At 44.5% G+C, this 57,671-nt stretch carries 41 protein-coding genes, 1 pseudogene and 1 riboswitch (2 of these 43 running past the window's edge); of the genes and pseudogenes, 10 read left to right on the top strand and 32 right to left on the bottom strand.

What is annotated here, in order from left to right; translation table 11 throughout:
- Positions 1 to 59 carry the end of a hypothetical protein gene (locus HMPREF0999_RS01355; RefSeq protein WP_009274975.1) on the top strand. 361 nt of this gene lie to the left of the window's left edge, so only the last 59 of its 420 coding nucleotides appear in the window; the start codon falls outside the window, past its left edge; its stop codon occupies positions 57 to 59.
- 56 nt (positions 60 to 115) lie between these two features.
- Here HMPREF0999_RS01355 and HMPREF0999_RS01350 read toward each other — a convergent pair whose 3' ends face one another.
- The 8 genes from HMPREF0999_RS01350 to HMPREF0999_RS01310 form a co-directional block, all read right to left on the bottom strand.
- Positions 116 to 886 (bottom strand): sulfide-dependent adenosine diphosphate thiazole synthase, encoded by a 771-nt coding sequence (locus tag HMPREF0999_RS01350; RefSeq protein WP_005857953.1) that lies wholly within the window; start codon positions 884 to 886, stop codon positions 116 to 118.
- A gap of 62 nt (positions 887 to 948) precedes the next feature.
- A riboswitch (TPP riboswitch) is annotated at positions 949 to 1,045 on the bottom strand.
- Between the two features lie 90 nt (positions 1,046 to 1,135).
- Positions 1,136 to 1,660 carry an IbrB-like domain-containing protein gene (locus HMPREF0999_RS01340; protein ID WP_005857955.1) on the bottom strand — a complete coding sequence of 175 codons (525 nt, stop codon included), beginning with the start codon at positions 1,658 to 1,660 and terminating at the stop codon, positions 1,136 to 1,138.
- The gene (locus tag HMPREF0999_RS01335; protein WP_005857957.1) at positions 1,644 to 2,945 is read right to left on the bottom strand and encodes a DUF3440 domain-containing protein; all 1,302 of its coding nucleotides are present in this window, start codon (positions 2,943 to 2,945) and stop codon (positions 1,644 to 1,646) included. The genes HMPREF0999_RS01340 and HMPREF0999_RS01335 overlap by 17 nt, the downstream gene beginning before the upstream one ends.
- Positions 2,942 to 3,346 (bottom strand): hypothetical protein, encoded by a 405-nt coding sequence (locus HMPREF0999_RS01330; RefSeq protein WP_005857959.1) that lies wholly within the window; start codon positions 3,344 to 3,346, stop codon positions 2,942 to 2,944. Before HMPREF0999_RS01330 ends, HMPREF0999_RS01335 begins: the two co-directional genes overlap by 4 nt.
- Positions 3,347 to 3,431: 85 nt before the next feature.
- Positions 3,432 to 3,989 carry a glycoside hydrolase family 3 C-terminal domain-containing protein gene (locus HMPREF0999_RS01325; RefSeq protein ID WP_005857961.1) on the bottom strand — a complete coding sequence of 186 codons (558 nt, stop codon included), beginning with the start codon at positions 3,987 to 3,989 and terminating at the stop codon, positions 3,432 to 3,434.
- Complete coding sequence (locus HMPREF0999_RS01320) at positions 3,986 to 4,279, bottom strand: hypothetical protein (RefSeq protein WP_005857963.1); 294 nt, start codon at positions 4,277 to 4,279, stop codon at positions 3,986 to 3,988. The genes HMPREF0999_RS01325 and HMPREF0999_RS01320 overlap by 4 nt, the downstream gene beginning before the upstream one ends.
- A complete protein-coding gene (locus tag HMPREF0999_RS01315; protein ID WP_005857964.1) occupies positions 4,279 to 4,593 on the bottom strand; it encodes a hypothetical protein in 315 nt (104 codons plus the stop codon). The genes HMPREF0999_RS01320 and HMPREF0999_RS01315 overlap by 1 nt, the downstream gene beginning before the upstream one ends.
- Before the next feature lie 58 nt (positions 4,594 to 4,651).
- Complete coding sequence (locus HMPREF0999_RS01310; RefSeq protein ID WP_009274974.1) at positions 4,652 to 5,299, bottom strand: AAA family ATPase; 648 nt, start codon at positions 5,297 to 5,299, stop codon at positions 4,652 to 4,654.
- A gap of 145 nt (positions 5,300 to 5,444) precedes the next feature.
- Between HMPREF0999_RS01310 and HMPREF0999_RS01305 the strand changes: the two genes are divergently transcribed.
- A complete protein-coding gene (locus HMPREF0999_RS01305; RefSeq protein ID WP_008779642.1) occupies positions 5,445 to 7,985 on the top strand; it encodes an ATP-binding protein in 2,541 nt (846 codons plus the stop codon).
- 35 nt (positions 7,986 to 8,020) lie between these two features.
- On the opposite strand, the gene HMPREF0999_RS01300 is transcribed toward HMPREF0999_RS01305, so the two are convergent.
- The 3 genes from HMPREF0999_RS01300 to HMPREF0999_RS01290 all read right to left on the bottom strand — a co-directional run bounded on the left by HMPREF0999_RS01300 (position 8,021) and on the right by HMPREF0999_RS01290 (position 15,050).
- Positions 8,021 to 10,297, bottom strand: coding sequence for a GH92 family glycosyl hydrolase (locus tag HMPREF0999_RS01300; RefSeq protein WP_009274973.1), 2,277 nt, complete (start codon positions 10,295 to 10,297; stop codon positions 8,021 to 8,023).
- Between the two features lie 118 nt (positions 10,298 to 10,415).
- Positions 10,416 to 12,686 (bottom strand): GH92 family glycosyl hydrolase, encoded by a 2,271-nt coding sequence (locus HMPREF0999_RS01295; protein ID WP_005857972.1) that lies wholly within the window; start codon positions 12,684 to 12,686, stop codon positions 10,416 to 10,418.
- Between the two features lie 9 nt (positions 12,687 to 12,695).
- Positions 12,696 to 15,050 carry a GH92 family glycosyl hydrolase gene (locus tag HMPREF0999_RS01290; RefSeq protein WP_005857974.1) on the bottom strand — a complete coding sequence of 785 codons (2,355 nt, stop codon included), beginning with the start codon at positions 15,048 to 15,050 and terminating at the stop codon, positions 12,696 to 12,698.
- Positions 15,051 to 15,408: 358 nt separating this feature from the next.
- Here HMPREF0999_RS01290 and HMPREF0999_RS01285 point away from each other — a divergent pair, with 358 nt between their 5' ends.
- The 4 genes from HMPREF0999_RS01285 (at position 15,409) to HMPREF0999_RS22595 (ending at position 21,421) form a co-directional block, all read left to right on the top strand.
- Positions 15,409 to 18,555 carry a SusC/RagA family TonB-linked outer membrane protein gene (locus HMPREF0999_RS01285; protein ID WP_009274972.1) on the top strand — a complete coding sequence of 1,049 codons (3,147 nt, stop codon included), beginning with the start codon at positions 15,409 to 15,411 and terminating at the stop codon, positions 18,553 to 18,555.
- A 25-nt stretch (positions 18,556 to 18,580) separates the two neighbouring features.
- Complete coding sequence (locus HMPREF0999_RS01280) at positions 18,581 to 20,155, top strand: RagB/SusD family nutrient uptake outer membrane protein (protein WP_009017172.1); 1,575 nt, start codon at positions 18,581 to 18,583, stop codon at positions 20,153 to 20,155.
- Between the two features lie 446 nt (positions 20,156 to 20,601).
- Positions 20,602 to 20,790 (top strand): hypothetical protein, encoded by a 189-nt coding sequence (locus tag HMPREF0999_RS01270; protein ID WP_005866426.1) that lies wholly within the window; start codon positions 20,602 to 20,604, stop codon positions 20,788 to 20,790.
- A gap of 487 nt (positions 20,791 to 21,277) precedes the next feature.
- Positions 21,278 to 21,421, top strand: a complete 144-nt coding sequence (locus HMPREF0999_RS22595; protein WP_005866422.1) for a hypothetical protein — start codon at positions 21,278 to 21,280, stop codon at positions 21,419 to 21,421.
- A gap of 83 nt (positions 21,422 to 21,504) precedes the next feature.
- On the opposite strand, the gene HMPREF0999_RS01265 is transcribed toward HMPREF0999_RS22595, so the two are convergent.
- The 8 genes from HMPREF0999_RS01265 to HMPREF0999_RS01230 form a co-directional block, all read right to left on the bottom strand.
- Positions 21,505 to 23,097: a RagB/SusD family nutrient uptake outer membrane protein gene (locus HMPREF0999_RS01265; RefSeq protein WP_009274970.1), complete on the bottom strand. Its 1,593-nt coding sequence runs from the start codon at positions 23,095 to 23,097 to the stop codon at positions 21,505 to 21,507.
- Between the two features lie 25 nt (positions 23,098 to 23,122).
- Entirely contained in the window at positions 23,123 to 26,299 is a 3,177-nt protein-coding gene (locus HMPREF0999_RS01260; protein ID WP_005857976.1) for a SusC/RagA family TonB-linked outer membrane protein, read from the bottom strand.
- 731 nt (positions 26,300 to 27,030) lie between these two features.
- Positions 27,031 to 29,919, bottom strand: a complete 2,889-nt coding sequence (locus HMPREF0999_RS01255; RefSeq protein WP_009274969.1) for a hypothetical protein — start codon at positions 29,917 to 29,919, stop codon at positions 27,031 to 27,033.
- Position 29,920: 1 nt separating this feature from the next.
- Positions 29,921 to 31,063, bottom strand: coding sequence for an MFS transporter (locus HMPREF0999_RS01250; RefSeq protein WP_009017168.1), 1,143 nt, complete (start codon positions 31,061 to 31,063; stop codon positions 29,921 to 29,923).
- Positions 31,053 to 33,419, bottom strand: coding sequence for a GH92 family glycosyl hydrolase (locus tag HMPREF0999_RS01245; RefSeq protein WP_009274968.1), 2,367 nt, complete (start codon positions 33,417 to 33,419; stop codon positions 31,053 to 31,055). Before HMPREF0999_RS01245 ends, HMPREF0999_RS01250 begins: the two co-directional genes overlap by 11 nt.
- 3 nt (positions 33,420 to 33,422) lie before the next feature.
- Positions 33,423 to 34,520, bottom strand: a complete 1,098-nt coding sequence (locus tag HMPREF0999_RS01240; protein ID WP_009274967.1) for an ROK family protein — start codon at positions 34,518 to 34,520, stop codon at positions 33,423 to 33,425.
- A gap of 149 nt (positions 34,521 to 34,669) precedes the next feature.
- Positions 34,670 to 36,415 (bottom strand): class I mannose-6-phosphate isomerase, encoded by a 1,746-nt coding sequence (locus tag HMPREF0999_RS01235; RefSeq protein WP_009274966.1) that lies wholly within the window; start codon positions 36,413 to 36,415, stop codon positions 34,670 to 34,672.
- Positions 36,416 to 36,447: 32 nt separating this feature from the next.
- Positions 36,448 to 37,749, bottom strand: a complete 1,302-nt coding sequence (locus HMPREF0999_RS01230) for a hypothetical protein (RefSeq protein ID WP_009274965.1) — start codon at positions 37,747 to 37,749, stop codon at positions 36,448 to 36,450.
- Between the two features lie 102 nt (positions 37,750 to 37,851).
- Between HMPREF0999_RS01230 and HMPREF0999_RS01225 the strand changes: the two genes are divergently transcribed.
- On the top strand, positions 37,852 to 38,742 hold the full coding sequence (locus HMPREF0999_RS01225) for an AraC family transcriptional regulator (RefSeq protein WP_009274964.1): 891 nt from the start codon (positions 37,852 to 37,854) through the stop codon (positions 38,740 to 38,742).
- 87 nt (positions 38,743 to 38,829) lie between these two features.
- Positions 38,830 to 40,176 carry a sodium/glutamate symporter gene (locus tag HMPREF0999_RS01220; protein ID WP_009274963.1) on the top strand — a complete coding sequence of 449 codons (1,347 nt, stop codon included), beginning with the start codon at positions 38,830 to 38,832 and terminating at the stop codon, positions 40,174 to 40,176.
- Here HMPREF0999_RS01220 and HMPREF0999_RS01215 read toward each other — a convergent pair.
- The 10 genes and pseudogenes from HMPREF0999_RS01215 to HMPREF0999_RS01175 all read right to left on the bottom strand — a co-directional run bounded on the left by HMPREF0999_RS01215 (position 40,163) and on the right by HMPREF0999_RS01175 (position 53,684).
- Entirely contained in the window at positions 40,163 to 42,529 is a 2,367-nt protein-coding gene (locus HMPREF0999_RS01215) for an ABC transporter permease (RefSeq protein WP_009274962.1), read from the bottom strand. The two genes, HMPREF0999_RS01220 and HMPREF0999_RS01215, sit on opposite strands and share 14 nt — an antisense overlap.
- Before the next feature lie 19 nt (positions 42,530 to 42,548).
- A complete protein-coding gene (locus HMPREF0999_RS01210) occupies positions 42,549 to 44,933 on the bottom strand; it encodes an ABC transporter permease (protein ID WP_009274961.1) in 2,385 nt (794 codons plus the stop codon).
- A gap of 82 nt (positions 44,934 to 45,015) precedes the next feature.
- Positions 45,016 to 45,099, bottom strand: a pseudogene (locus tag HMPREF0999_RS22590) (ABC transporter ATP-binding protein); the annotation flags it as partial.
- A 199-nt stretch (positions 45,100 to 45,298) separates the two neighbouring features.
- Positions 45,299 to 47,653: an ABC transporter permease gene (locus HMPREF0999_RS01205; protein ID WP_009274959.1), complete on the bottom strand. Its 2,355-nt coding sequence runs from the start codon at positions 47,651 to 47,653 to the stop codon at positions 45,299 to 45,301.
- Positions 47,654 to 47,678: 25 nt separating this feature from the next.
- Positions 47,679 to 50,003 carry an ABC transporter permease gene (locus HMPREF0999_RS01200; RefSeq protein WP_009274958.1) on the bottom strand — a complete coding sequence of 775 codons (2,325 nt, stop codon included), beginning with the start codon at positions 50,001 to 50,003 and terminating at the stop codon, positions 47,679 to 47,681.
- A 95-nt stretch (positions 50,004 to 50,098) separates the two neighbouring features.
- Entirely contained in the window at positions 50,099 to 50,779 is a 681-nt protein-coding gene (locus tag HMPREF0999_RS01195; protein ID WP_005858035.1) for an ABC transporter ATP-binding protein, read from the bottom strand.
- A gap of 245 nt (positions 50,780 to 51,024) precedes the next feature.
- Entirely contained in the window at positions 51,025 to 51,465 is a 441-nt protein-coding gene (locus tag HMPREF0999_RS01190) for a DUF5024 domain-containing protein (protein ID WP_009274957.1), read from the bottom strand.
- Positions 51,466 to 51,492: 27 nt separating this feature from the next.
- The gene (locus HMPREF0999_RS01185) at positions 51,493 to 52,080 is read right to left on the bottom strand and encodes a hypothetical protein (protein WP_009274956.1); all 588 of its coding nucleotides are present in this window, start codon (positions 52,078 to 52,080) and stop codon (positions 51,493 to 51,495) included.
- The gene (locus HMPREF0999_RS01180; protein WP_009274955.1) at positions 52,077 to 52,577 is read right to left on the bottom strand and encodes an RNA polymerase sigma factor; all 501 of its coding nucleotides are present in this window, start codon (positions 52,575 to 52,577) and stop codon (positions 52,077 to 52,079) included. Before HMPREF0999_RS01180 ends, HMPREF0999_RS01185 begins: the two co-directional genes overlap by 4 nt.
- A gap of 225 nt (positions 52,578 to 52,802) precedes the next feature.
- Entirely contained in the window at positions 52,803 to 53,684 is an 882-nt protein-coding gene (locus tag HMPREF0999_RS01175) for a hydroxypyruvate isomerase family protein (protein ID WP_009274954.1), read from the bottom strand.
- Positions 53,685 to 53,798: 114 nt separating this feature from the next.
- Here HMPREF0999_RS01175 and HMPREF0999_RS01170 point away from each other — a divergent pair, with 114 nt between their 5' ends.
- Both HMPREF0999_RS01170 and HMPREF0999_RS01165 read left to right on the top strand, forming a co-directional pair.
- On the top strand, positions 53,799 to 54,461 hold the full coding sequence (locus HMPREF0999_RS01170; RefSeq protein ID WP_008774273.1) for a DUF2490 domain-containing protein: 663 nt from the start codon (positions 53,799 to 53,801) through the stop codon (positions 54,459 to 54,461).
- A 61-nt stretch (positions 54,462 to 54,522) separates the two neighbouring features.
- Positions 54,523 to 55,203, top strand: coding sequence for a queuosine precursor transporter (locus tag HMPREF0999_RS01165; RefSeq protein WP_005858047.1), 681 nt, complete (start codon positions 54,523 to 54,525; stop codon positions 55,201 to 55,203).
- 25 nt (positions 55,204 to 55,228) lie between these two features.
- On the opposite strand, the gene HMPREF0999_RS01160 is transcribed toward HMPREF0999_RS01165, so the two are convergent.
- The 3 genes in view from HMPREF0999_RS01160 to HMPREF0999_RS01150 are tightly spaced (at most 6 nt apart) and all read right to left on the bottom strand, a layout consistent with a single transcriptional unit that may run on beyond the window.
- Entirely contained in the window at positions 55,229 to 55,843 is a 615-nt protein-coding gene (locus HMPREF0999_RS01160; RefSeq protein ID WP_005858049.1) for an HAD family hydrolase, read from the bottom strand.
- A 1-nt stretch (position 55,844) separates the two neighbouring features.
- Positions 55,845 to 57,182 carry an ABC transporter substrate-binding protein gene (locus HMPREF0999_RS01155; protein ID WP_009274953.1) on the bottom strand — a complete coding sequence of 446 codons (1,338 nt, stop codon included), beginning with the start codon at positions 57,180 to 57,182 and terminating at the stop codon, positions 55,845 to 55,847.
- 6 nt (positions 57,183 to 57,188) lie between these two features.
- Positions 57,189 to 57,671, bottom strand: partial view of an ABC transporter permease gene (locus HMPREF0999_RS01150; RefSeq protein ID WP_005858053.1) — the 3' portion only. It continues 306 nt past the right edge of the window; 483 of the gene's 789 nt are visible here — the last part of the coding sequence; its start codon lies beyond the right edge, outside the window; its stop codon occupies positions 57,189 to 57,191.

Below are 57,671 nucleotides of genomic sequence, written 5' to 3'. Positions count from 1 at the left end.
CGGCGTTGATCATAACGGGATTCTTATTCTTGAGACAAGGAAAAACCGTTGGGAATTGAGAATTGAAAATTAAAGATACAACAATCAATAATTTTCAATTCTCAATTCTCAATTTTCAATTCCCAAGCTTTTCGCAGATCAACTCAGCCGCCTTCTTGCCGCTCATCAGCATGCCGCCAAAGATCGGTCCCATACGGAAGCTACCGCTTACGCCGTTAGCGGCCATACCGGAAACGAATAATCCCGGGTAGATCTCCTTCGTGTTCTCCACCGTCGTCTGCTCACCCAGCTCCACATTCAAGGAACGCTCGCCGATCACGCCTCCGGTCGGTGTATTCAATTGGATATCATTCTTACGGGCTACCACACGGGCGATCTCGCAATCATGCCCCGTACCTTCCAAGACAGCCTTTGCCATGATCGTCAACGGATCCACGTGCATCCCCTCACGGATTACCGGAGCCCAGTTCACTACCACACCAGCTACGGCATCGTTATGAAACACCACGTCCTCTACCGAATAGCAGTTAAAGATCGTAGCGCCCGCCTTCGTCGCCTGATAAATCAAAGCGGAAGTGGTATGTACCGAATCCATGATATACGTGCCGTTAGCACCCTCCTTATAACTTACGCCCAATTCCTTGATAATCGGCATAGCCTCTTCCTGCACCACGATATCGTTGAACATCATAGCGCCGCCCCACATACCTCCACCGGGAGCCAGCTTACGATCAAACAACGCCACCTTCTTACCGGCTTTCGCCAAGAAATAAGCGGCCACGATACCGGAAGGTCCCCCTCCCACGATCGCTACATCCACAGACAAGTTGCTCTTCAACTTCTCGAAGTAAGAGTCAATGATTCCACTTGAAACAATCTGTTCCATCTTAATAACTAATTAAAGTTTAAACATCAGGGAGCACATAGAGGTAACGCCCCCTTTATTTCCTAGTTCTACCTTATTTTCCCTTCGCCGGCATTACCCGGATCAGGTTCGATGGGTATAATCTCAGCCCGTATGACTCGGGCACCCCTATGTGAAAAGTCGGGGGCAAATGTACAAAAAATTAGTATATATGTACTCAACAGAGCCATAAAAGGCAAAAAACGCTCAGCCAAACAAAATGTAAAAAGTTTAGTCTTCTTCCGACCAGTCATCAGACCAACCGAATTCTTTATCCCGGAATAATTCAGCTAATCCCGAAATCTGCTTGAACCGAAGTAACTCATTTTTATCCATTCCAATATTACGCATGATCCACTTATCAGACATCCCAGATTTGACCAACTCCGTAACAATCTCCGTCATAAGTTCCAAGTTGTGCATCCCTCGAGCCCTGTTATGGCGAATGGTTGAAGCCATTCGGTTTGAAATATCTTTCTCAATCACCGTTACTGGCAACATTCCTTTCTCACGATCATAAATCCTTTGAGATTGCTTCATAACCAGATAACGATGATAACCATCTACTATCTCATATAAATCATCCTCTTCAAGATAATAACAGACGCAAGGCATCGTATAGCCATCCTCCCAAATGGAAAGTTCCAATAATCGCATTTCCGGTGGTGCCATGATATTAGGGTTATAGCTGTTGGCTACAATTTTTTCTATAGGGACAGCCCTAACACCATATGCCGGACTAACAAAGTTTCCCATGCTTATAAAAATTATATTTGTCCATTACTTCTTTTCTCATATCCCTTTCTCGTTTTGTCTGGGAAAAACCCATATACTTACATGTATGATCGTTTTTCAAAATACAAACACACATACGTTTGTAAGTAGGGATTTCTTTAAACTCAGGTATATTGATATCATCGATATACTCCATCCGTACCGGTTTCTTATCCGTATGGTAAGCGGTACATTCTTCCACAATGATAGGAATATTAGCCGCCCGTAACTTAGCGATAGTCTCCTCACTGAGGCATCCTCCTTTTTCTCTCCAGAATTTACGGCTGACTCTTAACTTATTCAAATAGTTCTCACGAGTTTCTTCGGGTAAAGTATTTAGGAGAAAATACATATATTTCTCCCAAGAGAACCCGGCTGGGCACTTGATAGCCCTCCATCCCATAGCGGAGGTATTCCCATATATACCGGCAAAGCCAACACCGTTTACACGTCCAACCATCCTCCCCCACATGTCGGGATCGACAACTTTGTAAATGAACAGTGTGGATATCGCTTGGGATATGAATGGGCTCGCCACACGTTGCCGGGACAAAGGCACCCCTGCTTGATAATACAAATCATACAAATGATTATATGTCCAACCGAACTTTCCGTTCGCTATCCAGATATCCTGAGTTTTCCAATCATAAATAGGATATGCGTTATATATAGAATAATTCATTCTGCGAGTCCATTTATAATTAGCTAGTTTTCTGTAATTCTTATCACTATGTATGGCCCGCCACCTATTAAAACTCTCTTGGGTACGGATACCAACAAGGCAACATATACGCCGGCCCATTTTCCGTTGATACAACCAAAAAGGGAACATATTCTGAAAATCATAATCCCACATGTCCTCCTTGAAAAAGTCAAAGTCTTTCGCCCGGAGACATGAATGGGGCATCTCTCGAACCCAGATATCCCGGTACTCCTCGCTCCAAGGTCTCCAATATTGTTGAAACATAGATGTACATGTCTGGACTTTAAAAGGAACACAACAATGATAAATATCAAGGATATCGGAATTAGCGGCATAAACCTTTTCCACATATTCGGTCGTCTGGCTGTATTGAACCTCATAATCCATATGAAATACACCTAATTTTCGTCCCGGAGCGTATCTACGAATATAATCTACACACAAATTCAACAGTACACCACTATCCTTTCCGCCGGAAAAAGAGACGTATACGTAATCGAAATAATCAAAAATGATCTTCAATCTTTTCTCTGTCGCCTCGTACACATCCATTCTTCGCATCATGACTCTACCTCCGGTAAATAATGCATTTTATCATAATTTTTCCACTCAACACATGTCTGGAACTTTTTTTGTGAGAACACTTTTACATGACGTTTATGCACAACAGCCATAAGTGAAGCTTGAGATGAAAAATCCTTTATGACTTCTTCAAGAAGTTCACTCAATACCGAAGGATCATCACCACTCACGAAATAATTGTCTATAGAGTAATAGAGATGTCCTTTTTTTACAGGCATAAAACCAACAACAGCTGTTTCATGAAAGGCTATATACCAAACGTGGCTACGAGATGTTTTAAAAGGGTAATTGTTATTTTGTCGCAAAATGGCTGGATTCATGACCAAAGGTGCGACAAGTTCATATAACAATTTGTCCGTTCCCTGCAATGTCATAATTTTCATGGTCTGCACTTAATAATATTACCATGCAAATTTAGGCATTATATATAGATACCGTAGCCACAAAAACACAAAAATGTAATTTACTCTATTTATATTTAGTCACTCGCTCATAATCGATAACGCCTTTCCAATTCATACAAAAAGCGAAATCATACAGATGGCCCTCGCTATCCGTATAGCATTTCATATCCCGGGGAACATCTTCGAATTGCTCCTCCACGATACGCATATCTGCCGGCATCTGCAAAGGCAACAAAGCGGAAGGCTCGGCTTTTCCACTGATGATATCCAAGACCGCTTGGTTTTGTACACCGAAGTTCACCAGAATGGCATCCGCCGAACCCTCGAACTCGGACATAATCGTAGGCTTATCCATCTCCAAAGATACGATTACAGGCTTACCTTTCATTTTAGCCTTTGTCTCCAAAACAGAAAGCATATCCTGCTTATTAGCTGTTTTCACGGACTTACCTTTATAAGAACGGTTCGTGAAATTCTCAAACGGATCTCCCCCCGCCAAACTTGGGTTACGGGCATAGGTAGCGGTATAATCATTATACTGTAAACTGATAGGCATATAACCGTTTCCACCTTTCTCACAATCGGATTTATCATACCCCGTACCACTGTTCGGGCTCGTCATAAAGACGATGGCGAAATCCGCCTCATCGGGATTATCAACGACCGTAAGATACCATGACCGATACCCTCTACTAAAGCTTGCGCATTATTATTCCAGCGAGCCGCCACTTTCGGGCTTTGCACTCTCGTAACCAATACATGACGAACATTATCCTCGGTGAGGAATTTACGCTGCGCATCGGAAAGATCGGATGGCTGGGCTCCACTCTCATCAAAAGATTTGCCATTGTAGGTAGAAGTTCCAAACCCTTTCGAGGCACCGGGGATAGATTGATGGGCGCTATAAAGCATCAATCCGGCGATTTCCTCTGTAGATACTGTCCGGCCAAATCAACGGCACGTTCCTCGGGCGTAAGACGCCAATCCTCATACGGATCAAGCCGCCCGTTCCGATTCAGATCTTTGAAGGCATATCCGTCAACAGTAAGAAGTCTCACCCCCGAATTGGCGGAATATCCTAATACAGCTCCTTCTTGCTGGGTAACGATACGGATAGAATCTTTCTCCACCTCCGTCCACTTCGTGCCCGAACAAGCACAGGTGGAAACTAACAAGGCGCCCAACATACCATGGGTCAGCCGAACAGTAATAAAAGGTTTTCGCATACTTTCTTAGTTTTAATAGGTTAATCTCTATTCAATAATGGTTTCTCAAGAATACGATTTATCCGAAATGAGACGGACGCTTATTCAATCTGCGCTCGATAAAGCTTTTCATAAATTCCACGGTCTCGTCGATCCCTAATACGGATACATCGATCGAGAAATTATAAGAAGAGGCCATTCCCCATGTCTTATTCGTATAATAATTATAGTAAGCCGCACGGGATTTATCAGTCTTCTCCATCATGTTCTTCGCCTCTTCCACCGTCACACCATGCCTTTCCACGGTCTTTTGGACCCGGCTCTCCACTGAACTATGGATAAAGAAGCTCAAACAAGCCGGATTATCCCGGAGGATATAATCAGCGCAACGCCCTACCAAAACACACGACTCAGTCTCCGCCAATTTACGGATAGCGTCACTCTGTATCTTAAAAAGACCGTCATTAGACAAAATATCATTATAAGGCGTAAACATCCCTCCCATAAAAGAAGAATACCCCATCGTAAAAGCGTACGATAAACCACTGGAGGCACGTTCGTCTGCCTTCTCGAAAACATCCTCGCATAATCCACTCTCACGGGCCGCCACGGTAATCAGTTCCTTATCATAGTAACCGATACCCAACTCCTTCGCCAAACGTTGTCCGATCTCGCGGCCACCGCTTCCGAACTGGCGGCCTATCGTCAATATGATTTTATTATCCATAGATTTCAAGTTTAATTCAACCATCTACAAACGTACAAAATTATTTTTAAAGCCACGATAATAATATAATAAACACTAAAACAAAAAATAATCAAAGTTTATACTTACATTTGTTTTCGAATAAATTTAGTACACTCAATTTATCATGAATAACATTCATTCCAATACAACATTTCTTAATGAGGCTATAGACAAGAAGACCGATGTAGAAGATGAAAAGACCGACTTGATTTTGGCCAATATGATTGATTTGCGAAAAACGATGTCGGATGTATTGTCACTTCTTCTTGGAGCCAAAAAAAACTCGGTTATTGACCAAGCGCTATTCCGCATCTTACAATTTTTCGATGTGGATCGGGTGTATATCGGAACATTTGACGAACAAACTCATACTGTTGATTTTACGAATGAAGTTACTTGTGATGGCATTATCTCTATGCGAGAGGATTTACTGCGTCAACTCCCGCAAGACGAGATTCCTTGGTGGTACGACAGTATCAAAAAGGGCATGGATATCGTTATTCATGATGTCTCTAAAATGCCGGAAGAGGCGAAGAGTGAGCAGCATCTTCTGATTTTGCAAGAGGTTTCATCCTTATTAGTCATCCCTATTTTCAAGCAAGGCAAACCATCCGGATTTATCGGCTTTGATTCTGTAAAAAAGAAACGGAACTGGAGTGCCTTAGATATAGAGAACTTACATATGTTGGCTGATATCCTTTCCATAGCCATTGAAAGAGGGGAAGTTCAAGGATTAGTAGAACATACGGCTATGCAAGTCATGAAAAGCGAGACGAAGTTTAAGATCATTTTCGACAAGATGCCTTGGGGCGCCGAACTTTATGATGAGAATGGAGTGTTGGTAGATATCAACCAAGCGGATCTCGATATTTTTGGTGTTACCCGTGAGCAGGCCGTGGGACTGAATATGTTCGAGAATCCTAATATCCCGAAATATGTAAACCAAAGCCTCAAAAACGGAAAAGATATATTCTTTCCTCTTAATTATGATTTCAAGGTTGCTTCTCAAAACGGCTATTACGATAGTCATCATGATTCTAAAACAAAGCATCTGTTGGTAAAAGGAGTCACATTAAAAGACTCTCTTGATAATATATTCGGCTATATTTATATTGTATTCGACGATACCGAGAATCACATCAAGCGGGAACAAATCGAAAATAGCCTAGCCCGGCTAAAAGTATCGGTAGATACCGGGGATTCCATTCTTTGGGAATACGATGTAGAGAATGATAAATTGACCGTAGATTTTGGCCTCAATGAAGACATTAATAATAATGAGGGGCTAAAAGCGATTCATGATTACAACTTCAAGAATCAAGAAGACTATAAATCCTCAATCCATCCGGATGATTTTGACCGGGTATATAATAAACAGTTCAAACCTCTCCTGCAAGGGAAGATCAATAACTTCGTAGCGGCCTACAGGCGTATCCTCAATGGCAAAACATTCTGGTTCAACTCCAATGTACGCTCCTATAAATTCAACGATGACGGAACGCCTAACAGGATCGTAAGCTATACCTCCAACATAACCCAGCAACGGGAAAAGGAGATCGAGCTAATCAAGGTAAAGGAAGCTGATAAATTGAAGTCCGCATTCTTGGCGAATATGAGTCATGAGATACGCACGCCGCTGAACGCTATCGTCGGGTTCTCAAATATAATCGCCGAGATTGATGATGAGGTAGAGCGTCAATCTTATTTAGATATCATTCATAAAAACAATGATTTGCTACTGCAACTGATCGATGATATCCTTGATTTCTCTAAAATCGAGGCGGGAACCATGGATTATCATTTCGAGGAAGTGGACATCAAGGATATATGTGGCGAAATCGCATTGGCAGACTCTATAAAGATGCCTTCAGACGTGGTTCTTATCTTTGATCTCGGCTCCCCATCCGTAATCGTTAAAACCGATGAGCGGAGGGTTATGCAAGTGATATCTAATTTCGTGAATAACGCTATCAAATTTACCACAAAAGGAAGTATCACGATTTATTATGAGATAGAAGGGGATTTTATCCGAGTCTGCGTGAAAGATACAGGTATCGGTATCTCCGCGGAAAACCAAAGACGTATATTCGAGCGATTCATCAAGGTAGATACTTTCCAGCAAGGTACGGGATTGGGATTAACCATCAGCCGAACCATTATCGAGGCATTAGGAGGTAAAATCGGCGTAGACTCTGAAGAAGGGGTGGGTTCCACTTTTTGGTTCACTCTGCCTTTGGACACAAAACGGACTGATATTGAGCTTTCACCGGATATCCCCGTCCAATCCGAAGAAACGCCCCGTTCAGATAGGCATCATTCCATCTTAATCGCCGAGGACGTTTATGAGAATTATTTCCTTTTGGAAACCTTGTTTGGCAAGCAATACCAACTTTATCATGCGCTAAACGGGCAAGAGGCTATCGATATGTTCGAGACATATCATCCGGACCTAATCCTGATGGACATAAAAATGCCGGTTATGGACGGATTCGAAGCGACTCGCAGAATCCGCACCTTATCCAAGACCATTCCGATCATAGCGCTCACGGCATTCGCTTTCGAAAGGGAAAAGGAGATCGCCAAACAATGTGAATTCACGGATTATGTAGTGAAGCCCATTGATATAAAAGAACTAAAGAAATTAATCGTTAAGGTATTGGCATAAAAAAGCGTGTTGCGACAATCGCAACATGCTTTTTTTTACTTAGGCATCGGAGCGGCAGAAGGAGGAGGCGTTCCCAATCCCCATTCCTTATTCGCTTTCGGCCCCATCTCTAACTCTAACAAACCACCAGCGGCGATATCGCTATGATTGAACCAAGGCTGGTTCAAGGTTACGCCGTTCAACTTAGCGGATTGTACGTATTTATTCTCATCGGATGCGTTATTCGCACGGATCTCGAACGTATTGCCGTTACCCATATCCACTTTCACGTCGGTAAACATCGGGCTACCGATATTATAGGTAGGAGAACCCGGAGTCACCGGATAGAATCCCATCTGGCTGAAAACAACGAAAGCGGACATACCACCACCGTCCTCATCGCCCGGCACACCCATCAAATCATTGCGGAACCATTGATTCAATAAGGTACGAATACGTTTCTGGGTCATCCAAGGCTTACCCGCATAATTATACAAGTACGGGATATGCAAGCTCGGCTCATTCGCCATAGAGAACATACCTACGTTACCCGTATGATCCGGAAGCGTGGAATAGAATTGCCATTTAGACATACCCAGCGGCGTATTGAACATGGAATCCAAGGCAGAGGTAAACGCCTCATTGCCTCCGATCAAAGAGATCAAGTCACCGATATTATGCTGTACGTCCCAACGATAAATATATCCGTTATTCTCATCGTAATAATCACGGGCACCTAGACCGCCATCATAACGGTAATCCAATGGATAGATAAACTTGCCATCCTTATCTTTCGGATGGAAGAAACCTGTCTCCGGATTAAATACGTTCCGGTAATTGTAAGAGCGACGCAAATAATAATCCGCCTCGTCTTTCTTTCCCAATTCTTGAGCGATCTGGGACAAGCACCATTCATCATACGAAGTACCTAAAGTCACGGCGATCGGCTGACGTTTTTCCCAAATGGATACGTTAGGCACCGTCTCTTTCTCTCCCGGTCTCAATGCGGGAATATAGCCATGTTCCTTGTAGAAATCATCCAACCAACCGGCGGGAGCGGCAGACCACGGGATCAAGGTCTTTTCCTCGATACCTTTCTTACAAGCGATATAGGCTTTTTCCAGCTCAAACCCACGCAAGCCCTTGCGGTAAGCGTCGATCACGGTAGCGACAGCATGGTTTGAGTTCATACGGCGTGTATCTCCTGTCACCTCCGGGAAGGTAGGCATCCAATCGGTACCCATCTGCTCCGCCATCAGGAGATAAGAGTTGATGATATCGTTCTCACGCTCATTATCGATCAAGACACGCAGGGGATGTGTAGCACGGTAGGTATCCCAAATCCAGTCGTCCGTATAGAAAGGCCGTCCGCCATCCTCATGGATCTTTCCGTCGAAAGCACTGTAATAATGTCCGTCCTCGCTCAAGTTTATCGGGCGTTCGTAGCAACGATATAAAGAGGTATAGAATACGGTCTTCTCATCCTTGGTACCACCTTGCACTTGTATTTTACCTAAAGCATCGTTCCAATCGTTGCGGGCGATCTTCGCTACCACATCCACGTCGTAAGCGGCGATCTCACGCTCCAGATTCTTCTTCGCCTGTTCCTCGCTGATAAAAGAGATACCGTAGCGAACGCCAAGTTTCTTCACGTCCTCCCCGAAGGAAAGGGCGATAGCGGCATTGGTACCTTCCACGGAGGTCTCGTCATATTTGACACTGCCGTTTGACAATACACCCGCTTTCACAGGCTTCTGGTTTGTCTCGGCATATAAAAAGACTTTCGTTTTCTTATCTATATATTGATAACCGCTTACGGCGTTACCATTTACTTGTAGCTGTCCGTTACGGCTGTTAAATACCAGATAAGCCGGTCCCTCTTTCTCGAAAGTGAGCGAATATACGGCACTTTGATGGGACGGGGCGAAGTCCACGTCGATTTCCCCATTATCCAGATATACCTGATAACGGTATGGCAAGATCTTCTCCCGGTCATAGCTATAAGCGATCACGGGTCGCAAGCCGGATTCGTCACCTTGATAAGGGCATAAATTGAACGCAGAACGCTCACGATGGTTTGTCACGATAATAGGCAAACCGCCCAGACGGTCGCCCGTGAAGTCCGCACGCTCCGGATATACACGTAGCATACTGTTCGGCAAATGCACGGTCGGGAAAGTAGGCACCAATAAATGGCTGATGTTTCCCATATAAGGATTCACGTAATCCACCGGGTCCATCGCCGAAGGAGGAGTCCCTCCGCCACCGGCGCATGACACCCATAGGAAAGCGGAAGCCAAAAGGGCCATCGAAGTTTTAAGCTTTGTCTTCATTTTGTCGATTATTAATTCGTTAATTATTCTTTGCTTCTCAGCCGGGTACTTTCCCGGCAATCCGTGAGACGTTGTCTCACGGGTAACAGAGCAAACCGCTCACTGGTAAGGGAGCTATTTACTCAGCCGTCTTCGGACGATTTTCTGGGGCAGCTCCGAACTCCTTATTCGGCGTGTTGCCCATCACAAAGGTAAGATTCCCTCCCTTCACGATATCATCATACAGGATATAAGAATTGTTATAAGGTTTACCATTTAGCAACACGGATTGGATATATACATTCTCCTTGCTGTTGTTCTGGGCTACGACCTCGAAAGTTTTACCCTCCGGCAAATGAACGGAAGCCTTATCGAATAACGGGCTACCGAACACGAATACGCCATTGGAAGGATTCACTTGGTAAAATCCCAAGGCAGACATGATATGCCAAGCGGACATCTGGCCACAATCCTCGTTTCCGATGATGCCTTCCGGCTGGTCGGTATAGAACACATCTTGAATGTAACGAACTTTCTCGGCTGTCTTCCATTGCTCGCCGGCGTAAGGATACAAGTAAGTAACATGATGGCTCGGCTCATTTCCATGGGCGTACATGCCGATCAAGCCACTGATATCCGGAGAGGCGTTCTCTCCTAACTCACCTTCCACCAAGAACAAAGAATCCAGTTTCGAGATAAACGGAGCGTCGCCACCCATCAACTCGATCAAGCCTTCCGGATGCTGGGGCACGAAGAATGTATAATGCCAGCCATTTCCCTCACAGAAATCGCCTACGCTATGTATGGACTGGATCGGATCGTACGGCGTACGCCAGCTGCCATCATTCATTTTCGGACGGATAAAGTTGATATCCTTATCGAAATACTGCGTATAATATTTACCACGTTTCAAGTAATTCTGGTAATCCTCCGTCTTGCCCATTTTTTTCGCCATCAAGGCGATACCCCAATCATCAGCGGCATATTCCATCGCGATAGAAGTAGCCTCACGTACCTTATCACAAGGGATATAGCCTTTTTCCAACACGTACGGCACCCCGTTTTGCTTCTCATAGACAGATGAAGCAACCATATAACGATACGCACGGTCGGCGTCAAAGCCGGTAAAACCTTTCAGATAGGCATCTGCGATAATAGGCACAGCGCTATATCCCGGCATTTGGTCCGTCTCACCACCAATCAACGGCCAGATCGGTAATTTCTCTTGCTGGTCGTAAATGCTTAACATCGAGTTCACCAAATCCGACACATATTGAGGCTTGATAATCGTGAACAACGGATGCAAGGTACGATACGTATCCCATAGAGAGAAAGTGGAATAGTTCTTCCAAGTATTGTTCGTATACACCTTATCGTCATGGCCACGGAAATCGCCATTCGCGTCGCAATACAACGTCGGAGCGATAAACGCATGGTACATGGCGGTATAGAAAATCTTCTTGGCACGCTCATCTTTCGTATCGATGGAGATACAAGACAATTGGTCATTCCATTTATCGATAGCCTCGTTACGAACCTCGTCGAAATCCCAATGAGAAAGCTCCGTACGTAAGTTAGCCAAGGCATTCTCACAACTTACGGAAGAGATAGCGACCTTTACCAAGGCGGTCGGGGCATCTCCCTTAAAGGTAATCACTCCCTTAACGGACTCGCCCGTCAACTCATCATTACCTGCGGCCTCATCATCGTTGAATACAGCCAAAGACTCGATCGGCTGATCACATTTCAACGTAAAGAATACTTTGTGACGTGGGCTCCAACCTTTGGAAAAGCGGTACCCCTCGATCGTGTACTCATCAATCTTCTTCAAATAAGTGTCATACGCTTTATCACCGATACCCTCCTTCAAGTTGATCAAGAGGCGATGCTCACTTCCCGACGGATACGTATAACGATGTAAGGCTACACGCTCGGTCGCTGTCAACTCCGCCTTTACGCCATTATCCATCAGCAAAGAGTAATATCCCGGAGCTACGGCTTCGTTGGCATGTTTATAATAGGAAGAAGCGGCTCCCTCTATATTATCTTGCTCGCCACGGGCGGTACGTACCTCGCCCGTATAAGGCATCAGAAGGATATCCCCCAGATCAGAACATCCGGTTCCGCTCAAATGCGTATGACTAAATCCGATAATGATACTATCGGAGTAATGATAACCGGAACACCAGTCCCATCCCTTAAAAATATTCTGAGGACCTACTTGAACAGCTCCAAACGGAACGTTCGCCCCGACAAATACGTGTCCGTGTTCTCCCGATCCGATATAAGGATCTACATATGCGGTAAAGTCTGTCTTGTTTTCCATCTTCTCCGGTGTAGCACAGGAGTATGCGAAAAATGTCAGGCATATCGCTATGCCTGACATTAATGGTTTATGAATGAAATTCATCTTAATTGCTTATTTCTTCTTTTTACTAGGTTTTACAGAAATAGGGGAAAGTTTATTGATCCCTTCCTCGTTTACGGAGAATGAGTAAGGCATATCCTCCGGATTAATACCACGATTCATATTCGGCTTGTCACCCATCTTGAAGTCGATCACGCCACCCTTAAACAAATCGTTATGATCCAAATAATTCTTGGTGTAGTTCTTGCCGTTGAACGTCATAGATTCGATATAGATATTCTTATCGCTGTTGTTCGGGGCGTTGATCACCAAGTTGTTTCCATTCTCAAAATGGATCGTAGCCTTCTTGAACAGCGGAGCGCCCAACACATATTGGGTCGTACCCGGAGCTACCGGATAGAATCCTAACGCTGAGAATACATACCAAGCGGAAGTCTGGCCATTATCCTCATCACCGCAATAACCATCCGGACCCGGAGTATACATCTTATTCATTACTTGACGCAACCAATATTGAGCCTTCCAAGGTTGACCCGCATAGTTGTATAAATAAATCATATGCTGGATCGGCTGGTTACCGTGAGCGTAGTTACCCATATTCATCACGGTCATCTCGCGGATCTCGTGGATCACACCACCGTAGTAGCTATCATCGAACAAAGGCGGTACAGCAAATACGGAGTCAAGCATCATCACAAATGAATCCTTACCGCCCATCAAGTCGATCAATCCCTGAGGATCGTGGAATACAGACCATGAATAGTGCCAGCTATTACCTTCCGTGAAAGCGTCACCCCATTTCAGCGGAGAGAACGGAGCCATGAACTCGCCATTCTCATTCTTGCCACGCATCAACTTGGTTTCCTTGTCGTACAGGTTCTTATAGTTCAACGCACGACGGGCATATAAATCCAATTCCTTTTTCGGACGGCCTAGTTGTTTAGCGATCTGCCAGATACACCAGTCATTGTAAGCATATTCCAATGTACGAGCGGCATTCTCGTTAATCTTCACATCGTAAGGAACATATCCCAACTTATTATAATATTCATGCCCCAGACGTCCTGTAGAAGAAACCGTCGGATGAACGTTTTCCGTACCATGGATCAAACCTTTATATAGAGTCTCCAAATCGTCAACCTTCACGCCTTTCATATAAGCGTCTACCAAGATAGATGCCGAGTTATTACCGACCATGCAACCACGGTGGCCCGGACTTGCCCATTCCGGGAAGAAGCCGCTTTCCTTATACGTATTGATCAAACCCTCTTGCATTTCCTTGTTTACAGACGGGAACATCAAGTTCAAGAATGGGAACAAACTACGGAACGTATCCCAGAATCCGGTATCGGTAAACATATAACCGGGTAATACCTCACCATTATACGGGCTGTAATGAACCACCTCGCCTTGAGCGTTGATCTCATAGAACTTACGAGGGAACAACAATGAACGATAGAAGCAAGAATAGAAAGTACGGTATTGATCCAAATCTCCACCTTCAACCTCGATCTTGCTCAGATGCTCATTCCAAACATCCTTACCTTTCTGAACCAAAGTATCAAAGTTATCGTTACCTAATTCCTTCATATTGATAGCGGCCTGATCGAAGCTAATAAATGAGGAAGCCACCTTAGCGTGGACGATCTCACCTTTCTTCGTCTTGAAACCGATAACGGCTCCTACATGGTCACTCGTTTGTTCCTTCGTTCCCTCTTTCAAGGAAGCGTCAGCAAATGTAGCCTCGTATGTGAAAGGTTTATCAAACTCGATCACAAAGTAATTCTTGAAATTATCGGGAACCCCACCGCTATTCTTCGTTGAATAACCGATGATCTTATTCTCCTCCGGAATTACCTTGATATAAGAGCCCTTATCCAAGGCATCCACCACGATATAAGAATGCTCGTTTTCCGGGAAAGTGAAACGGAACATAGCCGCACGATCTGTCGGCGTTAATTCCGTCACCACATCATGCTCCGCCAAATATACCTTATAATAATAAGCCTTGGCGATCTCCCCTTTGTGAGAGAACCAGCTCGCACGTTTATCTTGGTCGAACTCCGGTTTACCAACCACCGGCATGATCGCAAATTGTCCGTAATCATTGATCCACGGACTTGGCTGATGGGTCTGTTTAAAACCACGGATCTTGTTAGCCGTATATACATACTGCCATCCATCTCCCATCTTACCAGTCTGAGGAGTCCAGAAATTCATACCCCACGGACGAGCGATAGCCGGATAGGTATTTCCTGTAGACAACTCATAGGAAGATTGCGTCCCCATTAGCGGGTTTACATACTCTACTGGGTCAAAAGACTCATTCACAGCCGCTGCCGCAGGTTTCCCCACCCACATCAGCATCGCCGCTAAAGCTAAAGCCCAAACGCTTTTTTTCTTCATGATATAGCTATTTAATTAATAATATAATTTATCCGTTTTTGTGTTTTATATTCATAGTTAGACTACAAATATCCATTTAATTAACATGAATAGAAAGTGATCCTCGTGTCATTTATTTAGAAATATCCCTTTCTTTCTTATGAATTTCTGGCATTATACGAATATAGGTGCAAATCTAACAAAAAGAATTAGAAAAAAGAAATCCAATGAGCCAGATCATACTCTGTTCATCGCACTTTTATCACTATCGAAAAAGATTAAATATCACATGCTAGTTCCGTACGAACTATGTCTATTCTAGAATATAATATTACATATAAATGTAATCAATCTAAACTTAATTTAAAACAAGAGCAAAATGACAAAGAATGAATCTAAGCTATTATCCCTTCAAGGGATAGCTAAAGCCTCAGCGTTCTGTTTGTTGCTTTCCGCTTTTTCTGTAAACGCCGCAATGGCCGCTCCCGCTCCCGCAGGCACGGTTGATGAAGTAATGGCAGTGCAGCAAGGCAAGAAAGTAACAGGTGTGGTTGTTGACGGTACAGGTGAGCCTGTTATTGGCGCTAACGTGGTGGTGAAAGGCACTACAAACGGTACGATCACCGATTTTGACGGTAATTACACGATCGAGGGTGTGTCCGCAAACGATGTGTTGGTCGTTTCTTATATCGGTTATCTGTCTCAGGAGATCCCTGTGGGAAGCCAATCAGCGATTAACGTTACTTTGAAGGAAGATACTCAAACTTTGGACGAGGTTGTGGTCGTAGGTTATGGTACGATGCGTAAATCAGACGTGACTGGCTCCATTGGTGTGGCTAAAGGTGATGACTTGACAAAGAACCAAAACTTTAGTGCACTAGACAATTTGCGCGGTAAAGTATCTGGTGTTAACATCTTCTCAAACTCCAGCCAGCCGGGTGCTTATTCAAACCGTGTCGTTATCCGTGGTATGGCTACTATCAACGCTTCTTCAAATCCTCTATATGTAGTAGACGGTGTCGTTATGGAGAACTTCGATTTGGTGAACCCGAATGACATCGAGTCTATGGAGGTATTGAAAGACGCTTCCGCAGCCGCTATCTACGGTGCCCGTGGTGCCAATGGTGTTATCATGGTAACTACAAAGCGTGGTAAGAAAGATGGTGAAGGCGTACAGGTTAGCTATCAAGGTTCTGTCAGTGCAAGCCATATCGCTCGTAAGATGGATACGATGAACGCCCAAGAATGGTGTGATGCATTCATGATTGGTTTGGAAAACGAGAATAAGTGGCAAGGTAAAAATTGGTCTTTGAACCGTGCTGATTGGTTTAATGATTCAAATTTCTTTGATGCAAGCGGTAATCCTCTGTATGATACGAATTGGCAAGATGAGGCAACTCGTACCGCAGTTTCTCACAACCATCAGTTGAATATACAACAGGCAGGTAAGAACTCTTCAATGGGCGCTTTTTTGAACTATACAGATCAGCAGGGTATCGTAAACAATACGTATAATAAGCGTATTAATGCGAAATTGGCATACGACGCTAATCCTACGAAGTGGTTGTCTACGGCGGTCAATGTATTGGTTAACCATACATGGGGTCGCTATACGCCTGAGGATGGTGGTGGCCAAGAGGCTCGTCGTACCATGATCGAAATGGTTCCTTGGATGCCGATTCGCGATAAGGATGGTAAATATACCACTTCTACCTCTTCTTCCATTGGTGATGTATTAGGCTTTGAGGGTATGTCTAACCCTGTCATGATCTTGGATATGCAAAAACGTATGCGCTACAACACGCAGGTGTTTGGTAACGCCGCTTTGACATTTCATTTGGCTGAAGGTTTAGATTTGAAAACTCAATTAGGTCTTGATCACCATAATAGAACGTATAGAGGTTATTCTTCTATCGATTTGAACAACATCTCCATGCCGAACGGTTGGGCTGAGTACCAAAACTGGAATACGCTTTATTGGCAAGAGGAGACTTACTTGACTTACAATAAGGCATTTGGCGATCATCGTATCAACGCAATGGCTGGTTTGTCTTGGCAAGAGCGTGTACAGAAATGGAATAAGGCTCGTACGACAGGTTTCTCAGATGATTTCTTTGAGGACAATAATATGTCAGCAGGCACAACACCTGATGCTCCCGAATCATCTTACGATCGTTGGGCGATGAACTCTTATTTCTTGCGTTTCGCTTATACATATAAAGATCGTTACTCCGCAACCGTAACAGGGCGTGTCGATGGTTCCTCTAAGTTTGGTGAGAACAACAAATATGCGTTCTTCCCATCCGCTGGTTTGGCATGGAATGTCATACAAGAGGATTTCATGCAAGATCAGAACACAATCAGCAACTTGAAGTTGCACACAAGTTATGGTTTGACCGGTAACTCCGAGATTGACACTTATAAGTCATTGGCAAGTGTTTCTTCCGGTACGCTTCTTATCAACGATGTACGTGCTCCGTATTCTTACATCAGTTCTATGGCTAACCCTGATTTGAAGTGGGAGAAGACCGGTCAGTTTGATGTTGGTTTCGAAATTGGATTTTGGCAGAACCGTTTGTCTTTCGATCTAGCTTACTATAACAAGAAGACAACCGACTTGTTGTTGGATTGCCCGATTCCTCACACGACAGGTTTCACTACGGTATATAAGAACATCGGTTCTGTAAGAAACCAAGGTATGGACTTGATGATCAGCGCACGTCCGGTTCAGACTCAAGACTTCAACTGGAGTTCTACGATCAACTTAAATTTCAACAAGAACAAGATCCTTCAGTTGGGTGACAATAACGAGGATATCGAGATGAACAGCTGGGTAGGTGGTTCTGAAAGTATCTTGCGTGTAGGTGAGAACATGAGTTCTTTCTATGGCTACAGACGTTTGGGTGTTTATACGGAGGAAGATTTCAACAACGGATTGTGCGAGAAGAACCAGATCGGTCGTGCGAAACGTACGGATAAGAAAGAGATCATCGGCAAAGGTATGCCGGACTGGACTGGAAGCTGGATCAACAACTTCTCTTACAAAAACTTCGATTTGACGATGGACTTGCAGTTCGTATGGGGTGTTGAGACAATGCAACAGTTCTACCACTCTACTTACGACCGTTTCGGTATCACGAATGGTTTGAGCAATATTTTATATGACGCATATAACGGATCGAACCCGAACACGATGCAACAGGCTGTTTACTTATGTAACGCAGGCCATGCAGGTCAGGATACGACAGTAGATTCTCAATGGATCGCTAATGGTTCTTACTTGCGTTGTAACATGTTGCAATTGGGTTATACTTTTGACTCAAACGTGATTGGCAAGATCGGTTTGTCCGCTTTGCGTTTGTACGCAAGTGCGAATAACTTATTCTTGATTACAGCTAGCGATTTCACTGGTTACGATCCAGAGGGTACATCACAAGGTGATAGTAATAAGTTCGGTCAGAACATGGTATTCTTCTCTTATCCGAGAGCGAGAACATTCACGTTCGGTGTTAATGTAACATTCTAATTCATTTAATCAGTAGAGTAAAAAAATGAAAAAAATATTGACAGTAGCGATTGCATGTGCTTGTTTAACCGGGTTCAGCTCATGTAATGATTTCTTGGAAGAGAAACCGCAGTCATCGTTGACAGCCCCGGATTATTACCAGACAGAGGCTCAAGCTCAAGCTAACGTGAACTATTTGTATCGTACAGGAGCTTCAAATAAGCTCACAGGTGCGGGTAGTGCTTATGTTGGTCCGTTTGCCTCTATCACAGGACAATTGACTGGTTACTTTACAAACAGTTATGAAGGTCAGGAGTTGACTTGTAAATATTCTCGCGAGTTGACTCGTCAGCAGAATACGATGACTGTTTCCGTAACTATTGACGGTATATGGGATGATTGCTACAAGGCTATCAACGTAGCGAATGGTGCGATCAAGCATATTCCGGAAATCTCGATGGATCAATCTTTGGCCAATCGTCTGGTTGGAGAGGCTAAGTTCTTCAGAGCATTCAACTATTTCAACTTGGTAAAGATCTTTGGTGGTGTTCCATTGACAGTAGAACCTTACGAATCTATGGAGAACATGTATTTGGAGCGTGCTTCCGTAGAGCAAGTATATGCTCAGATCGAATCCGACCTGAGGGATGCCGTTAATGCATTGCCGGCTGCTACTTTCTACAACAATGGTAACCGTATCACGAAGTATGCGGCAGCGATGGTCTTGACTTCCGTTTATATGCAACAAGGTAAGTATGCGGATGCGGCTTCTGCGGTAAAGACTGTGATCGATTCTCCGCACGCTTTGGCAACCAATAATGACTTAGCGCTAGGTTCTGCCTATAATAAGATCCGCACGACAGACGGACTAGATGAGTCTATTTACTCTTATGAATACAACGCTACGATCAGTAACGGTGGTTGGTGGCCTACTTATGCGTTCAACTCAGCGGCTACAGCTATATTTGGTACGTATTCTATCTTTGAGCGTACATACGGGCCAACGAATCAATTCTTGAACGTGTATGCAGCAAACGACTTACGTATTCAGCCAAATCAATTCTTCCATTGGGATTATACAAATCCGGACAATGGCAAGACTTGGACGGCTCCTAAGGATGCTTGTGGCTGTTGGTTCTGGTATGATGAGGACGCTTTGTTGAACTCAGGACGTTCTACGAAAGACCGCGATATCTATCGTTATGCGGAGGCTTTACTTGACGCTGCTGAATCTATCGCTCAGTCTCAAGGTGTAACAGCTGAGGCTGCCGGCTATTTGGCACAAGTCAAGGCTCGTGCAAACATGGAAGGCAAGACGGTAGCCGCAATTACTGCCGATCTTCAGAAATTAGGTAAGCAGGCCTTTATCGAGGAATGCTGGACAGAGCGTTTGCGTGAGTTCCCGTTGGAATTCAAGATTTGGGATGACTGTTTGCGTACAGGCAAGTTCCCTGTAATCTCTTCTACAGAGAAGGGTAAGGTTACATACGTTGACTTAGTTGGCGCAAAGAACGCTTCCGGCGCAACCTTCAAGTCTTCCGACTTGCTATGGCCGATCTCTTTGAACGAGATGCAACGTAACCCGAGTTTGACTCAGAATGAGGGCTATGCCGTTCAATAATAAATTTCAATAACTGATGGCTAGAGAGGGAGGGAATGAGCGATCATCCTTCCCTCTCTTTTTGGTAGCTCGATTAGTCAGCGAGTTGCATGAAACAATGTATAATATACAGAATTTTGGTTTGGTTGTCTTATTATTCACTTTCAACTATGAAAACAAAAGAGCAAGAAATGACATACTGGATTCTGCTAAGTTAGAAGGACGGTTGGAAGGTGAAGAAAAAAGAATGATTTTCTGAGCAGTACTACTGACTTGCTCAAAGGATATATACTTATTTTGCCCACGCAGTATATATTACTTTGCCAAGTCACTAATACTTCATAAACATCCTTTACTTTGACACAGGCTAGAGGATAAGCAATTGCTTCCTTCTGTAAACAAAAAACGCCCAAAATTGCTCTCTGCTATAAACAATTTGTTATATTTGCATATATATAAGTACGATTATGGAGCGATTGATAGAGATGTATCGAAAGAAGTTGCGATTTACCTCTACCGCCTTTATTAGAAGCACGGTGTACGAGATTAATCGGGATGCCCGGTTGATCGGTATAAGAGGTGCTCGGGGAGTGTACCGCAACAGCATATCAAGCGAAATTTTCCGCAAGACGAACGAACCATATATGTCAGCTTAGATAGTATCTATTTCTCTGACAATACATTATATGACTTTGCGGATCGTTTCGTGAAACGAGGAGGAACACGCTTACACTTGGATGAGGTACATAAATCCCCCCAGTAAAGCCAAGAGTTGAAGAATATATACGATGATATGCCAGAACTGCAAATTATATTTACCGGCCCCTTTTATCCCGAATATCAGTAAGCTCTGCGAATGGATTAGTATCACGAGAAACGTTTTATTGACTTATCTAAACGTATTGGCAGAAAGTAAGCTGACCTACAACTGTTTCTACTTTTGGTATCTCTCGCCTGCAAAAGCCGGACAATATCTACTTGAAAAATAGAAATCTGATGTATATCCTCTCGCCTTTGAAAGCGAATATCGGCAACATGCGGGAGACGTTCTTTGCGAACCAATTGAAAAAGTCTCACCAAGTAACAACCTTAGATTTACATCCGAGTATTACAGATAAAATAGAAAGGATAAATTTGTAAAGTATGAGCGAAGCCAACGATTTTTTGGTGGATGGAATTTATACGTTCGAGATCGGTGGCAAACGAAAAAGGTACTCACCAATAGAAGGGATACCGGACGGTTTTATCGTTGCGGATGATATAAAAATAAGATCCCGTTATGGATGATGGGGTTCTTGTATTAAGGAAGAAAGGGAAGAATAATCACTCATCCTTCCCTTTCAGCCATCAGTTATTGAAATAAAAAGTAATTACTTCGCTGAATATCCCTCATTCTGAGTTAAATTCGGATTACGTTGGATCTCGTTTACAGGGATCGGCCAGTATAAGTCTGTTGCCTTGAATGTAGCACCGCTACCATTCTTAGCGCCAATTAAATCAACGAATTGAACCTCACCCTTGTTTGTAGCGGAGATTTGAGGGAATTTACCTGTACGAACACAGTCATCCCAAATCTTCATTTCCAATGGGAACTCACGTAAACGCTCTTTCCAGCACTCTTCAATAAAAGCTTGCTTGCCTAATCTTTGAAGCTCGGAAGCGATTGTAGAAACATCCTTACCTTCCATGTTAGCACGTGCCTTAACTTGTGCCAAATAGCCGGCAGCCTCAGCGTTTACCCCACTAGACTGAGCGATAGCTTCAGCGGCAGATAATAATGTTTCAGCATAACGATAGAAGTTCCAGTCTTTCGTACCCTTACCAGTCTCTAAGATAGCAGTCTCATCATACCAGTACCAGTTACAAAGCATCTTCATATCCAGAGTTGTTCCATCAACAGGATGCGTATATGTACGATGGAAGAACTGATTCATCTGGGCACGCAAGTCTTTCTCACCATACACATTCAAATAACGCTCGCTAACACCATACACATTTACCCACAAAGAGTATTTGTTTCCAGTAGAAGAATTAGCGAAGAATGTCGGAGAAATCAAATTGAATGCGTGAACCGGGATATTACCGTTAGGAGAAATAGCTGCGTCATATTCACGGGCATAAATAACCTCTGGCAGATCATCTGTTGTACGTAACTTATTGAACGCACTACCTTCCGCAAGGTTATCGTTAGTAGCCAAAGCGAATTTTCCGCTATTGATTACATCTTTCAATGGAGTAACCGCATTAGCGTACTCTCCTAGTCTCATGTAAACATCGGCCAGCAACATATCAGCCGCATATTTTGTCACACGGTGACTATTTCCTGCAAAAGTAGCATTAGGTAAATTCTCTACAGCAAACTGTAAATCAGGAATGATAACTGTATTGAAAACTTCCGATGCAGCCGTACGAGTCGGATATTCAACCAAAGTAGCATCTTCTGTAGGTTCTGTAACCATTGGAACATCACCAAACATTTTTACAAGATAGAAATAGTTCAATGCACGGAAGAAACGAGCCTCTGCTTTATACTGAGCTTGATTATCCATTTCCACACCATCAACATACTTGATAACTGCGTTCGCTACATTGATCGACTTATAACAACTTTTCCAAGTGTCATTAGTCAAATAATTACAACAAGATTGCGTAAAGTCCTGACGAGTCAACTGGCGAGCATAGGAACAGTCTACTTCCTGACCTTCATATTCATTCACGAAATAACCAGTTACCATGTTCATTACAGACAAGCTAGAACCTCTATAAGCACCAGTCATATTACCCATCTTATCGGGAGCACCGTCACGATATAGATAATTGACATTGCCAATAATATCAGCACTTGTCTTATAATAGGTATCCAGCGTCAAGGATGACTTTGGTTCCTCATCCAAAAAACTGTCACATGCGGTAAATCCTACCAATCCCGCACATAAAATAGCCGTTGTTAATATTTTTTTCATCGCAATTTTCTGAATAATTAATTAATTAAAATGTTACATTTACACCCAACGTAAACGTTCTAGCTCTCGGATAAGAGAAGAAGGCCATATTCTGACCAAATTGCTCTGGAGATACCGCACCATTAGATGTAGAGATCTGGGATGTACTTTCAGGATCGTATCCATTAAAGTCTTTCGCCGTGATCAAGAATGCGTTGTTCACATTCAAATATAGGCGTAAGCTACTAAACGGAGTCTTTGCCAATTGATTTGAGTCGAAAGTATAACCTAACTGGATTAAGTTCGCACGTAAATAAGAACCATTAGCCACCCATTGAGAGTCTGTCAATGTATCCTGTCCTGCGTGACCACCGTTGAACAACCAGATAGCTTGCTGCATAGAATTAGGATTCGTTCCATTATATGCGTCATACAAGATATTTGTCAAACCGTTAGTTTGTCCGAAACGGTCATACGTAGAGTGATAGAACTGTTGCAAGGTCTGAACACCAGCGACAAATTGTAGATCCAATGTGAAATCCCAATTCTTGTAACGTAATGTATTGATCATAGATCCAGTCCAATCAGGTACACCTTTACCTATGATCTCACGCTCAGAAGAACGTTTCGCACGACCGATCTGTTTCTTCTCACAGTTACCAGCCTCATAATCCTCGATCGTATAAACGCCTAAACGCTTATAACCATAGAAACTACCTACACTCTCACCAACACGTAAGATGGAAGCACCACTTACCCATTCGTTCTTCAAGATATCCTCGTCATTATCACCTAATGATAAGATCTTATTCTTATTAAAGTTGGCATTGATAGAGGTTGTCCAAGTGAAGTCTTTCGTATCAATATTGCGAGTAGACAACATCAAATCCAAACCTTGGTTACGGATAGAACCGATATTCTTATAAACTGTCTCGAAACCTGTTGTATGAGGAACCGGGGCATCCAATAACAGATCAGAAGTCTTCTTGTTGTAATAAGAAGCATCTAACGTGATTCTATTATTGAACAAACCTAAATCAAAACCTATATCGAATTGAGCGGTTTTCTCCCATCTCAGATCAGAGTTTGGTAATCTATTCAAATAAGAATAGGAATTACGTGTTCCATTCAATAATAAGGTTTCGCTTGTAACTGTTGCCAAAGATTTGTAAACACCAATCTCAGAGTTACCGGTCAAACCATAGCTAGTATGCAACTTCAAGTTGCTGATCGTATTTTGATCAGACATAAAGTCTTCTTGCGTGATGTTCCAAGCCAAACCTGCTGATGGGAAGAATGCGTATTTATTATTCTTACCAAACTTAGAAGAACCGTCATAACGACCAGTAATTGTAGCGGAGTAACGATCCTTGAATGTATAAGCGAAACGTAAGAAATATGAGTTCATAGCCCAACGTTCCCAATAAGTCTTCGGAGCATCAGGCTTCGTACCTGCGTCCATATTGAAGTCCTCAAAGAAATCGCTAGTGAAGTTCTCTGTATACATTCTAGAATAGTCATATTTACGCTCCTGCCAAGACAAACCGGCCATAGCATTGATACGGTGCTCACCAATCGTCTTGTTATAAGTCAAGTAAGTCTCTTCCTGCCAATAAAGAGTATTTGCGTGATATCTTTCAGCACGTCCATGTTGGTCATATGCCAAATTCACCAAGTCACTTGGCATATATTTGTGCAAAGTCTTAAAGTTAGCGTCAACACCGAATTGAGTCTTCAAATCCAAACCTTCGATGATATGGAATGTCAAGGCTGCATTACCGAATACTTTTGTATTATAGTTCATATTCTTATAAGTCTTCAAGATATGAACAGGGTTAGACATTGCCTCAAAGTCCATCGGCATACCTTCTGGAGTATTAGTAGAAGTATACTTTCCATCGTATTGAACCGGCATCCAAGGAACCATCTCGATCATAGTACGACGAGCGTCCTGTCCACCGCCATCCTCAGGAGTAGAGTTGCCCCAAGTATGATTTACAGCTAAATTGACCGCTGTAGACAACCATGTCGTAGGATTGGCGTCATAAGCGATCTTCGCATTCAAACGTTTTGAATAGGTATTCAGCATGATGCCTTGGTTATCAGTATAGTTCAAGAATGCACCCATAGATGATTTCTCGCCACCTTGCTGAACATTCAATTGATGGTTATGAGAGATCGCTGTACGAGTTGCCTCATCTTGCCAATCTGTATCATAAAGAGGATTACCGTTAGAATCGAAGAAACGACGATCTGTAAACCAATCCGCACGATTAGTAGACCAGTTAAATGGATTGCCATCCTTATCAGATCCCCATCTATTCTCATTCTCAATACCTTGCATAAAAGCATCGCACCACTCCTGCGCATTCATCGTATCCATCTTACGAGCGCGATGAGCCAAGCTTACAGAACCAGAGTAGCTAACCTTCGTTCCACCTTCTTTGTTACCACGTTTCGTAGTAACCATGATAACACCATTGGCACCACGAGCACCATAGATAGCAGTAGCGGAAGCATCTTTCAATACCTCCATAGACTCGATGTCATTCGGGTTCATCAAATAGAAGTTCTCCATTACTACGCCGTCCACAACATACAATGGATCAGAAGAAGCATTAATTGTCGCTTGACCACGGATAACAACACGGCTACCATAAGCACCCGGCTGGCTAGAGTTAGAGAAGATATTTACACCGGCAGCCTTACCACGCAAGTTATCCAATGCACTAAAGTTTTGAGCTTTTAACATCTCTTCTCCTTTAGCTGTAGAAATAGAACCTGTTACATCCGATTTACGCATCGTACCGTAACCTACTACTACTACCTCATCCAAAGTCTGTGTATCTTCTTTCAATGTAACATTGATTGCAGATTGGTTGCCTACAGGGATCTCTTGAGATAAATAACCAATATAGGAAATCACCAAAACTCCGTCGGCGGGCACACCCTCGATCGTATAATTTCCATCGAAATCAGTGATCGTACCGTTTGTAGTGCCTTTCACCACCACGTTAGCGCCAATAACAGGCTCACCTGTACCGTCAACAACCACACCTGTTACTTTCTTGCCTTGCTGCACTGCCATTACTTCATCAACCGTGCCTGCGGGAGCGGGAGCGGCCATAGCGGCGTTTACAGAGAAGGCAGAAAGCAGCAAACAGAACGCTGAGGCTTTAGCTATCCCCTGAATGGATAATAGCTTAGATTCATTCTTTGTCATTTTGCTTTGTTTTTTAATTAAGTTTAGATTGATTACATTGTCTATGTAATTTTTATCGTTATAGATGGACATAGTTCGTACGGAACTAGTGCGCCATTCATGGTCTATATCATTAAAAACTGGGCAAATGTATAACTTTTTTTGCAAACTAGACTTAAATCTATAGTATTTTTTTAATAAAAATGACACATTTATCACAAATCACCCCTTGAAACCAAGAATATCAGCCCCTAAATGTACTAAAAATATATTGTTCCGTACGGACTTACAATAGTATCATCGTCTTTCTATCACATAAATAATTAACTATCAAATATTAACAGTAAAAACACTTTAAATTGGTTACAATAAACAAATGTTAAATTTATTGAGATTCAAGGCTAGGCGAAAATGGCACTAGTATGGCTTCTATGAAAAAAACAGATAATATATTCAGAGACTGGATAATATGAAAAAATTTAGCCTTCCTTTATAAATAAAAGAAGAACCACATTATCTACAATCTTTCTACCAAGAAAGCGCCATAGACTTATTCCCACAAGGCTTGAAATCCAATAAGGCATTACCCGAAACAGAGTCTCTCATGACACTCTTCACCCATCACTCTAACACAAGCAAGTCTTCTGCTTAGAATAATACTGATTTATTTGGGATTAGATCCTATCAAAACATTCAATATACAAACATAAGACAAACTGGATAAGGGCGGGCAAACCCCGCCCCTTACCATGCTACCAAGATAATTTTATAAACTTATTCTCCCACGGAGCGAAACTCAACGGATTCCCCGAAACTGGGTCTCCTACGACATCACAAACCGTAGTTTTCACAAAATTAATTTTATCTGAAGCTACGGAGAAAGTAGCTGGCTTCCCGCCTATCTCACGCAATTGAAGCATAACAGCATTCTCGCCTTCCACAGGCCTCATGTTTACCAACAACAAATTCTCCGGTACGATCTTGAAAATGGAAGCCGATTGGAGAGGCTCCACCTTTTTATCTCCGGCAGGCAAAACACGGGTCAAGAACGGAATCCGGTTTTCCCAAGCGAACTTAGTCGCATACTCAATAGAGTTGTCTTTCGAAGAGTTGATGAAGTAACTCCATTGCATCTCTCCCATTTGGTCCGCATTGAAATTGGTTACCCAGTAGTTGTTCATCGGCCATGAATACATATTCGTGGACTGAGGTACGGCTCCGGCTTTATACCGCCCCGTATTGATCGCCCCAAATTGCATTAATGGTATTTCTTGGCTACCCATCACGACCTGTGACTCTCCATTACGAGCCGTAGCGAAGTTTTGCACCGTGTACCAATCGTTAGAGGAGCCCGGGATTTGGTCTACACCCGCCTCAATCGATCCGCCGGGTACATCTAAATGGATCTTTCCTCCTTCAACCTCAAACGGGAAAGCGATATAAACCGCTTCCGGATCTGTTACCGCTCTTTTGCGCAGGCGATAAACTACCTCGATTTTCTTTGTTACGTTAAATACACGGAATTCCACCATCAAATTATTCGGCTCACGTCCCGCTACTGTCTCTCCCCGGAAACGATATGTATCCCAGACATCGCCTTTCTCATATTTCTCGAAACGCATCTTCTCTGGGCGACGGCGGAGGAATTGGGGAGCACGATATTGTTCCATCGGATGACGGCTATCGATAATCTCATAAATAAACTCTCCCATCTCCCATTCCGCATCCGGCGTAACCAATTGTTTGTTCAAATCCTTATCACATAATTTACGAATCGTACCTTTACGGGTATTGAAGTCGATGGCATACCAAGGATTCTCCACATGTGTCTCTTTTAATTCCGTAGTGCCCTGTATTTCCGGACGTGGCGCATCCTTCACCTTTATATAATACTGTGCGTATCCCAAAGCCGGGACTTCTTTCACGTAAAAGTTCCAATAAGTACCATCGGAACGGCTTTCGCCGGCTTGTGCGGGAATTACGTTGCCAGCCGCATCCACGATCTCGAAAGCCTTGTCTTTCGGAAGAATCTGATGATCGACATAAGCTTTAGCGATACCGCTATAACTCCAGTTGAGCGTATTGAATACAGCGATAGACGGAACGTCGCTTTTAGGCACGAACGACTGTAATATACCCATAGTGGCCTCTCCCAGCAAACCGGAATGGCGATAGGCTTCCCACGCATACGATTGCTTCAAGGAGCGTTGTTCCCAAGTTTCCAGTCCATAAGCGTTACGCACGCTCTCACTATGCCCGAAAGTATGCTCATCATAGAACAAAAGAGCTTTGTTGATATCATAAATCCGATCATTGATGTCTGTCGGCAATTGAGCGCCTAGCATTTTGGCGAATGACAATCCGGCTTGGTTCGCGATAATATCCGAGTGAGTCACACGAGATATGGCGGCCTCGCGGGCACCGGAAGCGAAACCATCCGTCCACCAATCCGGCCAAGCTCCACGAACGGTCTCGATACGATCCGCATATTGGCTCTCTACCGTTTTAAAGAACTCACTGGCTACCGCCGTGCGTAATTTCGGCCATTCATATTTCTCGTTCCATTTCTGTAACATCTCGCAACTTTTAGTCGAAGGGGGCGCATTATCCGTAAGATATCCCGAATGCTGTACCGCTAATATATCATACGGATAATTTTTCGCTTCCATTTCACCTAAATAAGTTAAAACACGTTCCTCGAACTGGTCAAAGTTATCCGTATGAATCCCGAAAAAATTACCATAGTGATAATGCTCCGCACGATAAGTCAAGACCTTCTTCCCTGAAGGTGATTCCCACCAAAACACCGTAGGTTTATCAAAGCAGATCAACGCCCGATGGCCATGGGTTCCCATATTCACATATTTCACGCCGGCATCCGCGAAATACTCGCTGAAACACCAACCGATACCATTCACGTCGTCTTGCATAGCTACCTCGGCACGCATCCCATTTTCCCTGAATTGCTTGATCGGATAAAGAGAAGCGGCAAGTGTCTGCTCATCCGGTAATTCGTCAAAATTCAAGAACATCGTTGCTAATTCAATACGGCCTTCCTTTACCCGTTGCTTCAAGCGAGCGATCTGTTCCGCAGGACGACATTTCAAATATTCGCTAACCGCCCAAGCGATCTCGCAAGTCCAACGGAACTTAGCGAAATCCGGATAATTATCCGTAGCATCGCAATAGTCCAACGCATAATCAATGTATCGAAGCTGTTCCGCCAAGATTTCCATTTGGGAACGGGTATAACCGATATCCGTATGCGTGTGCTGCACCATATTCATCTGCCAATGGCGAACCGGTTTTACGGTAACCGTACTTTCCTCTTTCTCTTTCCCACTTGTCAGCGTCAACGGTAATTGGCGAGTAGCGCTAACCTCGGGTATCTCGATTCGGAATACATTATCCCCGGACGCCAGTTTCTCTTTACGGCTTTGCTCGCCTAAACGGATCGTCACTGTAGAAGGCTCTCCTTCATGTTTCACGGAGATCTCGACCTTTTGGGTCAGTCCGTTTTTCGATTTATAAACCGCCGGCAATACACGGCTCTTGATATCTGATAATCCCGGAGACGCATGAACCGACAATGTCCCGATCAACAAAGCCAATCCTGCTGATAAATAAGTCCTTTTTTTCATCTTATCGTGTTTTTATTGATATAAGTCCTATATACAACATACATATTAATAATAGCATCAAACCGGCTACCTGTCCGAACCTATCGGCTAAGCCTCCCATACAAGGCGTAATCAAGGCGCCTCCTGACACCCCCATAATCATCAAGGCTGAGACCTCGTTGGATTGCTCCGGCCGATGTTCCAAGGCGAAAGAGAACAGGATCGAAAACACATTCGAACAAGCCAAGCCAACCAGTACGATCATAACGCCCATGCTCCACAAGCTATCCGAGATAAGCAATCCTATGAAAGCAAGGATAGCGATAAGCATGCTTCCCCTTAAGAAGGGTCGTGACGAGATCCTCGCCAACAATATAGCCCCAAGGAAAGAGCCTCCCGTACGAGCGGCAAAATAAAGGCTACTCCCTAATCCGGCCTCTTGCAACGGCATGGATAACTTTTCCATCAATAGCTTGGGGATCGTCGTATTCAGACCGACATCGATCCCGACAATACACAGAATCCCCAAGAAAAGCATCCGTATCCTAGCATCTTTACATAAAGCTAATGTAGAGGCGAATGAGGCTTCTTGCTCCTCTCCTTCCTCTTTACCCGGAATAGTCGCTATCAACCAGATGATAGATAACAAGGTAGTCACCGAATAGACAATGAATATCAACTTCCAATCCCCCCAAAAAGAGGAAGCGACCCCCGCAATAATCGGACCTAAGAAGGAAGATACCGCCTTAATAAACTGCCCTAACGTAAGCACGCTCGTTACCTTATCCGGATTTACCACCCGGGCTACCATCGGATTCAAAGACACTTGCAAGATCGTATTTCCAATTCCCAGCAAAGCGAACGCAAACAAGATACAAGCAAAGTCATAGAAGAAAAGAGGTATCAGCATCGCCAAGGTCGTGATGGCCAAGGCAGCGACTACCGTATTCCTACGCCCGTGCCGTCCCATCCAGATACCGGTGGGGACAGAGAACAGGGCGAACCAAAGAAAGACCATCATGGGTAATAGGTTCGCCAAGGTGTCGGACAAACCAAAATCCATCTTCACATAATTCGTGGCAATTCCCACGACATCCACGAATCCCATCACAAAAAAGCCGAAAAGGATCGGGAATATAGCGGAGTTCGTACTTTTAGTTCTCATATCGATCTTTTGGTTGGCTACCCATTTCTAAAACCAAATGTCCACCTTGAATAATCTCCGAGAAAGGAATACGAGTATCCGTCAATGGTTTCCCGTTTAAGTTCATCGATTGCACGTAATCATTTTGCTTACTATTATTACGAGTCTCGATCACAAATTCCTTCCCTTTATAATAGCGGTCATTCAGCCGGATCGTAATCTTATCGAACAAAGGACTACCCAAAGCGAAAGAAGGCGCTTGATCCGTCAAGCCTTTCATATCGAATAAGCCTAAGGAAGAGATTACGTACCAAGCCCCGAGCTGGCCTTGATCCTCATCTTGTCCGTAGCCATAACCGTGGATGCCATCCGTACCATAGAACTCATTCAAGATCGCCCGCACCCATTTTTGCGTAAGCGAGGGACGACCGGCCTCGTTGAACATCCAAGGGATGTGCAAGCACGGTTGGTTTCCTTGGTTATACAAGGTTTGCAAACCGGCGAAAGCCCCTACTTCCGTGCCTCCGCTAAAGATTAATTTACGAGACACCGTGAAGATGCTATCCAGCCGATGGTTAAACACGTCTGCGCCTACTTTCGCGACCAAGCCTTTCGCGTCGTGCGGTACATAGAATGTATATTGCCAAGCGTTACCTTCTTGGAATCCACGCCATACTTGCATCGGATTGAAGTCCTCGATAAACGTACCATCCTTCTTTTTAGGACGGACAAAATTACAGGAAGGGTCATAGATACGCTCCCAGCCTTTCGATAAGTCCATCAAACGGTTATAATCGTCCGTCTTACCCAGTTGCTTCGCCCATTGGGCCACGGCCCACGCACTATAAGCATATTCCAAGGTATGGGAAGCGGAGAACATGAAAGCCTCGTCCGGCCCGTCCCCCTTATCCAAATGAGGCACATAACCATATTCCACGAAATAACGGGTATCGATCTTTCCTGCGCCCAATGGACGATTCTCCCCATCCAACTCATTCTTCAAGCAAGCCTCATAGGCCGTATTCACATCGAAATCCCGAATGCTACATTGATAAGCGCCGGCGATAATCGTACTTAATAAATTCGTACCAACCCCGGAGACATAACGGCTATTAGCGATTCCATCCGCCAGCCAGCCGGCGTCCTTGTACACCAACAAATGGCTACTTATATAATCCGAATAATATTCCGGATAGGCCAAAGCCCAAACCTGCGTCAGATTCCATTGCGCTCCCCAAGCGGCATCGGTATTGTATAAGTTATGTACCGGTTTTCCGTCTTTCAAAGGGATTTGTCTTACCGAGCCATCATTTCTCGGATAAGCGCCATTCACATCGCTAGCCAATCCACGCCCCAATAAAGCGTGATACAAACCGGTATAGAATTTCACCTTATCCTCTCGCGCTGGAGTCTCTACCCGGATACGTCCCAAATATTCTTCCCATGTTTGGCGAGAGATTTCCCTTGCCTCGTCAAACGTAAGGGTAGCGGCCTCAGTCTCCCTATTTAACCGGGCATTCTCCACGGATGTATAGGAAAGACCTACTTTAGCGGTTACCGACTCTTGATCTTGGGTACGGAATGTCAGATAAAGTCCGGCCCCCACGCCCGTCGCTTTCCGTTCATCCGGACGGATATCCGCCCCGTTGAAAGCGCCATATCCAACGGGAGCCTTATCCAGCACCGCCGAGAAATACAAAGGAACCGATGCCCCGGGCTGGTATTTCCTCACATATTCAGGCTCGGTAATCACCCAGCCCTCGATACGCCCGTCTTCCGTAAAAGTAATTTCCGCGTCCCGCACGGCTCCGCTTTCTCCTTGGCGGTTTCCTATATCGAACAAGATACGGCTATCCTCCCCGGCCGGAAACGTATAACGCTGGATAGCGACACGAGGGGTAGCGGTAAGCTCCGCCCGGATCGAGTAATCTTTTAGGAGAACGGAATAATAACCGGCGGTAGCGATCTCGTCCGCACGATCAAAACGGGAACGGTATCCTATACCTGTCGAGTCGTCTACCGCCCCGGGAATTGTTTTCAATGAACCCGTCGTAGGCATCAAGACGATTCCACCGATCTGAAACTCATGCAAGCAGGGGAAACCCTCGATCGATTGATCCCGATAATCGTAACCGGTAGCCTCCCAACCGGATTTATTCCCGATATGCCCGTTCGTAGAAGGGGCCGGCTTGGCCATACCGAAAGGCATCGCTCCCGGGGTAAAATGAAACCAACGGCAATGCGCCGTGCCGATCCGAGGCTCTACATATTGGCTAAGCTCCTCTTGCTGGACCTTCTTGCCTTGTGTCACGCAGGATGTGAAAACCCCGCACAGGAACAAGAGGAAACAGACCGGCTTCATACTATACTTTCTCATAATTTATTTAGATAGATGGTTTAACGCAAAAACATAAGCACCCATAGCGATCGAGCGGTTGGCTCCTTGCTTGCTGAAGGTCACCCCTATCCGTTTACAAGGATCGTATCCTACCTTGCGATTCGTACCCGGGACTAGCACCTCGACAGCCTCTCCCCGGGCAAAACCGGCGAAGCTCTTCTCGTCGTCCAAGTCATACACCTCCTTTTGCAAGCGCCCGAAACGAGCACCGTCCATCATTCCCGTCTGCGCGTTCATCTCTTTCAACAAGGCCGGCAGGATGTACTTGGAAGCACCGGACAAACCACCGCCTATCACGATAAGCCCATCGATCAAGGTAATAGCGGAAGCCAACGCGTCCCCAGCCATCTCACCCAACTCCTCAAACGCGGCGATAGCCGCTTCCCGGTTACCCGGACGAATACCCTCGGCGATCTCGAAGATCTCTTTCGGGGTACGCGCCCCCGCATCACCGCTCCGCTCCGCATAGACACGCATGACCGCCCGTATGCTGACGCTCTCCTCCACGATATACTCCGGGTACTTCTTGTTCCGCAGGCACCATACATATCCTCCCGCCGCGTTATCACCCCGCAAAAGCTCTCCATCGATGACAACCCCGGCACCAAAGCCTGTCCCTAGCGTGACACCTAGCAAATTCTTATATCGTTTCGTACTTCCCGCCTCCCGCAAACGGCGGTTGATCTCCGGGAGCACTCCCGTCAACGCCTCTCCGTACGCGAACAAGCTTCCGTCGTTATTGATAAATACCGGTATCCCGAATATATCTTCCAGAAACGGGCCTAACGCTACGCCACCCCGGAAAGAGGGGAAGTTGGGTAAATCGCCTATAATACCGGCTTGATAGTCTGCCGGACCGGGAAAAGCGAAACTGATAGCGACCGGAGTTTCCGGCAAGCCTGCTTGAATTGCCTTAAAACCCTCTACCAAATTGCCTAAACACTTATCTAAACAATCTGCGCATGCCGGAAGAACTACCGGATCGGCTATCTCTTTTCCACCTTGGATGGCAGAGAAGACAAAATTCGTTCCTCCCGCATCCAATGTCATTACTATTCTATTGTCATTTGTGTACATCATATATTCCTTTTCTTTACTTAAAGAGGTCCCGCCAGTGCCACAGCAGTGGCACTACTTTGCCATTAGAGGTGACACAACCTTGCCTTCGAAGTGGCACAATCGTGCCATCAGTAGTGGCAAAGCAGTGCAATGCCTATGGCAAACGGTGATTATTGCCTAAAACGTACGTAAGCCTTTATAGTACCACAATATTTACCTACAGACGATCCATACGGACGGATCGTATATTCACCCACGCAAGCCGGGATGATAAAAGTCTCCGCGTAATGAACGATGAAAGGTTCGAATGCGCCTGTCGGGCTCTCCACGATCAACTCATCTCCCTTGATCACGTTCAGCACTTGCACCCCTCCATTCGTATTGTGAGGCACGATATCCGTGAACCAATGGCGGCGGGTCTCGATGAACTCGTTCTCGTGCAAGCCGGTCCGTTCCTCTCGCCATCCGTCTCCCTCGGCGACCATCTCCACTTGGTTGATCAAGTGGTTACGGACAAACTCCGTTTGCCGCTCCCATTGGATCACTTTCGAACCGTGGCCGATATTAATAGGTCGAGGCAGTCCGTCCAATCCCAAGCGGCCCCAGTCCCAAAGCTTAAACGTAAAGATACTTGGCGTAGCGCTAATCTCAAGCACCATGGCACCGGCTCCCGAACAATGGACCGTTCCGGCGGGAATCAGATAATGATCATGGCGTTTAGCAGGCCATTTATTGACATATTTCTCCGTATCGAAAGGCTTTCCGGTCTGTTGGGACTCGTTTAGGGCAGCGATCATCTCGTCCGGATTTACACCGGTTTTCAATCCCAGATAAACGGTAGCGTCCTCCTCAGCATCCAGCAGGTAGTAGCTCTCGTCCTGCGTATAATAAATCCCGAACGTATCCCGGATATATTGGGTGACCGGATGCACTTGTAAACTTAGGTTTCCTCCTCCCATCGTATCCAAGAAGTCGAAACGGATCGGGAAATCTTGCCCGAAACGAGCCTCGACCGGCCCGCCCAGCAAGTCTCTCGTCTTATAGAATACCAAGTCATTGGAAGGGATCTCAAACAGCTCTCCGGCAACTTTCAGGTATAAACTATTTTCCTCGGGCACGCAATCAAAACACCAGCCGAAGTTATCTTGCTTTTTATCCAGATCACAGACCTCTTTCATCCATTGGCCGCCCCAAGGAGCCGGATCGAAGAAAGGTACTACCCGGAACGGAGTATGCGCCGTTTTCTCCAACCCTTCTTTCAAGGTCTCCCCGGAAATCATCTTAGGTGTTCCGACGATATGGGTATCCAACCAATAATCGACCTTGGGAAGGACTTTCTTCTTCAGATTATCGCAAACAATCCAATCAATAAAATATCCTCGCTTATAATGGTACGACGGGGCTTCCTCCCGGTTTTCCACACCTAGCCCGTTCACCTCTTTTCTACGGGAACGCATCTGAATCTCCCAACGAGCCATGTCTGCGTAGATCAATTTGTCCGGAGCGGGAACGATCTCGGCGGCGGCGTGGCCATAAACGATTGTCCAGCCTTTTCCATCACGCAAGGACTCCCGGCAGGCGTTCACCTTCTCCGCATCCAAGAAATCCGTATAAGAGAAATGAGCCCGGCGGCCAAACAACCGGTCATCCGTCAGATAAGGATAGGTCATCGCCTCTATATCTTCTGCCGATTTAAATAAATCTCGCGTATTGATAAAACGATCGGGCGCGAGTGCTTGCAGTTCACGCATCAACTCCTCGTGATGAACCCCTTGGTAGCATTCCACCACCCAAACTTGTGATCCATTTGTTTCCGCATGTATCTCCGCCAATCGCTTCCGTATCGATTCCCAGCCTTTCCACAAGGTACCGTCTACAACGGTGGCCGGCATTTTATCATAATTACTTTTTCTCATCTCTTTTGATATTTAATATTGCACGCTTGTATTTAACTCTTATTTTTCTCTGCCCAATCCCTTAATAATTCAATCGCCTTAGATAACACTCCGGCCGACCCCTTGAAATTACCAGAGCCACTGGGGACACCGCCTTTGCCATACCATTCGTAGAATCCGTCATTTTGGATCACACGCTCGATCATCGGATGAATCTCCGCATAAGCCTCCTCAACCATTCCATTAACGACAAGCTGCTGGATCATCCGACCGCCAAACCAAGTCCAATCCCCGCCATTCTGATACAGATAAGCCTTTGACATTCCTCCATGGAAAAAACCATCCGGATACACGGGATATAAGGTAAGACCAATGCTTGGCATACCCGACAGGCGAACATTCTCAAGCATCTGGGCATTTACGGTACGTATCTCGTCTTTCGATAATAAGCCGGCCTCTATAGCGATAGCCGTCCCACCATGATAATGAATGGCAAGTTCATCAAAACCTTCCGGAATCGGAGATTTCTCCGGATAAATATGAGGAATGAACTTCTGGCGCTTTACATCCCATAGATGAGCCCGCACATTTCTCTCGATTCCCTCACGCAGACTTTTCCAACGGGAGGCTTGCGGAGAATCAGGAGCCATTTCCAACAAATAATCCAAAGCGATTATGAACATAGCGTTATCATATACATCGATAGCCAGATCCGACAAATCATTCATATCACATCCGAAATCGTCATTCGGCTGTACATCGCCCCAATCAGCGGTCATTGCTCCATAAAGCAATCCATATTTCTCATTATATCGTTCCCGCATCAGATAATCTACCATCGCGTTCATTCGCTCGAGAACGGTCTTCCCGGCAACTTTCTCATTCAATATCTCCCGATCACCCGTCTTACGAATGTATTTACCTACGATCTGAATCAAGGAAGACTCTTGGTCCGTCTCTACCGTATTCTTAAAAGCGACATGTTTCGGAGCGGCATTCGAATAATAAGGCGTATCATCATACCATGTAAAATCTTCTTTCAGCACATAACCATCGATCATCTCATCATTCGGCTGTTGAAGAGCGAAAAACAATAAAATAGCTTCCCGCAGTTCGTGTGGATCACTCTCCTCGCAAGCGATCTCTATAAACGTATTCATATCACGAGCCCATATCTGGGAATAACCGCTCCCTGCGTTAAAGCCACTACGAATGGTCGCACGAGCCATACTATCCACCTTATGTAAAGCCGTGTCGGACAATATTTGATCGGCCAATCGCTGTTTCTCGGTCAATCCCGTACAGGATAAAAAAGATACAAATACAAAAGAAGTTACAACTAGAATTTTATTCATGGCATTAAATTATGATTTATGGCGGCAAAATTATTTCAATAATTCAGAAAGGAATACTACATTTGTTCCGATTTACTTGTACAATCTTATGATTTATAGATTATGGTCAAGATAAAAGAAGGATTTAAGGGGGAACGGCTCGTCTCTTTGCCCGAGGAACTATTGACAAGCTATCAAAGGGAACCGCTCATCAATAATTTATATGTACGTAAGATAGGTTTCTTCCCACGTGTTAAATATCATTTTCTCCAAAAAGAACATGGCTGTGACTACGCCATGCTTATTTATTGTACGGAGGGAAAAGGATGGTATCGTATCCTCGGTAAACAATATACCGTGGAGAAATACCAATATATCATCATCCCTCCCGGTATCCCCTACTCATTCGGGGCAGACGAGGGAGATCCATGGACTATTTACTGGTTACACTTCCAAGGGAAGCTTTGCGATCAATTCCTGCCGTCGCATCCGGTTCCGGTCACTATTTCGCCGAATGAATATTCCCGTTTACAAGATCGGTTACGGCTGTTTGAGGAGATATATAGCAGTTTCTCCATGGGATATATTAAAGAATATATGATTTATTCCTCCATGTGCCTTTACAATTTTCTGGCCTCTTTCATCTATCTGGAGCAATTCCGCCATATCATGATTCCCTCGCAAAAAGAATATCCGTTCACGGCACGGGTTATTCATTATATGCGTGAGAACATCCAGCAGAATCTTACCTTGAAGGAATTAGCGTCTTATTTCAAATATTCCCCTTCTCACTTCTCGGCTCTCTTCTTTGGCGAGACCGGGGTCTCGCCCATGAATTACTTCATACGCTTGAAAATACAGAAGGCTTGTGAATATATCGAGCTAACGAATATGAAGTTGAATGAGATCGCCACGCATCTGGGATTCGAGGATGCCGCCTACTTCTCGCGTACGTTTACGAAAGTTATGGGTTGCTCTCCTTCCGTTTATCGTAAAAAGGAGATGGAGATATAGAATTCGTTTGGATTTCTAGTATTTCTCATGAGAATAAAATATATTTGTACAATAGATATTTAAACGAACATAAAGTAAGTAGTTACTATGATAGACCTAACACAGTTCACCCCTTGGACTCTCTTTACGGATCTTGGATTCATTTCGATACTTCTATTGGTTGGCAAATTCATACGAGTCAAGGTAAAACTGGTACAACAATTATTCATCCCGCCCAGCTTGATCGCGGGCTTGCTAGGACTGGCGTTCGGACCTAATGGACTGGGGTGGATTCCGCTTTCCAATGATTTAGGTACTTACGCGGCGATCCTTATCGCCTTGGTGTTCGGCGCGTTGCCTTTATCTTCCCCGAACGTATCCATGAAAGAAGTGGCAAAACGAGTCGGACCAATGTGGGCGTACGCTCAGGTGGGTATGTTATTGCAATGGGCATTAGTAGGCTTGTTCGGATTGTACGTGATCAAGCTGATCTGGCCGGACCTGAATGACGCTTTCGGCATTATGCTGCCGACAGGTTTTTATGGCGGACACGGCACGGCCGCCGCTATCGGGTCCGCATTCGAGGGATTGGGCTGGGACGAGGCTCGCAGTTTAGGCATGACTACTGCTACCGTAGGGGTTATTTGCTCGATCATCGGAGGTTTACTGATGGTCAAATGGGCGGCCAAGCATAAACAAACCGCTTTTATCTCGGATTTCGACGATCTCCCGGACGAGCTGAGAAGTGGGTTGCTGCCAGAGGATAAGCGGGATTCCATCGGAGAAGCTACGACTTCCTCCATATCCATCGATACGCTGACTTTCCATGTGGCTTTGGTATTTGTCGTGGCTTTTTTGGGATATATGGTTAGCCAAACCGTAAAGGTGTATTATCCGGTATTGGAGTTACCTGTTTTCAGTTGTGCCTTTATCATTGGATTAGTATTAAAGAAATTCTTCGACGCGACAACCATATCCAGATATATCTGTCCACAGACGACCCAGAGGCTGAGCAGTTCCTTCACGGATATGCTGGTAGCTTGCGGTGTAGCGTCTATCAAGCTAGGGGTGATCGTAAAATATGCCTTGCCGCTTATCGTACTCATCATAGCGGGCGTGGCGATCGTCTGGTGCATAACATTCTTCTTAGGAAGAAGATTAGCCAAGACCTTTTGGTTCGAGCGCATGATTTTCGCTTGGGGATGGTGGACCGGCACGATGGCTATGGGCATCGCCTTGCTGCGGATCGTCGATCCGAAACTTTCCAGCAAAGCGATGGATGATTACGCAATGGCTTACCTGCCTATCGCTCCCATAGAGATCTTATTGATCACCTTCGTCCCCATCCTTTTCGTAAACGGATTGGGAGTTTGGTTGCTATTAGCCTGCTTGGTCCTTTCCCTACTGATCTTGCTACTGGCGTGGAAGATGGGATGGTGGATTACTCGCTCTTGATACTATTTACCGGGTTCTCGTTCGCCGCTTTCCAGTTCTGGAAACTCACGGTCAATAACGTGATTACGGTTACGATCAATAAAGCGATTAAGAATACCCACCCATGGATCGGAGTCTTGTAGGCGAAACCCTCGAGCCACATCCTCACGCCCTGCCAAGCGATCGGCGCCGCTATCACGAAGCAAATACCTACAATCCTCAGATAGGCCTTATTAAACATCAGCAGGATCTCCCCTACCGTAGCTCCATGTACCTTGCGGATACCTATTTCCTTACGGCGATATTGAGTCTCGAACACCACTAAGCCAAATACCCCGACCAAAGAGATAATAATCGCCAGCAGACTGAAGACCGTCACCAAGCTGCGTAAGTTCTCTTCCTTCCGGTAGAGATGATTGAAGATCTCATCATAGAACTCGATATTGAACGGATAGGAAGGGTCTAATTCTCTCATCGTCTCCTGAATGTGACCTACTACGGCATGAATGTCCGATCCGGCTTTCAAGCGGATATAAGAGATTGGCAAAGAATAACCAAAGTTTCCGACCAAGAAAGCGATATTATCCTCTCCACCACGAAGCGAGGTGAATTTCACATCGTCGGAGAAACCGACAAGATGACCGGAAGAATAGCTATCGAACGCGTCACCCACTTGCATATCCAACCCCTCCATCGCCGTACGATTGAATATATAAGACACATGATCCGAAAGCTCGTCCGCCTTTGAGAAATCTCTCCCTTCTATAACCGGAATCCCCATCACCCGCAAGAAATTGGAAGATGCTATAATTATGAAATACTGAAAGTCCTTACCCTTATAATTACCGCCATTCGTGTTATACCCGTCCTTAGAGCCCACTTTCTCCATAGCGAAAGCCACATCCTCGATCCCCGGATTCTCTTTCAAGCGATTCACATATGTATCGTGATGCTTATTGTACATTGTCTCATTCAGCTCCACGATAGCTACCTGATCCTTATCGAATCCTAAAGAGAAATTCCTCATATAACTATTCTGGATTTGCACAAAGCAAGCCCCAATAATCAACACGATCGAAACAACGAACTGGACACAAATCAATGTCGTACGTAACTTACGCCCGGAAGGAGATAACCCGAAGCTGCCCTTCAGCACCAAGGCCGGAGGAAAAGAAGTTATATAATAAGCAGGATAAATACCCGCCAGCCAACCGATAACCAACGCTACGATGCCACACAAGAAAACGATCGGAAGATTTGAGACCAAACTCAAATCGGCCTCGATAAAAGGTAGCGCTTCCGCCCAATCCAATCCCCAAACGATAACGAGACTTACCAGCCACGCCATAAAACTAATAAGGGCTGCCTCTATCAATAAAGATCTGCGCAACAAAGTATCCGAGCTACCCAATACCTTCTGCGTATTGATGCTTTTGATTCGCAACGGAGTCAAAGAAGTGCTAAAGTTCGTGAAGTTAATAGCCGCGACAATGACGATCAGAAGGGCTATACCGAACAATAAGGCCGTGACTTCCTTGTTTCCGCTCCGGAATGTACCACCGTCTTGCGTCTCATTCATATAATAAATATCAGTCAGCGGAACGAGCCGGATCTGTTCTCCTTCATGGTAAATCTTCTTGAAATCAAAATGACGGTTGAAATTATCGGCAACCTCATCTGCCATGGCAGGATTATCAAGCAATAAATAACAAACCCAGTTACTTGAGCTAAAATTATTGATATTATAATCCGGATCGATCGCCGTATAGACCACGTTCCGAAGCTGCGTGTTCTCCGGGAAATCCTTATAAACCGCGCCAATCGTAAAGAGCTTAGCCGATTTAGTCCAGATATTTTCTTCCGCTCGCAACGTCTTACCAACCGCAGAGATATCTTCCCCAAACAACTTGTCAGCCAAGCTTCGGGGTACCATTACTTTCTCGGGATCTTTCAAGCAATCGATATCGCCTTCCACGATCGGGAACGCGAATATCTTCGGTAAACTAGCGTGGCAGGTTGTCACGATTTCCTTAAACCCAAACGGTTGCCCGTTTCTATCCACCGAGAGATAAACACCATTCTGGCCAAAAGAAGGAGTCAACAATGTACCCGCCTCTATATGCGGGGAAGATTGGATGACAGCCTCCACAAAGGCACGGGGTAATATTGTCCCGAAAGTACCCGGAATGGTCAAGTCCACCCTAAAAATCCGCCCGGACGTAGGATGGCAACGGTCAAAAGTCCGCTCAAAATTAATCTGTATCAAAATCACGATAAAAGCGGCGAAAGCAACCGCAAGACCGGCTACGTTCAATGCGGTCGCCATTTTAAACCGCCTCAACACACTTAGAAAGTTTCGAATAATCGTTTTCATTTTATTATAGTTTCATTTATTATTCCGTTTTAATACTATCCACCGGATTCGCATTCGCCGCACGCCAGTTTTGGAAAGTTACCGTAAACATCGTTATTAAGGAGACAATTAATAGAGCGAATGCAAATATCCACCAATAAATAGGAGTTTTATAAGCAAAACCCTCTAACCATTTCCGTACGCCATAATAAGCCAAAGGAGCCGCTATGATAAAGCAAACGCAGACAATACGGAAATAAATCTTATTGAACATAACCAAGATCTCATGAACCGTGGCCCCGAATACCTTACGAATACCGATCTCTTTCCGGCGATACTGGGTCTCGAATATAACGAGGCCGAATATACCGACAATAGAGATAATCACAGCCAACAAGCTAAACAATAAAATCATCGTACTTAAATTCCGTTCTTGATGATATAAATGATCGAAAATCTCATCATAAAATTCCACCTCACAAGGATATGTGGGATCTAAGTGGGCTACTGTCTTACGGATATGATCCACCACGCCCATGATATCGCTTCCCGCTTTCACACGAATAAAAGAATAAAGCATCAAACGAGGTTCATTAATAACAAAACCTAATTCGGAGACGCTTTGTCGCAAGGAAGTAAATTTAACATCATCTATAAATCCGATGACGGAACCATCGGCCGATTCCTCCTCAAGCCATGGAATCCGCATGATATCATTCGGTTCCATGTTCCATTTATCCCGCATTTGTCTATTGAATACATAACTATAGTTGTTACCTCTCTCATCAGACTCGGTAGGCATCCGCCCCCCAATCAATGGAATACCCATTACTTTGAAGAAATTCCAAGAAACAGAAAGAGAAGTGAAATTAACACTCTGCTCTTTATATACACCTCCCCACGTACGATAGCTATCCTCCGATCCAAACTTCTGGGAACAGAACGCCACATCCTCTATTCCCGGATATTCTTTCAATCCACCCACGTAGCTATCCTTATGGTCATGCATAATATTCCGGTTCAGCTCGACAACTACTACCTGATCTTTGTCGAAACCCAAAGAATATTTTTGCATAAACCTATTTTGTTGACGAACGAACATGGCTGATATAATCAATACGATAGAAACGATAAACTGAAAACCGATCAATGCCGTACGCAACTTCTTCCCAGAGGAAGAAAGCCCGAAAGAGCCTTTCAATACTAATGCCGGAGGGAAAGAAGTCATATATAAAGATGGATAGATCCCCGCAATAAGACCTATTATAACAGATAATACAGCTAAGCCACCTACTAAACCGGGGTAAGCAGTCAATGTCGTATCCGCTTGCACAAAATACAGCCATCCCATATGTCCTAATCCCCAAACGATAAACAAAGAACAAAGGAAAGCAAGCAAACTAATACCCACGGCTTCAAATAACAGGGAAGCACGTAATATGCCAGCAGAACTCCCCAGAACTTTTTGCGTGTTGATACTCTTGATGCGCAAAGGCGCCAAAGAGGTACTAAAATTCGTGAAGTTGATACCCGCCACAATAATCACCAGAAAAGCGATCAGCATCAGTAACCGGGCTTTCTCCGCGCTACCGCTTTTCACTAAACTTCCGCTGGAATCCTCGTTCATATAATAAATATCGGTTAGGGGGACCAGCTCGGCATGTATATCTTTCGCCATATCCCCATATTGCTTCGAATAGTCAAAATGGGCATCAAAATTCTCAGCTACTTCTTTCGGGGAGGCAGAAGGATCTAGCATCACGTAACAGAAATAGTTACTACTTATCCAATTCGTCAGTGCGTAATCCGGAGACATCTCTGTATAAATCACGTTTTTCAACTGTGTATTTTCCGGGAAATCCTTATAAACACCTCCTACGACCAAATATTTCACGCCCGGTTTCGTCCAGATCCCACCATCGGGAACGATCTGCTTTCCAATTGCCGATTCCTTTCCAAATAATCGGTGAGCCATACTTTCGGGCATCAAGGCTTTTTCCGGTTCCGACAAGCAAGAAGATTCTCCTTCACACATCGTAAACTGAAACATCCGGGTAATCTCCGGATGGCAAGTTATGATCGTCTCCTTAAAACCTTGCTTTCCTTCTTTTCTTGTAACAGTCACATACATCTCTCCTATATACGGATTGATTAACGTACCAGCCTCAATATGCGGGGAAGAGTGGATAAACGCCTCTATCAACGGTCGGCAATGGATCATGCTTGCTCCATCCGGGAAAGAAAGTCCCATCCGATAAATCCGGGTCGAGTTCGGATGACAACGATCGAAGTTATGCTCAAAGCTTACTTGCACCATGATAATTAAAAACGCAGCGAAAGCGACCGCTAATCCCGCTACATTCAAAAAGGTAGCTACCTTGAAACGTATTAATACATTGATGAAATTGTGTATGATTGTTTTCATAACTTGCTCTATTTTATTGATACTAAAATCGACCCAAAAAGAGTATTCCTTAAATAAGATGGCTGATATTCATTCGTTTCAAGATATTCAAAGAAACCTTGTTCAACGCAATTGTCTCAACCTCTTCCGTACGGAAAAACTTACTTAAACCTTCGATCTTAATCATGGCTGTATTTGTTTTAATTTATTATACTCAAATCCATCTAATAATATTCAAATAACGTGCCAAACTACATATCAAACTAATATTCAATAAATTAATTCTCAATTCATAAAACAGAAGTGTCCAATAATTGGACACCATTGTACAATTATTGGACACATACTTTTCTATGAAAACAGCAATATGATTCTACAAAAATCTTCTACTCATTCTTAATACTATGTACTGGATTCTCATTCGCCGCACGCCAGTTCTGGAAAGTGACAGTCAATATCGTGATAACCGCTATGATAGCAAAAGCGATCAAATACACCCACCAATACATAGGAGTCTTATAAGCGAAATTCTCAAGCCATCGATGTACCACATAACCGGCGATAGGCGCCCCCAAAACAAAACAAACACATAAGATTCGTATGTATGTCTTGTTAAACATCACGATAATCTCCTCGGTAGTAGAGCCTAATACCTTACGGATACCGATCTCTTTCTTCCGGTACTCACTATCGAATACGACCAAACCGAATACCCCTACCACCGAGATAAAGATCGCGATTAAACTAAATAAGGTAATCAATGAACTGAGGCTTCTCTCTTTCTCATAAAGTCCGTTCAATACCTCATCGAAGAAACGGACATTAAACGGGTATTCCGGATCAAATGATTGAAGCGTAGTCTTGACATGTTGCATAGCCCCCCGTAAGTCAGAGCCGGCTTTTACCTTTATATAAGCGTAATTAGGTTGGTTTCCCCAATTATTAGTACCCCATACAAAAAAGGCCATAGGCGTTACCTCCGTACGGAAAGAGGCGAATTTAACATCCGGCATAAAACCGACAATCTCCATACTATCTATTAAAGATCCTATCTCCAGCCCATATTCTGTCCGGGCACGTTCGTTAAAGACAAACGTGCCATAACGTTTCGCCTTATCTTCCTCCCGGAAATCACGACCTTCCGATATTTTCACATTCATCACCTTCAAAAAAGAAGGTTCAACCGGTAGACATTGGAATTGTATATCCTTATCCCGGTATTTACGTCCCCATCCCATGTATTGGTCCTGACTAGAAAGGAGCATCTCCGCATATGTAACCTCTTCGATACCGGAGAAAGATTTCACTTGGCTGGCGAAGGCATCCCGACTTTTCCGGATATTGTTATTCATATTCGTAATAATTATCTCATCCTTATCATAACCGAGAGGGGTATTTTGCATATAATAATTCTGCAAATACATGAATGTAGCACCAATAATTAATCCGAAAGAAGCTACATACTGCACTCCTATCAATGCATTTCGTAATTGACGTTCCTTCGGAGACAAGCCAAAACTACCTTTCAACACTAAAGCCGGTGGGAAAGAAGTCATATAATATGCTGGATATATACCGGCAAGAAGCCCGGTAGCTATTGAGATAAAAGCTGTAGCCAAAACCAATCCGATATGCATTGATAACGAAATATCGGCATTTATCAATGAGGCTATTTCCGTCTTCCCCGCGATATAAACTAATAGCAGTCCTAACAAATAAGAGATTATACTTATTAACACCGCTTCTAAAATCAAAGCAAAACGGATCACAGATTCTTTTCCCCCTAATACTTTTTGTGTATTAATACTCTTAATACGCATCGGGGTAAGTGCCGTACTGAAATTCGTGAAATTAATTCCGGCGATTATCACGATCACGATAGCTATGGCAAATAATATCATCAAAGTTTGCCTGCTGGCTTTCGGGGTCTGGTCATATTTTACATCAGTCGTATAATGAACATCAGGCAACGGATTAATACGGAAAGTCATTCCAGATCCCCCCCATGAGAAACTATTATCCTTTATTAGAGCAGGATCAAAATGTGCCTTGAAATTTTCAAATAACCCCTCGACATTCTTCGGATTGTCCAAACGGATATAGAAAATATAATTCCAGTTTCCCCAGCTTTGGGCGTTTTCCTTCGGGTCCATCTTTTGATAAATACAATTCCGTACAGATGAATTCCGTGGATAATCCTTATACACTCCACCTACCGTTAGATGATCTCCATTCTCAAACTTCAATTGCTTGCCTACAGCCGATTGATTCCCAAAAAACTTCTGAGCCATGCTCTGCGGCAACAAAACAACGTTTGGCTCCTGTAACGCCTCCGGATTTCCTTCCTGAAATTTAAAGTCAAATACCTTCGTGAATTCAGGATAAACATTTATACATTGTTCCTTAAAAGTATTCCGTACACCATTCTCTTCTACAGAGAAAAACAAGTCCCCTCCCCAAGGATTCGCCAAGGTCCCAGCTACGATATGAGGCGAGGATTGGATAAAAGCATCGGCCAGCGGACGGCAAATAACTGCCTGCCCACCATCCTCAAACATAGCTTCTACCCGAAATATAGATTCCGTATCCGTATATCCTCGGTCAAAATTCTGATCATACTCGACTTGCATCATAATCAAGATGAAAGCAGAAAAAGCCACAGATAGTCCTAATACATTTAAAAGTGTCGCCATCTTGAAACGGCGCAATACACTCAAGAGATTCCTCAAAATAGTTTTCATACGTAATTTTATATTACCTGTTATATTATTCGTTCTTAATGCTACGGACCGGATTCTCATTGGCGATATTCCAAGATTTCAGGATCACGCATCCCCAAATGATCGCTAGAACCAGTAGAGCCGTAGATATGAAAATAAAAACAGTCAGCGGTATCTTATCCGCGAATTGCCTCAACCAGCTCTCTCCCACGACTCGTGAGGCTATCACTCCCAAAAGGATAGCCGGGAAAGCCGTGATCAAAACATCCTTAGATAAAAGACGTAAAATATTCGGGGCCGTCGCTCCATTCACCTTGCGAATCGCTATCTCCTTGCTCCTACGGTGCATCTCGTCCGTAATATACCCTAATAATCCCATTAAGGTGATCAGCAAGATAGCGATCGAGGCAACAAAGACGCCGTCACGGAAATGACGGGTTCCCTCATACTGAGACTCTATGATCGTTTTCAGCACCGTAAAACCGACATCCTCATTCGGAAATAGTTCCGCTATCTTATCATTCATTTCCCGTAAATATTCCGGAGTTAGCTCGGAGACACGAACCGTAAAGTTACAATAACTCATCCGGTCACTACCAAACATGATGACCGGTAACTGGGGAGTGAAGAAGGAATTCACCATGAAATCACGGGTTACACCCACTATTTTTCCTTTTAAATTACCCTCATCATCATAAATATATTTACCGATCGCAGCATCCGTCCACCCACGTTTACTCACGAATGACTCATTCACTAAAATATCCCCGTCACCTTTTAGTGGTTGCCCCTCAAGCAAGGGGATTTTCATCAGAGAGAGATAATCGGCATCATAGTTTACCTGTCGGGCCGTGAACAGCCAGTTTTTCTCATTATCCAGAATAGGGAAACCACCATAACCACTTAGAATGTCCATTGACGAAAGCCCCGTAGCCGTGACATAAGGTAACTTCTTGAACTCGGCGGTAAGTTTGGCCGCTTTCTGATCATCCATATTATTCAAGGGGGCATACACTATATTTTCCGGATCATATCCTAAATCATTATTCATTAGCCGATCATATTGCAATAACACGATCACCAATAATGTAATGACAAACGCAATTCCCCCAAACTGGATAAAGAGCAAACTCCGCTTCCATCCCTGCTTACCCGAAGTAGATACCCGGAATACTTGGGTAACCGGGATAACGCTGAACAAACGGGCCGGTAGCAAGGCGGACAAAATGAATATAGCCAAGATCATGATCGCAGGAAGCCATATAGTCTGCGCATTCAATAAAGTGCCCAAAGTAGGAACAGCCACCATATCCGCAACATATTCCCGGAAAGCGAATAAAAGCAATGCCATACATACAAGAGCCACTACAAATAAAGCCGCCGTCTCAAACAAGAACATATTGAAAATGTCCTTGCTGGAAGCTCCATTACATTTGTGTACTCCTACGGATCTCGCCCGGATCGGCAGAGAAGATACCGAGTTCAAGATATAATTCATCGCCGCCACGAATAACAAAGCGAAAGCCAGTACGCTCATGATCACCACCATCCGCTTCACCTCGGTACTTTGCGTATATATCTCCGAGACCGGCTTGATATAAAGCTCCATATCAAAACCTTGTTTCCTCTCTCTTTCTACATCTATATATTTAGGCAATAAAGCCGGTATTTTCTGATTGATTTGTTCCGGGAACACACCCGGTTTCAGGCGGATATAGCCCAGATAACTATCGTCGGCACCCCAACCGGCATAGGCACCGAACTGGGTTTTCATATTAATGAAAGAAGCGACAGCGTCAAAACGTAAATGACTATTTTCCGGTATGTCACGGAATATCCCGGCCACCGTATAAGGATAGTTTTTTCCGTACAGCAGTTGTTTCCCGATCGGATCTTCCTTGCCAAATATACGTTCAGCCATTTTTTCCGATAAGAAAACTTGATCTTCGATTCCCAACAAACGGTCATCCCCTCTTAGCACCTTGATTCCCATCGTACGGAAAAAGAGGGAATCCGCCATCATCAAACGGGGCTTGAACCGATCCTCACCATGATACAATACGGCTCCGTATCTTCTCCGGCAAACCGTCGCATACTGTATCTCGGGGAACTCTTGCCGCAAAGCCTCCGGGATCGGGGCAAATAGGATACGAGACCCATCTTCCTCTCCCGTTTTATCATCATTGTATCGCACATGCACGCTATACAAATCTTCCACTTGGTCAAAGAATGTATCGAAGCTCAATTCAAAAGCGACCCTAGCGAACAGGATCAATCCCACTCCAAGTCCTAGTGTCAAGGACAGAACCTTGATCACATTTCCCCCTCGGCCTCGAAGTAAATAACGGATTGTATAATATAGCTGTCTCATCGATTTGTATTTAAGTTAAATTGAAAGCTAACCGACCTTCACAGGCCAATTAGCTTATAAAAAACTCTTGTGTGTATGTGTTTATGTCATGTTGACTAAATAAATTCACTAACGGAAGAAACAACGCTACCGTCGAATAAATTGATCACACGGTGGGCGAAACCCGCGTCGTGCTTGGAGTGCGTCACCATTACGATTGTCGTTCCCTCCTTATTCAGCTCGGTGAGCAGCTGCATAACCTCGGCACCGTTCTTGGAATCCAAGTTACCCGTTGGCTCATCGGCCAAGATTATCTTCGGGTTGGAAACTACCGCACGAGCGATCGCCACACGCTGCTGCTGACCTCCGGAGAGTTGCTGAGGGAAGTGAGCCGCACGGTGGCTGATATTCATCCGCTTCAAGATATCCGTTACCATCTGCTTACGCTCCGACGCCTTGATCTTTAGATAAGTCAACGGCAGCTCCACGTTCTCAAAAACGTTCAACTCGTCTATCAAGTTGAAGCTCTGGAACACGAAACCGATGTTTCCCTTACGGACCTGCGTACGCTCTTTCTCTTTCAAGTGTCCTACCTCTTGGTCGCCCAAGTAATAATTTCCCTCGGAAGGATTATCCAGCAAACCCAGAATATTCAACAACGTAGACTTACCGCAACCGGAAGGTCCCATGACAGCGACGAACTCGCCATCTTTTACCTCCAAAGAAACCTTATTCAACGCAATTGTCTCAACCTCTTCCGTACGGAAAAACTTACTTAAACCTTCGATCTTAATCATGACTGTATTTGTTTTAATTGTTATCTAACTATTTAATTTACCATATCTAATTCAAATAGTGTGCCAAACCAACTAAATATTTAATTCTCAAACAAGTAGTATTTTACTTTCCAAAACAGACTGTCCAATTATTTGACAGTGGTGTACAAAATTTAGACACTACTATCCAATATCTCGACATAAAGAAACACCTCCCAGCTTCACAGATGAGAGGTGCTATTGTTGACTTATCTACATAGTAAAACCTACATGTCACTACTTGATCTTATCTCTATATCTTTTTCCTCCGGCATGTCGAAGTTCTCAATGACTGTCAAGAAAAGCTCTTCCTTATCAACATTTATAGAATAAGAAACTGTATTTTTACCCTTCGAGAAACGGATAAACCAACTAACCACCCCATCGTTCTCATTCTCGATCACTTGATAAGCCTCTTCCTTGTCCCGCTCAAAAGCGGATTTAATTTCTTGTTGTAATGCGGCGTGGCCCTCCACGACGAAAGAAGAGACTATCTTATATACCTTTTTAGTTTTCGGATCTTTATTCGTTACTACGCTTTTATCGATCGTCTTATCCGCTTTACATTTCTGCACGACAGCCTCCAAATTCTTCTGTGCCCATAACTCTGTACTGAAACTTCCCACCAAAAGGCATAATGCCACCCAAAAACATTTACTTGCTTTCATAACTTCTTTTGTTTATTAGTTAATTTACTATTTATCCAATTCCAATATCTTATAAACCTCCTTACGTACCTGAGTATCCGGAATATTCCTCAGTAGAGTCTCCCGTTTCTTCTCGAACCGCTTATTCATCCTTTCCGGCAAATAAGCTATTTCATCCGCATTTCTTAAGAGCCGATCCGCATTCTTCTCCATCGCTTCCGCCGCTCGGGATATGACCTCCAATTCGGGTTGTATCTTCTTTATATCTGTCATTACGACACCATTGCGCACGATGTAGCTTCCCTCATAAGGGTTAAAAGAAGCATTTTGATTCATAAAGACCGTATTCACCAAAAACAACAAAAGAGAAGCCGCCACGCAAACTGCGATTGCCCATCCTATTTTTCGTTTATAAGAAATTTCCTTAGCGGGTAGCCTCAATTCCGGAGTCTCGCTAAAATCCAAGGCAATGCCACTCTCGAAATATCCGAATACCTCCCGATAACGTTCCAGATGGGCGGGAATATCCGGACGGGCGAAGAACTCATACAACACTCGCTCCTCCTCGTTCGAGGTCTGACCCTCGAAGAAGCGGTCTAATAAATCCTCTATAGACTTGTATTCCTCTGTTTTCATAACGTCTGCATTTTAAAGAATTGATCTCTCACCCGTTTACGGGCACGGGAAAGATTCATACGTACCGCCTCGGGGGTACTTCCGGTCAACCCGGCGATTTCCTCTACCTCGAAACCATCCACGTGTTTCATGCGAAGAATGGTCTGTTGAAGTCCCGGTAGTTTATTGATAAGCCGCATTACATGCTCCAAACTATCTTTTTGTTCCAGCTGGGTATAAGGCGTGGAGGCATCGCAGATAAAGAATTGTTCGCCCGCCTCACCTTCCGTGCGTTCACGAACTTTCATCCGATTCAGGCAAAGGTGCTTTGTGATTTGTACGGACAAGGCCATTACATTATTATAATAGTCTAACTCGCCACGCATATACCATAGTTTCAAAAAGACTTCCTGCATGATATCCTCGGCATCCTCCGGGTTATCAAGCAGCCTTCTCGCATAAAGGAATAGTTTCTCCCGCAAAGGCAATATCTCTTTTTTAAACTGTTCTTGTTCCATTCTATCTTAATGACAATCGAGAAAAGAAAACGTAACATGGCTGGAGAAAATAAATTCAAGGTCTTTGTCATTCTAGTATTATAGTCGTGCCACCCTTATGGCACGATAATGCCACGGCGATGGCACGATGATGCCATAGCGATGGCACAACGATGCCACGCTGGTGGCACAGCCGTGCCACTATAACGGCACGGGCTTGGCACTGTAAGTTATTACTAAATAGCCCTATACATCACAGATACGGATACACTTCTCCAAGGAAGCGATCTTGTCTTCTTGGGCGGGGACGAACTCCTGCCCAACGAAGCCTTTATAGCCTGTCTCCATAAGAGCCTTGATGATAGCCGGATAATAAAGTTCCTGCGTCTCGTCGATTTCCGCACGTCCCGGACTACCTCCGGTATGGACATGGGAGAAGTATTGATTATATTTCCGGATATTCTCGATGATATTCCCCTCCATGATCTGCATATGATAAATATCATATAGTAACTTAAAATTAGGGGAACCGATACGGCGACAAAGCTCCGCCCCCCAAACCGTATGATCGCACAGATAATCCTTATGGCCGACACTGTTCAAAAGCTCCATGGTCAAGACGACCTTGTGTTTCTCCGCTAACGGGATAAGGCGCTTCAACCCCTTCTCGCAGTTCTCCCAGCCTTGCAAGTCCGTTACGCCATTACGTCTGCCGGAGAAGCAAATCAAGTTTGTCAATCCAGCGTCCGCCACCATCGGGATCACCTTCTCATAACTGGCGACCAACTCGTCATGCAAGGCCGGATCATTGAAACCTCGATCTATTCCAAGCCCGGCCCCTTGCGCCATCGCCACCGTCAGGCCATGTTTTTGTACGATCGGCCAATCTACCGGGTCCAGCAACTCGACGGATTCAATCCCTATATGCTTGCAGATCTCACAGAACTCGTCCAGCTTATAATCGCCGAAACACCATTTACTTACGGAGTGGCGGACATTTCCTTTCAAGGGTCCCCTCGCGTCTGCTTCCTTTTTAGCGGCGGCTACCGCCTCGATACCTGTAGTCGCCAAAGCCACGCCTCCGGCCAGAAATGTCTTGATAGCCGTTCTTCTTGATATGTTTTCCATGTATTCGAATTTGATCGTTAATAGGAGACAAATATACGGAAAATCGGATATAATATCCCAAGACGTTGGTATTACATCCAAAAACACTACTTTTGCATACGGAAGTCACTCTAGATGAAAAACACATCATATACAAAACGATCTATTTATCTGATCCTATTCTTTATAATAGGATGCACTTCATCCCTATACGGAATGGAAGGCGCAGGTGTGTATTTCAAGGCGAGCCTATGCGGAAAAATCTATAAGCATTTATCCTTTCTTGTAGAAGAGGACATCCGTCCGAGAGATGACTTCAAGGAAGCGGAATGGTTCCTCACCACCGTTGAGGTAAACTACAAGTTTAATAAATATCTTCTGGCAGGAAGCGGATATATGTCTCTAGCGCGATACAAGGCATCCGATGAGTTGCGAAACCGATATTATCTCTACGCTACGGGGACTTATTCGGCCGGACGTTTTACCCTCTCTGTCCGGGAACGTTTTCAAAGTACCTATAAGGTTCACGCCGAACATCCCAAGAATTATCTGCGTTCGATGCTGACCCTCTCCTATAAGATCGGCAAGAGTGGTTTCTGTCCTTTTGCCTACACCGAGGTCTTCAATGATACGCGAAATAAGATGCGGTCCGATAAGATCCGTTTCTCCACAGGAAGTAATTACCAACTAAACCCGAACAATAACCTCCAACTCTATTATCGCTACCATATATTTAATGTAGACGATCCCGTGAATTACCGCCATGCGATCGGTATCTGCTATACCCATCGTTTTTAATAAGAATTTTCGTACCTTTGCGTCCCGAGTGCTTGATAAACCTCGTTAAAAACAAGAAGACATGCAAAAAACAGTTACAGTACCTTTCATGCTGCTAGGTATACTTTTTAATATATGCCTTGTAGCGTCCAATCTTTTAGAGACAAAAGTAGTGCAAGTAGGCGGTATAACGGCTACCGCAGGTTTGATCGTATTCCCGATCTCGTATATCATCAATGATTGTATAGCGGAAGTGTGGGGATTCAAGAAGGCACGGCTAATTATCTGGAGTGGCTTCGCCTCTAATTTTCTGGTGATCGCATTCGCGCAATTGGCGGTATTATTACCGGCCGCCCCTTTTTGGGAGGGTGAGGAAGGTTTCAATTTCGTCTTCGGGATGGCCCCACGTATAGCGGTCGCCAGCTTGATAGCGTTTTTGGCCGGTTCTTTCCTGAACGCCTATGTGATGAGCAAAATGAAAATCGCCTCCAACGGAAAGAATTTCTCGTTACGAGCGATCGTATCTACCCTTATCGGTGAGAGCGCCGATTCCCTGATCTTTTTCCCGATCGCCTTCGCCGGATTGATCCCGGCCGGAGAATTGCTTATCATGATCGGGACGCAGGCGGTACTTAAATCCTTGTACGAGGTTATCATCCTTCCCGTCACCATCCGTGTCGTAAAGTACATCAAGAAAGTAGATGGGAATGATGTGTATGATCTTGGTACCTCGTATAATATCCTAAAGGTTAAAGACATTTAGGCCGGGACCAAACAATGACCGGCCTTCATTTGAATAGATGCGACCAATCCTCCCTTTGCTGCGGCATATAGGACTTCATTCCCAATAATTCAGCCGCCCGGCAATTCACGGAAGCGTCATCAATCAGCATAGTCTCCTCGGCTAAAAGATTCGAGTCCTTCAGTACGTACTCAAAAATATCTGCGTTCGGCTTCAGCATATGCAATTCGTAAGAGAGGTAAATCTTATGGAAGAAATCTTGGGCACAAAGACCTTGATAAGAGAAATAGGTATCTTCGGACCATTTCCAATGAAGCTCGTTCGTATTGCTCAGAAGCATCGTATTATAGCGTTCACGAAGCTCCAATAGCAGACGCAACTTATTTTCCGGGACGTCTCCCAACATGGCGATCCATGCCGTGTCGATTTGTTCGTCCGTCAGGGGCTTTCCCGATAAGGCACGAATATCATCGCGAAACTGTTCCACCGAAATCGTTCCCAACTCTAATCGCTCAAACAAGTCCTTATGTTGATAGTTATTCGTGATCTGTTCCCGGATATTCTCCACGCCCAGATTCTCGAAAGCCTCGATACAACGGTTGCGAGTCAGGTTAATAAGCACACCGCCCAAGTCTATAATCAAGTTCTTTATGCCTTCCATATCATTTCTTTTTATACCAGCTACGACGTCTGCGATGTCGTCTTTTCTGTTGATAACGATTGATCCGCTTGTAAACGACCCAGACAAACAACAAGCCGAAAACAGCGAATATCAATATAACAATCCAAGAGTTAAGATTGTCACCTTTTACCCGGCTCCACATTTCCAGAACCACCTCCGTCTCGTTCCCGAAATCACGGATCATGGCACAACGTTCCACGACCTTCCGGTCCGGATATTGAGCCGGGTCTATCTGGACACGCTCCGCTCCCGGTCCGAAGAAATAACTTACGTCCGAGAACTCGGTCCGCGTCGTATCGATCTTTTCCGCCAATATTTCCGGGGTGGCCACGGTGCTGACATATCCGGTCACTTCCATATTACGGCTGACGATGTCCGGACGGCATAGATAGTCCATAAAATAACTGGCCGCCTTCACGTTGCGAGCGTATTTAGGGATCGCCCAACCATCGTACCAGATATTACTACCCTCCAAAGGAACCTCATACCCCAGATCTACGCCTACAGCACTCGCCTCTTCCATGGCCCAGACCGCGTCGCCGCTCCAAGTGAAATTCAGCCACGCCTTTCCTTTCGTCATCATCTCCTTACCGAAATCGGCCTCCCAACCGGCGATATTCGGTTTCATTTTCTTTAAGTATTCCTCGGCGATAGCGATCATTTCCGGGGAGCTATCGTTCATCAATTGCTCCACCGTGATGGTACCGTCCGCCAATTCCCTCGCATGGGCGTAGATGATGGCGGTTCCATAAGCGTCACGATAGCTATCCTTCATCAAGATCTTATTCCTGAAACGAGGGTCCCAAAGGCATTTCCACGACATGACCTCGTCCCTCGAGACATCGGCTTTATTATACAACAGGCCGGCGGTTCCCCACATATAAGGAACCACGTAGTCGGTAGTCTTACGGCCCGGCTGACTTAACTTATTCAGTTCCTCTTGGATATAGGGAGAGACATTGTCGATATAATCCGGTGTCTTCCCGAAATTACGGTCGATCGGTAGCAAGAGATTTTTCCGCAGCATGCGCTCAAGGATATACTCCGAAGGGCAAATCAAGTCGAAATCCTCATGTCCCCGCTCGATCTTGGTCAACATGATCTCGTTGATATCAAAGATCTGATAGATAATCCGGACTTCCTCACCCGTCTGTTCCTTATACCATTTCGGGAAATCCGTCAGGACGTCCTCGTCGATATAATCTCCCCAGTTATAAATCTTCAAGATCTTGCTTCTCTCCTCGTCCGAGCGCCCGCAAGAAGTGAACAGCCCCATAAGCAGGGCCAAAACAGACAGAATCGATATAAATTTCTTCATTTTCATTTACGCTCGCTTCGCTTTCTCAGCACGTTTATTTATAACAATCAACAATACTAACACGGTTACGAATATAATCGTTGAGAGGGGACGCAGTTCCGGGGTCAAACCTCCTTTCCGGGCATCCGCGTAGATAAAGGTGGAAAGGGTTTCCAAGCCCTCATTACCAATTGTAAATATGGTCACGGCGAAATCGTCGATAGATAGCGTGAAGGCAAGGATAAAGCCACTGATCATACCCGGACGGATTTCCGGGAAGATCACCTTCCGCAAGGCCTGAAACGGAGTCGCCCCCAAATCCAACGCCGCCTCGTAGATATTCTGGTTCATTTGTTTCAAGCGGGGCATGACGCTTAATACCACATACGGCGTACAGAACGTGATATGCGCCAGCACGACCGTCGTCAAACCTTGAGAGATCCCTAAGCTGACAAACAACAGGAACAAGGAAATACCGGTAATGATATCCGGATTCAACATCGGGATGTT

The sequence above is a fragment of the Parabacteroides sp. D25 genome (genome assembly GCF_000307475.1).
GTDB lineage: Bacteria > Bacteroidota > Bacteroidia > Bacteroidales > Tannerellaceae > Parabacteroides > Parabacteroides distasonis.
The sequence above is the reverse complement of the archived record's forward strand: the minus strand, read 5'-3'. Positions and strand labels throughout refer to the sequence as shown.

Coding starts and splice junctions, on each gene's coding strand:
- HMPREF0999_RS01200 (WP_009274958.1), bottom strand. CDS start 50,003: ATGAGACAGCTATATTATACAATCCGTTATTTACTTCGAGGCCGAGGG.
- HMPREF0999_RS01335 (WP_005857957.1), bottom strand. CDS start 2,945: ATGATGCGAAGAATGGATGTGTACGAGGCGACAGAGAAAAGATTGAAG.
- HMPREF0999_RS01175 (WP_009274954.1), bottom strand. CDS start 53,684: ATGGAAAACATATCAAGAAGAACGGCTATCAAGACATTTCTGGCCGGA.
- HMPREF0999_RS01205 (WP_009274959.1), bottom strand. CDS start 47,653: ATGAAAACTATTTTGAGGAATCTCTTGAGTGTATTGCGCCGTTTCAAG.
- HMPREF0999_RS01340 (WP_005857955.1), bottom strand. CDS start 1,660: ATGGGAAACTTTGTTAGTCCGGCATATGGTGTTAGGGCTGTCCCTATA.
- HMPREF0999_RS01245 (WP_009274968.1), bottom strand. CDS start 33,419: ATGAGAAAGTATAGTATGAAGCCGGTCTGTTTCCTCTTGTTCCTGTGC.
- HMPREF0999_RS01320 (WP_005857963.1), bottom strand. CDS start 4,279: ATGCTTTATAGCGCCCATCAATCTATCCCCGGTGCCTCGAAAGGGTTT.
- HMPREF0999_RS01270 (WP_005866426.1), top strand. CDS start 20,602: ATGGAGCGATTGATAGAGATGTATCGAAAGAAGTTGCGATTTACCTCT.
- HMPREF0999_RS01330 (WP_005857959.1), bottom strand. CDS start 3,346: ATGAAAATTATGACATTGCAGGGAACGGACAAATTGTTATATGAACTT.
- HMPREF0999_RS01250 (WP_009017168.1), bottom strand. CDS start 31,063: ATGAGAACTAAAAGTACGAACTCCGCTATATTCCCGATCCTTTTCGGC.
- HMPREF0999_RS01195 (WP_005858035.1), bottom strand. CDS start 50,779: ATGATTAAGATCGAAGGTTTAAGTAAGTTTTTCCGTACGGAAGAGGTT.
- HMPREF0999_RS01285 (WP_009274972.1), top strand. CDS start 15,409: ATGACAAAGAATGAATCTAAGCTATTATCCCTTCAAGGGATAGCTAAA.
- HMPREF0999_RS01260 (WP_005857976.1), bottom strand. CDS start 26,299: ATGACAAAGAATGAATCTAAGCTATTATCCATTCAGGGGATAGCTAAA.
- HMPREF0999_RS01165 (WP_005858047.1), top strand. CDS start 54,523: ATGCAAAAAACAGTTACAGTACCTTTCATGCTGCTAGGTATACTTTTT.
- HMPREF0999_RS01310 (WP_009274974.1), bottom strand. CDS start 5,299: ATGGATAATAAAATCATATTGACGATAGGCCGCCAGTTCGGAAGCGGT.
- HMPREF0999_RS22595 (WP_005866422.1), top strand. CDS start 21,278: ATGAGCGAAGCCAACGATTTTTTGGTGGATGGAATTTATACGTTCGAG.
- HMPREF0999_RS01220 (WP_009274963.1), top strand. CDS start 38,830: ATGATAGACCTAACACAGTTCACCCCTTGGACTCTCTTTACGGATCTT.
- HMPREF0999_RS01240 (WP_009274967.1), bottom strand. CDS start 34,520: ATGATGTACACAAATGACAATAGAATAGTAATGACATTGGATGCGGGA.
- HMPREF0999_RS01290 (WP_005857974.1), bottom strand. CDS start 15,050: ATGAAGAAAAAAAGCGTTTGGGCTTTAGCTTTAGCGGCGATGCTGATG.
- HMPREF0999_RS01280 (WP_009017172.1), top strand. CDS start 18,581: ATGAAAAAAATATTGACAGTAGCGATTGCATGTGCTTGTTTAACCGGG.
- HMPREF0999_RS01265 (WP_009274970.1), bottom strand. CDS start 23,097: ATGAAAAAAATATTAACAACGGCTATTTTATGTGCGGGATTGGTAGGA.
- HMPREF0999_RS01210 (WP_009274961.1), bottom strand. CDS start 44,933: ATGAAAACAATCATACACAATTTCATCAATGTATTAATACGTTTCAAG.
- HMPREF0999_RS01155 (WP_009274953.1), bottom strand. CDS start 57,182: ATGAAGAAATTTATATCGATTCTGTCTGTTTTGGCCCTGCTTATGGGG.
- HMPREF0999_RS01235 (WP_009274966.1), bottom strand. CDS start 36,415: ATGAGAAAAAGTAATTATGATAAAATGCCGGCCACCGTTGTAGACGGT.
- HMPREF0999_RS01215 (WP_009274962.1), bottom strand. CDS start 42,529: ATGAAAACGATTATTCGAAACTTTCTAAGTGTGTTGAGGCGGTTTAAA.
- HMPREF0999_RS01350 (WP_005857953.1), bottom strand. CDS start 886: ATGGAACAGATTGTTTCAAGTGGAATCATTGACTCTTACTTCGAGAAG.
- HMPREF0999_RS01315 (WP_005857964.1), bottom strand. CDS start 4,593: ATGCGAAAACCTTTTATTACTGTTCGGCTGACCCATGGTATGTTGGGC.
- HMPREF0999_RS01255 (WP_009274969.1), bottom strand. CDS start 29,919: ATGAAAAAAAGGACTTATTTATCAGCAGGATTGGCTTTGTTGATCGGG.
- HMPREF0999_RS01225 (WP_009274964.1), top strand. CDS start 37,852: ATGGTCAAGATAAAAGAAGGATTTAAGGGGGAACGGCTCGTCTCTTTG.
- HMPREF0999_RS01325 (WP_005857961.1), bottom strand. CDS start 3,989: ATGACGAGCCCGAACAGTGGTACGGGGTATGATAAATCCGATTGTGAG.
- HMPREF0999_RS01305 (WP_008779642.1), top strand. CDS start 5,445: ATGAATAACATTCATTCCAATACAACATTTCTTAATGAGGCTATAGAC.
- HMPREF0999_RS01185 (WP_009274956.1), bottom strand. CDS start 52,080: ATGAAAACAGAGGAATACAAGTCTATAGAGGATTTATTAGACCGCTTC.
- HMPREF0999_RS01170 (WP_008774273.1), top strand. CDS start 53,799: ATGAAAAACACATCATATACAAAACGATCTATTTATCTGATCCTATTC.
- HMPREF0999_RS01160 (WP_005858049.1), bottom strand. CDS start 55,843: ATGGAAGGCATAAAGAACTTGATTATAGACTTGGGCGGTGTGCTTATT.
- HMPREF0999_RS01230 (WP_009274965.1), bottom strand. CDS start 37,749: ATGAATAAAATTCTAGTTGTAACTTCTTTTGTATTTGTATCTTTTTTA.
- HMPREF0999_RS01300 (WP_009274973.1), bottom strand. CDS start 10,297: ATGAAGACAAAGCTTAAAACTTCGATGGCCCTTTTGGCTTCCGCTTTC.
- HMPREF0999_RS01295 (WP_005857972.1), bottom strand. CDS start 12,686: ATGAATTTCATTCATAAACCATTAATGTCAGGCATAGCGATATGCCTG.
- HMPREF0999_RS01190 (WP_009274957.1), bottom strand. CDS start 51,465: ATGAAAGCAAGTAAATGTTTTTGGGTGGCATTATGCCTTTTGGTGGGA.
- HMPREF0999_RS01180 (WP_009274955.1), bottom strand. CDS start 52,577: ATGGAACAAGAACAGTTTAAAAAAGAGATATTGCCTTTGCGGGAGAAA.